The sequence below is a fragment of the Armatimonadota bacterium genome (assembly GCA_039679645.1).
Lineage (GTDB): Bacteria > Armatimonadota > UBA5829 > UBA5829 > UBA5829 > UBA5829.
Genome location: JBDKUO010000004.1, coordinates 1 through 57671, shown reverse-complemented (window position 1 = coordinate 57671; position 57671 = coordinate 1). Strand labels below are relative to the sequence as shown.

57 protein-coding genes, 1 pseudogene and 1 riboswitch (1 of these 59 running past the window's edge) are annotated in these 57671 nt (G+C 51.5%); of the genes and pseudogenes, 39 read left to right on the top strand and 19 right to left on the bottom strand.

Features of this window, described 5'->3' with window-relative positions:
- Positions 1-1756: the beginning of a hypothetical protein gene (locus ABFD83_00650; GenBank protein MEN6355572.1), read on the bottom strand. 2177 nt of this gene lie to the left of the window's left edge; only the first 1756 of its 3933 coding nucleotides appear in the window; the start codon lies at positions 1754-1756; its stop codon lies off the left edge, out of view.
- 330 nt (positions 1757-2086) lie between these two features.
- On the opposite strand from ABFD83_00650, the gene ABFD83_00645 reads away from it, so the two are divergent.
- The 3 genes from ABFD83_00645 to ABFD83_00635 are packed head-to-tail and all read left to right on the top strand — an operon-like array spanning position 2087 to position 5186.
- A complete protein-coding gene (locus ABFD83_00645; GenBank protein MEN6355571.1) occupies positions 2087-3379 on the top strand; it encodes a PIN domain-containing protein in 1293 nt (430 codons plus the stop codon).
- Entirely contained in the window at positions 3376-4329 is a 954-nt protein-coding gene (locus ABFD83_00640; GenBank protein MEN6355570.1) for a hypothetical protein, read from the top strand. Before ABFD83_00645 ends, ABFD83_00640 begins: the two co-directional genes overlap by 4 nt.
- On the top strand, positions 4299-5186 hold the full coding sequence (locus ABFD83_00635; protein MEN6355569.1) for a DUF4209 domain-containing protein: 888 nt from the start codon (positions 4299-4301) through the stop codon (positions 5184-5186). The genes ABFD83_00640 and ABFD83_00635 overlap by 31 nt, the downstream gene beginning before the upstream one ends.
- Positions 5187-5315: 129 nt before the next feature.
- On the opposite strand, the gene ABFD83_00630 is transcribed toward ABFD83_00635, so the two are convergent.
- Positions 5316-5516: a hypothetical protein gene (locus tag ABFD83_00630; GenBank protein ID MEN6355568.1), complete on the bottom strand. Its 201-nt coding sequence runs from the start codon at positions 5514-5516 to the stop codon at positions 5316-5318.
- The gene (locus ABFD83_00625) at positions 5513-5731 is read right to left on the bottom strand and encodes a hypothetical protein (GenBank protein ID MEN6355567.1); all 219 of its coding nucleotides are present in this window, start codon (positions 5729-5731) and stop codon (positions 5513-5515) included. Before ABFD83_00625 ends, ABFD83_00630 begins: the two co-directional genes overlap by 4 nt.
- 162 nt (positions 5732-5893) lie before the next feature.
- Between ABFD83_00625 and ABFD83_00620 the strand changes: the two genes are divergently transcribed.
- Positions 5894-6049: a hypothetical protein gene (locus ABFD83_00620; protein ID MEN6355566.1), complete on the top strand. Its 156-nt coding sequence runs from the start codon at positions 5894-5896 to the stop codon at positions 6047-6049.
- A gap of 493 nt (positions 6050-6542) precedes the next feature.
- On the top strand, positions 6543-7715 hold the full coding sequence (locus ABFD83_00615) for a hypothetical protein (protein MEN6355565.1): 1173 nt from the start codon (positions 6543-6545) through the stop codon (positions 7713-7715).
- Between the two features lie 12 nt (positions 7716-7727).
- On the opposite strand, the gene ABFD83_00610 is transcribed toward ABFD83_00615, so the two are convergent.
- Complete coding sequence (locus ABFD83_00610; GenBank protein ID MEN6355564.1) at positions 7728-8132, bottom strand: hypothetical protein; 405 nt, start codon at positions 8130-8132, stop codon at positions 7728-7730.
- Positions 8129-9439 carry a recombinase family protein gene (locus ABFD83_00605; protein ID MEN6355563.1) on the bottom strand — a complete coding sequence of 437 codons (1311 nt, stop codon included), beginning with the start codon at positions 9437-9439 and terminating at the stop codon, positions 8129-8131. Before ABFD83_00605 ends, ABFD83_00610 begins: the two co-directional genes overlap by 4 nt.
- Between ABFD83_00605 and ABFD83_00600 the strand changes: the two genes are divergently transcribed.
- From ABFD83_00600 to ABFD83_00590, 3 genes are read left to right on the top strand one after another with little or no spacing between them, the layout of a single operon-like run.
- On the top strand, positions 9423-9857 hold the full coding sequence (locus ABFD83_00600; GenBank protein ID MEN6355562.1) for a hypothetical protein: 435 nt from the start codon (positions 9423-9425) through the stop codon (positions 9855-9857). The two genes, ABFD83_00605 and ABFD83_00600, sit on opposite strands and share 17 nt — an antisense overlap.
- Positions 9858-9866: 9 nt before the next feature.
- Entirely contained in the window at positions 9867-10298 is a 432-nt protein-coding gene (locus tag ABFD83_00595; GenBank protein MEN6355561.1) for a DUF4815 domain-containing protein, read from the top strand.
- Between the two features lie 44 nt (positions 10299-10342).
- Positions 10343-10855, top strand: coding sequence for a hypothetical protein (locus ABFD83_00590; GenBank protein MEN6355560.1), 513 nt, complete (start codon positions 10343-10345; stop codon positions 10853-10855).
- A gap of 64 nt (positions 10856-10919) precedes the next feature.
- On the opposite strand, the gene ABFD83_00585 is transcribed toward ABFD83_00590, so the two are convergent.
- Both ABFD83_00585 and ABFD83_00580 read right to left on the bottom strand, forming a co-directional pair.
- Positions 10920-11585, bottom strand: coding sequence for a plasmid partitioning protein RepB C-terminal domain-containing protein (locus ABFD83_00585; GenBank protein MEN6355559.1), 666 nt, complete (start codon positions 11583-11585; stop codon positions 10920-10922).
- A gap of 114 nt (positions 11586-11699) precedes the next feature.
- A complete protein-coding gene (locus ABFD83_00580) occupies positions 11700-11867 on the bottom strand; it encodes a hypothetical protein (GenBank protein ID MEN6355558.1) in 168 nt (55 codons plus the stop codon).
- 21 nt (positions 11868-11888) lie between these two features.
- Between ABFD83_00580 and ABFD83_00575 the strand changes: the two genes are divergently transcribed.
- From ABFD83_00575 to ABFD83_00455, 25 genes and pseudogenes are all read left to right on the top strand, one after another.
- The gene (locus tag ABFD83_00575) at positions 11889-12341 is read left to right on the top strand and encodes a helicase-related protein (protein MEN6355557.1); all 453 of its coding nucleotides are present in this window, start codon (positions 11889-11891) and stop codon (positions 12339-12341) included.
- Positions 12325-12525 carry a hypothetical protein gene (locus ABFD83_00570; protein ID MEN6355556.1) on the top strand — a complete coding sequence of 67 codons (201 nt, stop codon included), beginning with the start codon at positions 12325-12327 and terminating at the stop codon, positions 12523-12525. Before ABFD83_00575 ends, ABFD83_00570 begins: the two co-directional genes overlap by 17 nt.
- Entirely contained in the window at positions 12522-13409 is an 888-nt protein-coding gene (locus tag ABFD83_00565) for an AAA family ATPase (protein ID MEN6355555.1), read from the top strand. The genes ABFD83_00570 and ABFD83_00565 overlap by 4 nt, the downstream gene beginning before the upstream one ends.
- 224 nt (positions 13410-13633) lie before the next feature.
- A complete protein-coding gene (locus ABFD83_00560) occupies positions 13634-14560 on the top strand; it encodes a hypothetical protein (protein ID MEN6355554.1) in 927 nt (308 codons plus the stop codon).
- A complete protein-coding gene (locus tag ABFD83_00555; GenBank protein ID MEN6355553.1) occupies positions 14560-15030 on the top strand; it encodes a hypothetical protein in 471 nt (156 codons plus the stop codon). Before ABFD83_00560 ends, ABFD83_00555 begins: the two co-directional genes overlap by 1 nt.
- A gap of 56 nt (positions 15031-15086) precedes the next feature.
- Positions 15087-15491 (top strand): hypothetical protein, encoded by a 405-nt coding sequence (locus tag ABFD83_00550; protein MEN6355552.1) that lies wholly within the window; start codon positions 15087-15089, stop codon positions 15489-15491.
- A gap of 112 nt (positions 15492-15603) precedes the next feature.
- Positions 15604-16173: a hypothetical protein gene (locus tag ABFD83_00545; GenBank protein ID MEN6355551.1), complete on the top strand. Its 570-nt coding sequence runs from the start codon at positions 15604-15606 to the stop codon at positions 16171-16173.
- 267 nt (positions 16174-16440) lie between these two features.
- Complete coding sequence (locus ABFD83_00540) at positions 16441-16632, top strand: hypothetical protein (GenBank protein MEN6355550.1); 192 nt, start codon at positions 16441-16443, stop codon at positions 16630-16632.
- 3 nt (positions 16633-16635) lie between these two features.
- Entirely contained in the window at positions 16636-17046 is a 411-nt protein-coding gene (locus ABFD83_00535) for a cytidylate kinase-like family protein (GenBank protein MEN6355549.1), read from the top strand.
- A gap of 641 nt (positions 17047-17687) precedes the next feature.
- Positions 17688-17895: riboswitch (cobalamin riboswitch) on the top strand.
- A gap of 19 nt (positions 17896-17914) precedes the next feature.
- Positions 17915-18757, top strand: coding sequence for a prepilin-type N-terminal cleavage/methylation domain-containing protein (locus ABFD83_00530; protein MEN6355548.1), 843 nt, complete (start codon positions 17915-17917; stop codon positions 18755-18757).
- 117 nt (positions 18758-18874) lie between these two features.
- Positions 18875-20401: a hypothetical protein gene (locus ABFD83_00525; GenBank protein ID MEN6355547.1), complete on the top strand. Its 1527-nt coding sequence runs from the start codon at positions 18875-18877 to the stop codon at positions 20399-20401.
- 16 nt (positions 20402-20417) lie between these two features.
- A complete protein-coding gene (locus ABFD83_00520) occupies positions 20418-21269 on the top strand; it encodes a PEP-CTERM sorting domain-containing protein (protein MEN6355546.1) in 852 nt (283 codons plus the stop codon).
- Positions 21270-21296: 27 nt separating this feature from the next.
- Complete coding sequence (locus ABFD83_00515) at positions 21297-22175, top strand: PEP-CTERM sorting domain-containing protein (protein MEN6355545.1); 879 nt, start codon at positions 21297-21299, stop codon at positions 22173-22175.
- A gap of 23 nt (positions 22176-22198) precedes the next feature.
- Positions 22199-22858: a PEP-CTERM sorting domain-containing protein gene (locus tag ABFD83_00510; GenBank protein MEN6355544.1), complete on the top strand. Its 660-nt coding sequence runs from the start codon at positions 22199-22201 to the stop codon at positions 22856-22858.
- Positions 22859-22924: 66 nt separating this feature from the next.
- Positions 22925-23668: pseudogene (locus ABFD83_00505) on the top strand (diphthine--ammonia ligase).
- Positions 23665-24183, top strand: coding sequence for a cob(I)yrinic acid a,c-diamide adenosyltransferase (locus ABFD83_00500; protein MEN6355543.1), 519 nt, complete (start codon positions 23665-23667; stop codon positions 24181-24183). The pseudogene ABFD83_00505 and the gene ABFD83_00500 overlap by 4 nt, the downstream one beginning before the upstream one ends.
- 3 nt (positions 24184-24186) lie before the next feature.
- Positions 24187-25095, top strand: a complete 909-nt coding sequence (locus ABFD83_00495) for a cobalamin-binding protein (protein ID MEN6355542.1) — start codon at positions 24187-24189, stop codon at positions 25093-25095.
- Entirely contained in the window at positions 25095-25883 is a 789-nt protein-coding gene (locus tag ABFD83_00490) for an ABC transporter ATP-binding protein (GenBank protein ID MEN6355541.1), read from the top strand. The genes ABFD83_00495 and ABFD83_00490 overlap by 1 nt, the downstream gene beginning before the upstream one ends.
- Positions 25880-26290, top strand: coding sequence for an iron chelate uptake ABC transporter family permease subunit (locus tag ABFD83_00485; GenBank protein ID MEN6355540.1), 411 nt, complete (start codon positions 25880-25882; stop codon positions 26288-26290). Before ABFD83_00490 ends, ABFD83_00485 begins: the two co-directional genes overlap by 4 nt.
- A gap of 200 nt (positions 26291-26490) precedes the next feature.
- Positions 26491-27048 carry an amidoligase family protein gene (locus tag ABFD83_00480; GenBank protein MEN6355539.1) on the top strand — a complete coding sequence of 186 codons (558 nt, stop codon included), beginning with the start codon at positions 26491-26493 and terminating at the stop codon, positions 27046-27048.
- Between the two features lie 180 nt (positions 27049-27228).
- Positions 27229-30690 carry a DNA polymerase III subunit alpha gene (locus tag ABFD83_00475; GenBank protein ID MEN6355538.1) on the top strand — a complete coding sequence of 1154 codons (3462 nt, stop codon included), beginning with the start codon at positions 27229-27231 and terminating at the stop codon, positions 30688-30690.
- A 120-nt stretch (positions 30691-30810) separates the two neighbouring features.
- A complete protein-coding gene (locus tag ABFD83_00470; protein ID MEN6355537.1) occupies positions 30811-32691 on the top strand; it encodes a SpoIIE family protein phosphatase in 1881 nt (626 codons plus the stop codon).
- Between the two features lie 44 nt (positions 32692-32735).
- On the top strand, positions 32736-33920 hold the full coding sequence (locus ABFD83_00465) for an MFS transporter (protein MEN6355536.1): 1185 nt from the start codon (positions 32736-32738) through the stop codon (positions 33918-33920).
- Positions 33921-34001: 81 nt separating this feature from the next.
- Positions 34002-35123 (top strand): site-2 protease family protein, encoded by a 1122-nt coding sequence (locus tag ABFD83_00460; protein MEN6355535.1) that lies wholly within the window; start codon positions 34002-34004, stop codon positions 35121-35123.
- A 311-nt stretch (positions 35124-35434) separates the two neighbouring features.
- Positions 35435-36568, top strand: a complete 1134-nt coding sequence (locus ABFD83_00455; GenBank protein ID MEN6355534.1) for a uroporphyrinogen decarboxylase family protein — start codon at positions 35435-35437, stop codon at positions 36566-36568.
- 3 nt (positions 36569-36571) lie between these two features.
- Here ABFD83_00455 and ABFD83_00450 read toward each other — a convergent pair whose 3' ends face one another.
- Complete coding sequence (locus tag ABFD83_00450) at positions 36572-38023, bottom strand: hypothetical protein (protein MEN6355533.1); 1452 nt, start codon at positions 38021-38023, stop codon at positions 36572-36574.
- A gap of 93 nt (positions 38024-38116) precedes the next feature.
- Here ABFD83_00450 and ABFD83_00445 point away from each other — a divergent pair, with 93 nt between their 5' ends.
- Positions 38117-40060, top strand: coding sequence for a glycoside hydrolase family 2 TIM barrel-domain containing protein (locus ABFD83_00445; protein MEN6355532.1), 1944 nt, complete (start codon positions 38117-38119; stop codon positions 40058-40060).
- On the opposite strand, the gene ABFD83_00440 is transcribed toward ABFD83_00445, so the two are convergent.
- Together ABFD83_00440 and ABFD83_00435 are read right to left on the bottom strand one after the other, a co-directional pair.
- Positions 40057-40764: a ComF family protein gene (locus ABFD83_00440; protein ID MEN6355531.1), complete on the bottom strand. Its 708-nt coding sequence runs from the start codon at positions 40762-40764 to the stop codon at positions 40057-40059. The genes ABFD83_00445 and ABFD83_00440 overlap by 4 nt on opposite strands.
- Positions 40761-42029, bottom strand: a complete 1269-nt coding sequence (locus ABFD83_00435; protein ID MEN6355530.1) for a transglutaminase domain-containing protein — start codon at positions 42027-42029, stop codon at positions 40761-40763. Before ABFD83_00435 ends, ABFD83_00440 begins: the two co-directional genes overlap by 4 nt.
- A gap of 342 nt (positions 42030-42371) precedes the next feature.
- Between ABFD83_00435 and ABFD83_00430 the strand changes: the two genes are divergently transcribed.
- The 4 genes from ABFD83_00430 to panC all read left to right on the top strand — a co-directional run bounded on the left by ABFD83_00430 (position 42372) and on the right by panC (position 48242).
- Entirely contained in the window at positions 42372-44006 is a 1635-nt protein-coding gene (locus ABFD83_00430) for a beta galactosidase jelly roll domain-containing protein (GenBank protein MEN6355529.1), read from the top strand.
- Between the two features lie 102 nt (positions 44007-44108).
- Positions 44109-45830 carry a phosphodiester glycosidase family protein gene (locus tag ABFD83_00425; protein ID MEN6355528.1) on the top strand — a complete coding sequence of 574 codons (1722 nt, stop codon included), beginning with the start codon at positions 44109-44111 and terminating at the stop codon, positions 45828-45830.
- Positions 45831-45903: 73 nt separating this feature from the next.
- Positions 45904-47358, top strand: coding sequence for a redoxin domain-containing protein (locus ABFD83_00420; GenBank protein ID MEN6355527.1), 1455 nt, complete (start codon positions 45904-45906; stop codon positions 47356-47358).
- Between the two features lie 41 nt (positions 47359-47399).
- Positions 47400-48242 carry a pantoate--beta-alanine ligase gene (panC, locus tag ABFD83_00415; protein ID MEN6355526.1) on the top strand — a complete coding sequence of 281 codons (843 nt, stop codon included), beginning with the start codon at positions 47400-47402 and terminating at the stop codon, positions 48240-48242.
- Between the two features lie 263 nt (positions 48243-48505).
- Here panC and ABFD83_00410 read toward each other — a convergent pair whose 3' ends face one another.
- The 8 genes from ABFD83_00410 to ABFD83_00375 all read right to left on the bottom strand — a co-directional run bounded on the left by ABFD83_00410 (position 48506) and on the right by ABFD83_00375 (position 56356).
- Positions 48506-49447 carry an SGNH/GDSL hydrolase family protein gene (locus tag ABFD83_00410; protein MEN6355525.1) on the bottom strand — a complete coding sequence of 314 codons (942 nt, stop codon included), beginning with the start codon at positions 49445-49447 and terminating at the stop codon, positions 48506-48508.
- Positions 49448-49600: 153 nt separating this feature from the next.
- Positions 49601-50696 (bottom strand): peptide chain release factor 2 gene (gene prfB, locus ABFD83_00405; protein MEN6355524.1). Its coding sequence is split into 2 segments (ribosomal slippage): positions 49601-50629 and positions 50631-50696, totalling 1095 coding nucleotides; the frame shifts between segments, so codons are not numbered across the junction.
- Between the two features lie 244 nt (positions 50697-50940).
- Complete coding sequence (locus ABFD83_00400) at positions 50941-51246, bottom strand: TIGR04076 family protein (protein MEN6355523.1); 306 nt, start codon at positions 51244-51246, stop codon at positions 50941-50943.
- On the bottom strand, positions 51230-52129 hold the full coding sequence (locus ABFD83_00395; protein MEN6355522.1) for a hypothetical protein: 900 nt from the start codon (positions 52127-52129) through the stop codon (positions 51230-51232). Before ABFD83_00395 ends, ABFD83_00400 begins: the two co-directional genes overlap by 17 nt.
- A gap of 10 nt (positions 52130-52139) precedes the next feature.
- On the bottom strand, positions 52140-53075 hold the full coding sequence (locus ABFD83_00390; GenBank protein MEN6355521.1) for an HNH endonuclease: 936 nt from the start codon (positions 53073-53075) through the stop codon (positions 52140-52142).
- Positions 53065-53478: a very short patch repair endonuclease gene (locus ABFD83_00385; GenBank protein MEN6355520.1), complete on the bottom strand. Its 414-nt coding sequence runs from the start codon at positions 53476-53478 to the stop codon at positions 53065-53067. Before ABFD83_00385 ends, ABFD83_00390 begins: the two co-directional genes overlap by 11 nt.
- Positions 53479-53486: 8 nt before the next feature.
- The gene (locus ABFD83_00380) at positions 53487-54581 is read right to left on the bottom strand and encodes a DNA cytosine methyltransferase (protein ID MEN6355519.1); all 1095 of its coding nucleotides are present in this window, start codon (positions 54579-54581) and stop codon (positions 53487-53489) included.
- 191 nt (positions 54582-54772) lie between these two features.
- Positions 54773-56356, bottom strand: a complete 1584-nt coding sequence (locus ABFD83_00375) for a GxGYxYP domain-containing protein (protein MEN6355518.1) — start codon at positions 56354-56356, stop codon at positions 54773-54775.
- Positions 56357-56535: 179 nt separating this feature from the next.
- Between ABFD83_00375 and ABFD83_00370 the strand changes: the two genes are divergently transcribed.
- Positions 56536-57186: a hypothetical protein gene (locus tag ABFD83_00370; protein MEN6355517.1), complete on the top strand. Its 651-nt coding sequence runs from the start codon at positions 56536-56538 to the stop codon at positions 57184-57186.
- Positions 57187-57249: 63 nt separating this feature from the next.
- Here ABFD83_00370 and ABFD83_00365 read toward each other — a convergent pair whose 3' ends face one another.
- Positions 57250-57543 carry an RNA-binding protein gene (locus ABFD83_00365; protein ID MEN6355516.1) on the bottom strand — a complete coding sequence of 98 codons (294 nt, stop codon included), beginning with the start codon at positions 57541-57543 and terminating at the stop codon, positions 57250-57252.
- Between the last annotated feature and the right edge of the window lie 128 nt (positions 57544-57671).

Below are 57671 nucleotides of genomic sequence, written 5' to 3'. Positions count from 1 at the left end.
CCAATGCTGACAAGAATGACTTGTGCTCAAGTCTATTCCAGCAGAGGGCATTCGCCGTAAATGTGGCAAGACCATCCAGAGGTATGGCGTCTATCACCTTCAAGGCTGTGTTGGTTGGCGATGGGTAATCATCGTGAAGCAACTCCACCAAATGCTCAGATCTGACTTGATGAAGGCCACGGAATTGTCCATCTTCGGAGGTAACGTATTCTCCTATCAGTGATGCGAGCACTTGTTGGGGATCTTTGGTAAGATGAATTGTTTGCATTAATTTTCTGATGTCTACAGAAACACCAAGGAAATCAGCGAGCGTGACACACCTGAGAATCTCGATCTTCGCACTGTCTTCGCTCAGCATGTCAAAAGCTTTTATCTGATCACTCAGCCGCTCCTGCAACATCTGACCATGGGTAATAAGGTAAACGTATTCCATAAGCAAGTGCGTTTCGCCAACCTTCTCATATGCCCATTCCGCAGAGTCTACCGACGGATGTACCTTGCCTTGCGCCTTGAATGACTGGAATATCTTCTTTGCTTCCTCTATGCTGAGATATGGTTCTATCAGCCTGTAGGTCAAGCTGCTTTGGCGAGAGAAGCGATGCCAGTCTTCCATCCGTATTGTAACAAGGACACGGGCACCTTTTGACATAGCAGTCTGAGCAATGATAGACCATAGACTAGTGCGCCAGTCAGCCCCATCTATAAGCACCAAGATCGGTAAGCCCAAGCTACGTTGAAAGTCGATATAGTTCAGAATACGCTCTACTTGCTCTGGCTCTTGAGCTACACGAATAAGAAAAGTGTTCTCGGCTGCCCAGTATGTACGAGCATACCGATAAGCTAGTGCGGATTTGCCCTGCCCGCTGGCAGAACGAATCACGCAGACACTACTCATCGCGAGTGCTTCATCAATCCGTTCCATCCATTCGGGTCGGAGAACATCCACACCGGCTGCGATATGTCCAGGACGAGTTCCTTTTCCCTCGAAGAAATCAAAGGGACTAGAATCCTTATCCCAAGATATACGTGTGACAAGTCCTGCGCCATAAGCATCGAAATCACTCTGCCTTGCCAAGTTCTCGTTGGTATCCACGTATACCCGATCAATATCAGCACGAACAACATGTTTGCGATTCGCTGCCCAGTCCAGCACATGCGCTAACAGCACACGGATATGAATCTCTACGGCATCGCTGTTGAGACGGAAAGCCTTTGATGCCGCCCTGCGCAACGACTGCCATACCTTTTCCTCCGGAAGCGATGTTATTGTTAGCCTGTTTACTAATTGATCTGCTTCAGAAGACGATATACTTGCTTTTTTACAGAGGTTTCGCAGCATCCTTTGAATCTGTGCTTTATCTTTCCTTGACAGCACATGTATCCGGGCTAATCGCGAAAGGCTGTCACGAAGCGCAAAGTCTACAACGAGTTCGAAGCGGGCATCAGGGTCAATACGCATAACTTCAACAAAATGCTCCAACGGCTCGCGGAGTCTTGACCATGACCAGGGGTTAGCTGAACTCTTGACCTGGACACATGTAGATCCGACCCGTATCCTCGCTATGTCGAGGTCCTCGATGCACTCCAACATGACCGTGTGCACGTGTGAGTTGTCATCGCACAGATCCAGCACCCTGAGCGTGGAGTACAAGACTTGATACCTAATCCCAGATATATTTGCCGCACCATGGTAGCGAGCTCTGACCAGAGCATCCAGCTGTGTCGATATGTGGTTATTTACATTCGTGTTCTTCATGATCTGGAACTATTATAGCGTAAATCCACTTTCACCAGACTGTTTTATAGTGGTTAGCCACCATCCCTCAAAAGAAACAACAGTGAAAATATGCTCGCAGGCCATATTCGATTCGTTCAACACATAAACTATCACTTAGGCGAACCTAAACGGGGAGCATTCTAGGGCGCAGAGTTTCCAAAGTTAGATTATGATGTTCATTTCCATCTCGTACGCTTCCTGGAATTTCCGTCGGAGAAGGTTCTTGCGACCATTCTGCTGAACCCACACTTGGTGGTTTATATATTCTCATTGTGACCGCGCTTTGGCGAGTCAGGCAGGTTCTTTACAATGTCCATCAAAATAGCATTTTTAGACACAATGACTCTATTGCACTACCAGTGGATCGACCAGATCGACTGGCCCAAGGTATTGGGTACCGAGCATGTCGAACTGGTGATAGCACCTGTCATATTCCGCGAACTTGATAAGCACAAAGAGAGCCACCAAAAGAAGCGAATCAAAGAACGTGCTGCCTGTGCCACGAAGAAGCTTCTGGATCTGCTCCGAAATGGCGGGACCATCCGCGCAAGCGTTACCATCAGGTTCCTACGTAGCGAACCGAGTCAAGAATTCCAGACAGATGGGCTGGATTTCAAATGGATGGATGACAGGTTGCTTGCTCACGTGTTGGAATACCTGGCGGAACAACCCGGCGGCGATGTTGTGATTGTTTCGCACGACTCAGCAGTGCAGGCGAAGGCATTGCTCCGTGGCATTCAGGTATTCGATCTTCCAAACGAATTATTGCTGCCAGTGGAGCCTGATGAATCAGAAAAGCGTATCCGGGAACTGGAGCAGGAGAATCGGAAGTTGACAGATCGCATCCCGAAGGTCGATATCTGCTTTGGCAATCGCATGAAGCACGCTGAAGTGCGGATTCTATCCAGCTCGGATATGCTTCAGGGCGAGATCGACAGGCAAATGCATTCAGCCATGCAGCAGTTCTCGAAGATATCAAGCCATTCAGCAATGGGGATTCTGCAGCCGAGCTTAGTTAGATCGCATAATTCCGATATGGAGCAGTTTCACGAAGAGTATAGAGCCTATTTGAATGAGAACCTGGCATTCTGGCACAGGATAGCGCCAATGGATATTATTATACGGAATAGTGGCAATTACCCTGCGCACGACGTGGATATAATGCTGACCATGCCGGACAACGTCATTGCAGCCTACGATGTATCTTCTCTTCCTGATTTGCCGGATGAACCAGAACCGCCTAGGCCCAGGAGCATGTCAGATTCCTTAGCCATGCTTGCCTCGATAACCCCACCGGAGGTGTATATTGTTAGGGCTATCCGCGACCTAAAGAACTCGAGTTCACAGAATGTTGAGCGTCCAATCATCTATAAAGATGGCCCGATAGAGGTCCACTACCATGTGAAGCGTGTGAAGCACAACCTTGACGAGCCACTGGGACCGTTATATTTGGAGTTTGCTTCTGTTGAGTCAGCGAGCAACTTCCAGATCGGATGTGTGATTACGGTGGGAAATGTGCCATCGGAGATCAAGGCCAAGCTCAACGTAAAGATTGAAAGGGTTCTGAGCCTACCGGATAGAGGGGATGATCAGAAGGAATGAGTAGACCGATTAGGCCTGAGTGGCAGGAGATGTCGCCAGAGCAGTTGATTTCCCTGTCAGAATCGACGCAGGATGACTTCCGGCACAACCGGAGTGACATCTACAAAGCAGCGGCAGACAAATATCAGGAGGCCGGTGACCAAGAGAGCTATCAGAAGATGGTGTATGAGGCGTTGGCATTCGATCTCAGTCCACATAAGAACCAAGGCTACAGGTTCGGTTGTCAGTTTGGTATGACCTATGAGAACGGCGAAGAGATCCAGTATCCTGACCGGAGCAAGCATTTCTCCGATGAATGCATTGAATACTACAAGCTCCGGTCCGTTGAGACTACCAATCCTATACTCAAGGCACGCTACGCGGATGTCGTCTGGGATATGCGACCTTCCGGCAACTACAGGCAGGCACTGCTCGCCACCGAATCCTATATAGAATGCGCAGATGTATACCTAAGCAACATGGTATCAGGCGACCATTGGGGAATCGAGCTTGCTGATGCACTTACGCGGGCACTTTCCTTATCACTCCAGCTCAACAACACTGAGTTAGTTGAGTGTGCCCTGACCAAGGATCTGGAAATAATGGACAAGCTGGCTGCCGCCCGGCAGTATCGGTGGACGCTTGATATCCTAAGGTCCATTGCCGACCGGGAGAAACTGAAAGATTCTGTTGATCTATCTCGACTACGGGCACTCGCTGAAAATGCCGTTGAACACTATGCTGCTAATATCCCTGATAGTCACCCGATCCAGCGGAGCTTCCTTGAGGTGATCGCTGATCTCTGGAAACTGGAGGGGAATGATGACCAAGTCCTCGATACAAGATCACGTGTAGCTGCGTCACACGAAGACGAAGCTGCATTGAAGAGTGGGAGCCATCTCATTTCCATTGTGGTATTGAGAAAGCACTTCAGGCCTATGTGGAACTGGGCAACGCGCCAGAGAAAGTAGCGGAACTGAAGGCTGCGATAGAACGAGAGCACAAGTTGGCGCAGGAGGAATATCGGTCGGTAGAGACCAAGATTGAGATACCACACGAGGTGATCAATCAGTGGCTGGACCCATATCGCGCCCTGCCCATACGGGAATGTCTGCTGCTGCTAAGTTCTGACCCTAATATACTGCCATCCTATGATGCCGCCTATGCTCAGGCTGTCGACGAAGCGAAGCAGTTTGTCTTTCTGAACATTGCCCCGGTTCGCATTCAAACAGATGAGATGACCGTCAAGAGGATTGATGATGAAGATGGAAAACTTGCCTATGGCGCGGCTCGCAACTTCAGAATGCGCTATCTCTTCGCCGCAACTTTCTTCATTCCTCATCTGTTTGAGCTCCTCAAGAGCAATGATCCGGATTACCTCGGTGTAGTCCGCCAGCACATAGCTGAGTCCGACATCATAGACGAATGCCGATTGGCCTTGATCACAGCTGGTCTGGAAGCATTCAACCGCGATGACCATATCGCTTGTATACACATTCTTCTCCCGCAAATTGAGGGAGCGTTGAGGGACTTCTTGGGATGCTTGGGAATGCCAAAGACGAATTTCCTCGGCCTTGGCGACTGGGAGGCCCAGACGCTAAACCGGATACTCGACATCTTAGCGGATATTGAAGGCTTTGATTCGGACTTCGTATGGCTGATCAGGCTTCTTCTTGCCGACAAGTTAGGAGACAATCTGCGGAATGAAGCTGCCCACGGAATAGCAAAACCTGAGAAGTTCAACTGGCGGAACGCGGCATCGTTGCTGTTCATTATTGTGAAATTGACCGCGTATCGCTTTTTGCCTGCTCATCCAATTCCAGAATAAGATCAGCTAAGTAATGGATGATGTTACAGCTATTGGAGACAACCACCAATTCATTGGTAGGGAGTTCCGACATCGCTCATCTTTCCTTGTACAAAGTGTCGGTAGTTATCGATATATACCGACGAATAGCTACTGACACTGACACGGATGCCAGCCTTTGAACAGGACTGTGCCGCTGAAGTTTGTTGCGATAGCACGCAAGACTTGAGTGACATAATAGTCCTTCTCTACGATCTGGGCGCTGATGCGTTCCATGCCACGCTGCTCTTTTAACCAGGCGGTCGTCTCGGTGAGAATCGGACCAAAGTCCTCGTGCTCAAAAAGTTTCATTTCGCTAGCCACTCCTTAGCATATTTCATGCATCGCAGTCGCCCGAAGTCGTACCTGGACAGCGGGTTCAATGACGATCTTAGCTTCACAAGTTCTGGTTTTCTGATCCTTGCCTCCTGTCCCAACGCCCCGAGCATGGCTCGCACTCGCGGCGGTTCCTGCATCGCTGCTTCGGCCAGCTTGGCAAACATGCCTGGTTCCTTGATGATACGCAACAGCTATGAACAGTTTCCTCGGGCGAAAGCTGCTTGTTTCGCCTGTCCCCAGCAGGGTACCATGCGAGTTGACAAAACAGCTCAATACCATTACCATTTGTAATGGTATTGCTGGTCATTACCAACTACGGGCGTTGATACGCAGCATCAGGCAGGCCACAGATGAAGACTACAACATTCTTCACCACCCACCCGGTGTTTACCTACGATGAGTTTGCTGCGTTCGCAGCCACGCATGGTTCGGGTAGGCTGAAACGCTGTATCTCAGGTATCATGCAATGCAGATGCATGATAGCCGATAACATAGCCTGCCACTAATTAGTAGGCTATACATGACCCCTCAAACCTCAACCAATTCACGCTCAAAAACCCTGTTTCTCCAGCTCAATCTGAACGTTTGGTCATGTTCCGGTATTCCATCGGGGCTACCAAAAGTGAAGCGAGAAACCGTCTCTGTGATGGTTTCTCGCTTTTTGCTTATCTGGACTCAAAACGCCGTTTTGAGCGTAAAACTGAGCGTGAGACACCCCCAAACAGTCCCTACCTGACCTAATTCTTGAGCACTCACTTGAAATCGAACTCCTCGCGAATTTGCCCTGTTTTGCCGGGATTTTGGCTGTGTTCTCTGAATCTTGAACACTTGAGGGGGTTCGATTTCAAGATTTTTGAGCTCAAGTTCGAATCTACATTCGGGGCGAGTTCGAAACCCTGGCATCGGACAGAGAAAATCCGCTGGGATGAACACGCGCAATTCAGTGCCTTATTGCCCGTCTTGTTATCATGTATAATGGCTGCGAGGAGTGTGCTGACTATGCGAAACCTTATGCTGATATGCCTTGTGCTTGCGGTTGTGTCGGTTTCGACTGTTCGAGCTGACCACGGACGAGTGGTCTATCTGTATTCCGCTGAACTTGCGAAGAGCAGCGATAACGGAGCCAATGCTCCGACGTCAGGCCGCATCGACGTTATGGAATCTGACCTGCGATCAGGTAAGCGGTCAACCCTCATAAACGGCTTCTACAACGGGGCCTATCAAGACTTCGCAGGTTCGAGCATAGCAGTTTCGTGTAATGGCGGCTACGTCGCCATCGGCCAGAGTCCGACCATCGCAGCCATAAGTGATGCTGATATCAAGCTGACGCCGAGCGGCCTTCGGCTGTGGGATAGAAAGACCAGGCGGGTCAGAACCATATATCCGGGATACACCAATGAGCAGTTGCTGTGGTCAGGCTCCGGTCGGTATCTCGCAATCGTGGACCCCTATTCCGATGGTCCGGTTCGTATCTATGACGCTTACCTCGGACGCATGAAAGCTTATTCGGGATACGGTGGGTTCACATGCGCGGCATGGTCTGCAAAACGCAACGAGTTAATCTTGGTGGTATCGTCGACAAAGAAAGGCTCGACCATATATGCTCAGCCTGTAACTGGACGCCGGAGAGTTCTGTTCAGGTGGCGTGACACTATCGATGCCGTAGCCGAGCTTGGAGATGGCACCGGCTATGCGCTGTGTGATGGCATAGGAGTCTTCTTATACAAATCCAACGGCAGAACCAAAAGGCTGCCAATTCACCGTTCGCACAACGACCCATGGGGAATCACTTTGCTGTCTCAATCGAAAGGCTCATGGATGGCTGCGCTCGCATCATACTCATACGGTGAGCCGCATGTCAACACCGACGAAGCCCTATATGCATTAAAATCCGATGGTTGCGCGTTTCGGCGTATCGCCAAATGGCAGTCTTCATATCTGAGTATCCAGCCCGATGGCGGCTCGATAATATTCATGGAAGCGGTTGGCTGGCTGAAAAATCCATCCAAGGTGGTGCTTCGAGGACAGGTCACCTGGGGAGGCGAAGCGGTTGTCGACAATCGAAGCGACCAGTTTCAATTCTGGACATTCGACATGCCGCATGCTCGCATCGGAAAGATGATATTCGACAGCGGGCCGGGATGTCTGTCGGCGGCTTGGTGGTCAGACTAATAGCAGAGTTGTTTATCGCGTGAATCCCCACTTCCTCCGTTGCTCCTCCCAGTCAGCAGGAATTCTTCCAATCAGCTTGTTTTGGCTGAAGCCGTCCGGTTCATTGCCGTCCAAGATTGCCTCCACTATATCTGGAGCCAGCAACGTAAACCGGAGAAGCCGGGGCATATACGTAACACAAATGCCTAGAGCTTCAGCCATCTCTCGCATCGAGCGATACTTGCCGGACTCCAGCATCTCTAGCCAGCAGTAAGCTCGACCGATAGCTATAGCAAAGGCGTTGTCGCAACCGTTCTCCATCGCCCCGTCGAGACCAGTCGGCACAGTAATCTTTTTCCGCCCTCCGCGCTTCTTAATTTTCATCGGAATACGCACGCTTATTCCGCCTGCGTCCTCGACAAGTGATATACCGCTCATCGCTCGTTTGTCCTTTCATTTTCATCGTGTGTATTGTCCAGAGATGACAGGAGGGAGTGAATACCATCGGTTCGAAGCCGCACATTCAGACCGTCAACGCTCACAGTCACACGCTCGACAAGACATCCGACTATTCGCCGCTGCTCCGCAGGGTTAAGCTCTTCCCAGACGGCGTCGAAGTCCTTCAGGGCATCGATCACTTCCCACTGAGTGGGCGTGATGTCGGGTCCTTCCTCGCTGGCGAGCTGCTTAGCCGCAAGATATGTCTGTGCTATCATCTCTGGGGAATGGAAGAGCGCGCGGATCTGACCAATCACCGCCTGCTCCATATCGCCTGCCGCGACTGTTTTTACCGGGCAGCAGTCATAGCCACTCTTGCTGGCTTTGGTGCAGACATAGTAGCGGTAAGTCCTGCCGGCCTTCCGGGTGTATGTGCTGATCATCGCTCGGTCGCAGTGCCTGCAGCGGATGATACCACCGAGCAGCGCAGGGACCGATTCGTGGCTTCTTTGGGTCTTCCTCGGGTTTGCATGGATCATCGCCTGTGCCGCGTCCCACTGGCTTTTAGAGATGATTGCGTCGTGTTCTCCAGGGTAGCAATCGTCTTTGTGAACGGTTTCGCCGAGATAAGTGCGGTTTGAAAGCATGCGGTAGATGAGGGAGGCGTTCCAAGGCTTACCTTCTCTATATTTACCGTCTCTGGTGGTCCATGATTTGGTCGTAACGCCTTTTGCATTCAGTTCCTTTGCTGTGGTAAGCCCTGAGCCTACTTCAGCAAAGCGTTTGAAGATGTGGCGCACCGTTCGGGCTTCTCCAGGGTTTATCAGGAGTTTATGCGTCGTCGGGCAGATATCGTAACCCAGCAAGGGTGTGCCGCCCATGAACTTGCCCTTGCGCTTCGACGCCGCCACCTTGTCGCGCACCCTCTCGGCTATGATGGCGCGCTCAAACTCGGCGAAACTCATCAAAATATTGAGCGTCAATTTCCCTATGGCAGTCGTAGTCGAAAAGTTCTGCGTGACACTCACGAATGAGACATCGTGCTCTTCGAAAAGCTCCATCAGCCGGGCGAAGTCGAGGAGCGACCTGGAGAGCCTGTCAACCTTGTAGGTGACTACCGCGTCTATCTTGCCTGCGCGGATGTCGTCGAGAAGTCGCTGCAGACCGGGCCTTTCGGTGTTAGCTCCAGTGAAACCTCCGTCTGAGTAGATATCCGGCAGCGCCGTCCAGCCCTCATGCTTCTGGCTCGTGATATATGCTTCGCTGGACTCCCGCTGGGCATCGAGGCTATTGAACACCACGTTCACTGACCCGATGAACCCGCCCGATGTGAGCGTCGATCAGATCGCGCTCATCCACGAGCGCTCCAGGAAGCGCTACTACAAGATTGCATTTCTTGCAGAAGACCCGCAAGGGACACTTGAGGTGAACGGTGTCCACTACTCAGAGACCGGACTGGAAACGCAAATCATCGGTGTCTTCTTCCGGTTCGAGGAAGCCGAGGCAAACGGGATCACTATTCGGGAGTATGGCTTCTTTGGAGGCAATGTCGAGTATGTCCCAAGCGTTAGTTCCGACTATGCCGAGGGCGGCGTGTTTAACCAGTCCAGCAATCCATCCGGACAGGTGAAAAGCCCGGGCTATCTGTATGAAGTGAAGAACATCCCTGATTTCAACAAGACGTCCGACACGCGCGTCGAGCTTGTCGGGGTCATCAAGATATAAGGAGACGCCATGTCCATATCAAGGAACACCTTCGACCCCGCCAAGAACTACAAGCGGGTAAGATTCCATCAGGATAGAGACCTGCTGGACTCGGAACTAAACGAGGTCCAGGACATCGCCATCAATGAGCAAAAAAAGCTCGCGGACCTGCTCTACAGGGACGGCGCTATCCTTGGTGGGCTTGTACCGCAGGTTGCTGGCAATGTCTTGACACTCTCGCCGGGAGTCGTATACATAGACGGCCACGTCGAACAGGTGTCCGGTGCGACACTTGCTTACGACCCAGCAAAGACGAGCGGCGTGGACTACGTCTATGTCGAGCTTCTGAAGTATAACTACACGCATAACCAGGATTCGGGGCTCATCAATCCCGCTACAGGCGAGCCGACCGCCGAACGGGAGAAATGGGTGCTGAGCCTTCGTGAGTCCTGCTCGATATAGCTGAGATATGGGAGATCTATCTCTTCAACGTCATTCGCGATGGGATGCACTCCTATGATGTGGTCCACGGCACAAGGGAGGAAGAGAACGCAAGGTTCTTGCTCCGAGGTGCGCGCGGAACTTCGCTGCAGAGGGTAAGACCTGACATCCTGCTCCTAGATCCGTTCACCAAGATGGTAGTAGGCGTTCTCGATGCTAAGTATAAGAACGCAACACCTTCCAGGGAGGTGCCAAGCGGTGTTCTGCGCGAAGACCTCTACCAGATGGCGGCTTACCTATCAGCTTTGGGTCCCACTCACTCACCGGTTGCCGGGTTCCTCGCATACCCTGTGGGGCAAGACTGGATAGGACCATCAGTAGGTGAGAAACCCTGGATACTGAACTCCTCAGCGAACAGGACGCTCTCATTCCTTGGGATCCCTGTTGAACCGCTGGCTGACGCGGATGGGCACTCTACAGGCGAACTGGGGCTCATAACGTCCTTGGAGAGGGCGCTCGCTTCTAGTCTTTCTCGCACCATTTTGAGCCTCGCGGCTGGTAGTGAGGAGCAGCGATGAGCACTATCTGCCTGGTCGCCTGCGCGTCCAAAAAGCGCGATGGTTCACATCCGGCCGGGAGCCTCTACATCTCTGATCTGTTTGAGAAGTCGGCAAAGTACGCGCAGTATATCAGTGCTTCGCAGTATACAGAACTGAAGTTATGAACCATCAACATCATCTCAACTATCTCCACCTGCCTGGAGGGTTTGACCTTCTTGAGCTTGCGAATGGTTACTGCCCCGGCTGCCACATCCTTGAGCAGGTCAACCGCTTCAGGACAGATGCCTTGCAGCAGGTTCCGCTTCTGCCGGATAAAACTCACATCGACCTTGAGGGCGCTCGCTATTCTGTCCTCGCTAACCCCACGCTCAATGGCCTTCAGAATCATGAAGTGTTCTTGGATCGCAGTCACTTGGTTCACCTTGTTGTTGTAAGTGTAGGACTCATCGTCTGTAGATATTAGGCAAAACACTGTGTCGCAGCCAATCTCTTTGAGCGCTTCGATACGCATATGCCCATCAAGTAGCAGGTATTTCGCATCCGGTCCGTTGCCCATGGGATGGACTATCGGCGGCTCGATTATCCCTACTTCGCGGATGGACGCCACGACCGTCGCGAACTTGCGGCTGGCCTGCAGCTTCTCATCGGGCTTTCGCGAAGGCAGAATGTCGGCAAGCCGCAGAGTCTTGCCGTTCATCTCGAACCCGATCTTCAGGGCACCGATGCTATCGCCAAACACATTATCCATTGACTTCTCCCTCCTTTATCTTTTGAGCCAAGAACTCCGGCAGGCTCTCCAGGCCCTCGGCCCTGAGCAGGTTCATGAAGTTCTCGTCTCTGAAGAGCATCTTCATTGCGTTAACTACGAAGAAGAGCCTCGTCTCGCACAGCTCGGCTTACCCTCCTCAAAGGTCTGGTTGATGACGACAGGCGGAATGGTCGGGAAACGCGAGACATCCTGATATACTGCGCGCCGGGCGGCCATCGTGATGTACTCCAGGCGGTTGCTGATCTGGGCTTGCGTTGTCATGAGTTTGTCCATGACGTAAGCTTGCCTGATCGAGAGAAGTTGCTTGAGCAGTTTGCGGATGGAGACATCCAGGTTCTTGTGGCTATCAAGTGCCTAGACGAAGGTGTTGATGTGCCATCTACGCGAATTGCGTTCGTGCTCGCAAGCAGCACAAATCCACGTGAGTTTGTACAGAGGCGCGGCAGAATACTACGGACTGCCAGAGGCAAGTCTGAGGCAGTCATATATGACTACATCGTCGTGCCACCCTACGAGCGCCTGTCATTGAAAGAAGATGTAGATGTGAGTATCCTTAAGAGGGAGATGCCAAGGTTTGCGGAATTTGCGTTCTCTGCACTAAACGAGTTCCAGGCGCGGTCTGCTGTGCGAGATATCCTCGATCACTATGAGATGCTAAACCTGCTTGATGAAAAACCTTGGGACGTCTACCACAATCTGAGACAATGGGACTGGGGAAATGATGAGCAAAGCTGATCCAGCACTTCTGCCCGATGTGAACCAACTGATCATAGAGAAACTGCGGTCGTATCCCGAGGCTGTATCCGAGTTGGCCATTAAGGCGATCCAGCTTTCCGAGGATCTGCCCGAGGCAACGGTATTTGAGGCATTGCAGGGCTTGATTCGCGACGCTGCGCGAAAGACTGGAGGTCAGTCTTGATACTGCAGAAATTGACAATGGCCAATTTCCGTCAGTTCAAAGGCGTTCAGCACATTGAATTCGCCTCTGGAAATGGGGAAGACAGCCGGAACGTTACTGTTGTGTTCGGGGAGAATGGCCGCGGCAAGACCGGTGTCTTCAGAGCCATAGTGTTCTGTCTCTTCGGAGAGCGTCGACTATCACAGGATGGTGACGTGCCGGATTCGGAATTGCAGTTGGTGAATACTTCAGCTTTGGAGCAGAGCGAAGGCAAACCGGTCGAGACATTCGTGGAACTGCAGTTTGTCCACAGAGAGCGACGGTATTGCCTGAAACGCGCTATTCTGGGAATGCGGAATAACGATCGGATACTTGAAGAGCTAGATGAGGTCCGTCTTGTGGAGACCACACCTGACGGCAACTCGAAAGTGGTAGAGCCAGCCGAGGTGGACAGACTCGTCAGCTCAATCCTGGACCGGCGCGTCAAGGACTACTTCCTGTTCGACGGTGAGAAGATCGAGCGCCTTACTCGCGCCAGCGTTGAGCAGAGACGTGAGATCGGTAAAGGTATCCGCAATCTGTTGAACGTCGATGCACTAGAGACAGCAAGGAAGGCAACGGATAGGCTGACCAGGGAGTTGGAAGATGAGCTTCGGAAGAACGCGTCGCCCGAGCTTGCGAGGTTGCTGAAACGCCTAGGCGATAATGAGCAGGACCAAAAGGACAAGAAGCAACGCTTGGACGAGATCGGCGAAGAAGCAACAAGGGCAAGAGCCGAAATATCCAAGGTCGACAAAGAGCTTGAGGCGTTCAACGAAATACGAGACCAGTTTGAGAGGCGCAAGACACTGGAGCAGAACCTGCAGGGTCTGGAACAGCAGCGAAAGAACACCTGTCCGGGATGAGGGATCTGACGGCGAAAGCATCGTCATTGCTTGTTGCGCCTACAGTGATGCGGGTTTTCGAGAACATAGAGCAGCAGAAACAGAAGGGAGAGATCCCATCGGAGATACGAAAGGACCTGATCGAGAGGATTCTGTCAGAGAAACGGTGCATCTGCGGTAACGAGATTTGCGAGGGGACCGAATCGCATGCGCGCATCCTGGAGTGGAAAGACAGAACGAGTGATGTGACCATCCAAGACGCGGCCCTGAACCTCTGGCGTCACTTGAGCGATGTGCAGGGGCGCTTCGGCGATGATGCCAGCCAGGTTGAGAATCGCCTCGTGGTTTACGGCAATATTCGCAACGAGATCCAGGCATTACGCATCAAGCTTGAGGCCCTTAGGCAGGAGATCGGATCCTCAGAGCGGCAAGACGCGACGAAGCTAGATGAACACCGGAAGCAACTCGAAATGAAACTGGTAAAGCTGGAAGCTGAGAGTCAAGTGCTACAGGCATCGGTAACCGACCTTGAACGTGAGCATGGACAGCTCATTGCTCAGCTTGATGAGGAGAAACTGAAGCAAGGCCGGCACGACGAGCTTTCCCGCCGTGCTACCTTGGCGCGTGCCACTCGCGATGCTCTGAACGCGGTCTACGATGATTTCACGAGAGAGATAAAGACCCTTATTGGAAAGAAGGCGACCGACCTGTTCCGTGAACTGCTTGATTCGGAGGGGAGTGAGAACCTGCGTACTGTTGTTGTAAACAGCGACTATTCGCTCCAGGTTCTTGACCGATGGAATAAGCCATTTCTTGCAAACATCTCTGCCGGACAACGACAGATCATGTCGATCTCGTTTATTGCGGCTCTGGCACAGGCGGCGTCAAACGACACTCTCTTGGAGATGCCGTTGTTCATGGATACTCCTTTCGGCAGACTCTCCTATGAGCACCGCCAGAACTTGATTCGCCGGGTACCTGACTTCTCGTCGCAGTGGATACTGCTGGCCACGGATACCGAGTTCCGAAAGCAGGAAGCCAGGCTTCTGCGGACTGGTGAAAGATGGGGCAAGTTCTTCATGCTAAGAGCAGCAGACGACGGCAACACGAGGATCGAGGAGCGGGATATAGATACCGCTCAGGCGATACTGAGAGAGGGAGAAAACTCCTGATGAAAATGGATAGGGAGATTCGCGTTAAGACAGAGGGACGCTATAAGCGACTATACAACGACCTCAAGAACGTCGTTGTAGGTGATTCCCACGAGCTCTTCTTCGTGTGCGCGTGCCTCGGATATAAGAACCAGAGGAGCAAACCCCTTGGTGGGTCGCGCGATGACAGGGACAGATTCTACTCTAGTACAATAAACCCGCGCGAATGGGCCTGCTACTATGCGATGTTGCTTGAGCAAAACGGCATGGACTTCCTTGCCATTCAGGATGATAAGTCCGTGATAGCCAAGATCGAGGAATACGCTAACGCTGGCATAGATATCCTCATGCAGGATTTTCTTGGTGACTACACGATCACAAATGGAGGAGAACCACAGCTCGACCCAGGGTGCAGCAAAGAATTGCCCAAGCAATTCTTGCACTTCGTTTTTGAGCAGATCGATACTGATATCGATAACAGCAGTTTATGAGACGCATTCTTTTAGTTGAACCAGCATACAGGAATAAGTATCCGCCTTTAGGCTTGATGAAAATATCCACGTACCACAAGCTGAAAGGCGATTTCGTGCAGTTCGTCAAGGGTTGCGTGCCCCAGTTTCGGCAGCAGCAGTGGGACCGGGTCTACGTCAGTACTCTCTTCACGTTCATGTGGAAGACAACCGCCGATACCATCGACTATTACCGCCGGGCTGTCGCGTCTCCTGAAGACATCATTGTGGGCGGCGTCATGGCGACCTTATTGGGCGACGAGTTGCATCAGCAAACGGGTGCAACGGTTATACCCGGGCTTCTGGACAAGCCTGGCATGCTTGACCCCGGCGACAAGCATCGAGTTGATACTCTGATTCCTGACTACTGTATGCTCGAGCAGATTGACTATGACTACGGACTGAACGGCATATATTGGCTATGCCACCAGGGGCTGCCCTAATCGGTGCGGCTTTTGCGCAGTCAGCCGCATTGAGCCCACGTTTTGTGACTACCTGCCTCTGAAGAAGCAGGTGCGTTCCATAGAGTCTATATACGGAGCTAAGCAAAATCTGGTGTTGCTTGACAATAACGTACTGGCATCCGACCAGTTCGAGGAGATCATCGGGGACATCTTGGAGCTAGGGTTCGAAAGGGGTGCCAGGCTCAACAAGAGATTTCGGCACGTGGACTTCAACCAGGGGATTGACTTGCGGCGGCTGACACGTGACAAGATGGAATTGCTGGCAAAGACAGCACTTAGGCCGCTCAGATTGGCTTTCGACCACATTGCTCTCAAGGATGACTATGTCGACCGAGTCAGGCTAGCGGTCGATTGCGGGATTACTCACCTATCTAACTACGTGCTATTCAACTACACTGACACTCCGCAGGATTTCTACGAGCGCCTGCGCATAAACGTTGAGCTTAACCAGGAACTGGGTACTCAGATATATTCATTCCCGATGAAGTATATCCCCCTTGATGCGAAGGACCGCACTCACGTGGGCGAGCACTGGAATCGTCGCCTGCTTAGAGGGTGCAGTGCATTCTTTTGGCTACAAAGGGCAAGGTCGGCACTCATCTCGATTTCTTTGAAGCAGCGTTCGGGCGGACGCCCGAGGAGTTTATTGAGATTGCGATGATGCCGGAGGAGTACATCATCAATAGGAGAAAGCACGAGAACAACGGTGCATGCGAGTGGCGGAACGCGTTCCAGGCATTGAGTGAAAGCCAGCGAGCCGAGTTCTTGAGGGTATCCAGCGGACGGGAAGTGGACGTTGATGGAACAGAGTTCTCCCACCTACTTGCCCATTACCATCCAAAGGCATGACACGTGGTAGGCTCGTGATATACCGGCACTGTTATTCTGGCTTGGCAAGCGCCGTTCCACCACACTGGGAGGTACGATTTTGTTTGACCCGACAAGGATGATCAACGCTATTGGGCGTCTTCTTCAATCGTCGAGCGCGGAGCAACCAGAAGAGCCTCCTATGGTTGCTGACGGCCGCACCAAGTTTGAAGCATTCCTACTGGCGGAATATGACCACATCTCGCAGGCGTATTTCTCAACGGTGGCAAGTATTTCCAGTTTCTTCCAGTAATACGTGCTTATCATCTCGCTTCCGGTACCGCCGCTGGACAATGAGTTTCACGTCGTCGAGTCTTCAATTGTCACGCAGATTGCTGAGAACTGGCATTCGGTGATAGTGGGCCGAGGTGGCTATCATCTACTGCGGGAAAATCCGAGACATCTTGCCGTTTTCATATATGCGAATACGGATTTTCGCTCCAAGCGTATTCAAGAAATCTATAACATGTCTGCTGAAGCAGCCGTAAAGCTAATTGAAGCAAGCGATCAAGATCGACAACGTTACCTCCGCAATGTTATAGGTAGTGATTGGGCGGATGCGCAGTTATATCACTTGTCTATCGATACAAGTGCGCTGGGCTTTGCACTTGCTGAAGAAATGGTACTTGACTCTATGCTTGCACGACTGGAAGGCATTTTCGAATAACCGAAGTTATTCAACGGATAATAGCAAGAATGCTCTAACGATGGCTGCATCTTCTGTCGGTAATCGGAACACTCTGCTATTTGTGATATTTGGTCAGTTGCACAATCTCATGAAAAGTCGTTCCGTGGCTGAAGACTTCCGGTGCTGTCAAAGAAGCCGCACAGTCGAACAAGACACCGATTGCCTTGATGAATGGCGAACAGCTTGTATTGCTTCTAATGGAGCATGGTATCGGGGTTACTCGCTCTACACCAGATCTGTTCGAAATAGATGATGCATTTACCCAGTAGTCCTGACAAAAATCGACGTCTTGCATGCAATCTGGTGTGGCGTTCAGTCTCCTCTATGCGGATTCCTCGGTCTCACCTCCAATCAATTGATGTTTCTCGCGTCTAGTCTTGCGCGTGATCCTTTTGCTCTCCCGTTACCAAGGCATTATCCGCAATCCTGTAGTTCACAAGCGCATCAAGTTGCAGAGTGCTAGTCTGTAAATGCTTGATAGCAGAGCTACACTATATATATACTACAGCCACCACTCTTGTGACATCTTTTGTAGTTTCGTAGCATTTTATGATACGATTTTACCAAGCAAACTGATTGACTTCTCTTTCCGTTTGCTTGATAATGTTTCCAGTAAAACTGAATACCATGCGCGGTCAGGTTTCCCGGGATATTTCCGGGACCAAGAGGGAAGACGGTGTAAATCCGTCGCGGGCCCGCCGCTGTAATCGGGGACGAAACCGATATCAAGTCACTGCAGTGTCAGCAAACTCACAGGACACTGCGGGAAGACATCGGGAGTAGAGCGATCCGAGAGCCAGAAGACCTGCCTGATCTGCGATCCTATTCTACATCTTCGGAGGCTGAGATGTTGGAAGCTAATTGCGCGTCAGGCGTATTACGGGCTCCCGTCCAAATCATCCGAAATGGGCGAGGAGCCCGTTTTGGTAAATATGGTTTTTCACTCATAGAGCTATTGGTGGTAATAGCTGTCATCGCCATCCTCACGGCGATGCTTTTTCCCGTGTTCATATCCGCCAAGGAGCAGGCTCGGCAGGCAAAGTGCATTTCGAACCTGAGCCAGATCAGCAAGGCATGGCTGATGTATGCCGATGACAACAACGGCTGGGCATGCCCCTCACTTTACTACACAAATGACGGCTGGACTCACGCGTGGGACTTCGATCTCAAAGACGTGGGGGACAAGACCATCTGGAAATATGGCTTGCTGAGTCCATATTGCAGAAATGGCGAGATCAAGAGCTGCCCTTCTTTCTACGGCGGCAAGCATGATCGTCCTTATTCCGGCTATGCATACAATATGAGCTACATCGGCGGAGAGGTCGACCAGTTCAACGAGGTCTGGATCGATCAATACTCCGGCCGTCCTCACACAATAGCGTTATTGGGGCGAATAAGGCATCCGTCAGCTACTGCTGTTTTCGCCGAGGGCGCATACGGGCCTCATGGCGAGTCTGCCCAGAACTACCTCCGTGCTCCAAGTGAACTGCTTTTCAGATGGGGAACCGTTCACTTTCGCCACAATGGAGCAGCAACAGTCGCGTATGCAGACGGCCACGTGGCTGCTGTTCGGAAGAAGTATACACACTACACCGATGTACCCTGGCTCCCACTCGGCAAGAAATCGTACGACTGCCCGCCCGATACCGGCGGTCTGTCGCTGGACGACTCGGCCTATGATCTGGACTAGAACAACAAATGTCGTGGCAGAAACACTCTCGCATTTCCTTGCATGGAATGCTGCCGTATTCGCCACGAGAGAGACGGAAATGGCAAGAGACGCCATTTCCGAGGGAGGAAAACAAAAATGAGGTATCGGTCTGTAACTTCGGCCATCGTATTGCTGCTCGGGTTGAGCCTGTGCGGCGCTGCGATGGCCACCGACTGGTGGGCGTCTGAGGTGGTAGGTTATTCGCGTCTTGGTCAGGGAGGCGCGAATAATCCGTATGCCGACCCCAACGCTGTCCTTGGAAAACCATCGACCTGGATGTGGGGTTCAGGCGCACCCAACGACCCAGGCATCTGTGCTGTATCAATGGTCTGCCCGGCATGGAACGTCGCTCCTAACGATGGAATCCACGGCAATGGGGAAAAGCTGATCACTTCGATCATGCCTGCAGGACGCGGCAATCCGGCAGGCTATATCACAGTGAAGTTCGCCACGCCTATCTACGACGATCCGGACAACTGGTATGGCAAGGACTTCGAGGTCTACGGAAACGCATTCTTCGTGCTGGGCGGTTCGTATGTATACGCGGCATCGAACATGGAGCAGATGATATTCTCTGCCTATGGCGGAGACGCTATCTTCATCGAGCCGTCGCCCGTTAGCGTCAGCCAGGATGGTGTGACCTGGTATACATATTCAAACGGCCCCTACGATGATGATTATGCCCCGACTCAAGCATTCGCGTGGGACTGGGTGGAAAACCACTGGCTCTTGAATAGCTCCGGCAAGGAGGTGGAACTCGACTTCACTCGCCCGGTCGATCCTGCATGGCAACCCGCAGACTACAACTACAAGAGCTGCGCCCAGGCAATCGATATGTATGAAGGCTCCGGCGGTGGAACGGCATTCGATCTCGCCGAGATACCTGACACATGGCCAAAAGACGCCAACGGACGGAAGTGGATTCAGTATATCAAGGTCGATGGGACTGGCGGAGAAGTCGATGCATTCACTCGTGTGAGCCACCAGATCGCACCAACGTCAATCGGTGAGGCAAAGAAGCTCGATGATGGGACACATGTCGTCTTGAACGATGTAGTCGTGTCCGGCGAGACTTACTCAACAGGCCGGTTCTGCTATATTCAACAGTCGAACCGATCCAGCGGCATCAAGCTGATGGGCAGAGTGTTCGTCAGAGGCCAAAAGCTCAGAGTCTATGGTGACATGGACACGATCAACGGTGAGAAGGTGATCCTGGCGACATCAGTCCTCACCGAAAAGGACGAACAGGGTCAAGATGTCACTATAGATGTAAAGCCACTAGGAATGCCTAACAAGGCTGTCGCTGGAAATGGCTTGAGTACCAAGGATCTGCTGGTGAGGACCTGGGGCAAAGTGACATCGGTCGATGTCGATACGAAATCGTTCGTGGTCGACGATGGCTCCGGGCGGAAGATCAAGTGCATCGCTCCCAGGACCGCACCATCGGAAAGCGACGCTCCCAACCCTGGTGACCCCAACTGGGGAGTAACGGCTAAGTCAGACTTTACTCCGCCCGCCAAGGATCAGTTCGTAACAGTCACCGGCATCAGTTCGGTTGAGTCCGATGAACAGGGCGGATTCGTGCCGGTTGTCAGGCTCAGAGACGGAAACGATTTGCAATGAAGGAGGAAAGGACGCAATGAAAAGAATCATCACTCTCATGCTGCTGATTGTGTCGGCAGCAATGCTCGTCGGTTCATCCGCGAGCGCATTCTCATTTAATGACGTCCAACAGTGGACCGGCAGTGGTAGCAACCAAGCCGCAATGGTGATCGAGTGGAGCACCCCTCAGGTAATCGACCCAAACCTGAGCAACGTGAACCTACCCGTCACTCAGAAATGCATGGCGTTCGGATATCGTTTCAACGGGACAACGACCGGCGCGGCTATGTTCAATGCCATTCTAGGCGCGAATGTCGGCGTATTTGCCCTGACCAGTGGCAATACGCAGTATGGCGCGGCGGTCTTCGGCCTTGGCTATGATCTGGACCATAATGGTCAGTATGGCCTGACCGACGGCTCAACAACCTACTCGAAGTCCGACTTCAAGGGCGGAATTGTGGCGGGTAGCTACTCCGACCCGGATTACTTCAACTCCACTGATCCAGCCGATCTCTACTGGGGCGGCTGGTACGGGCCGAACTGGGAGCTTTGGCAGAGTACCACAAACTCCAGCATGGCTCCAAATCGAGGCCCAGGCCAATACTGGACAACAACCGATGGCTGGGGCGGCACCGACGGCGGCTGGACGTTTTCGCAGGTCGGAATAAGTTCGGTGAATATTCAAAACGGCACGTGGGTCGGCTGGTCGATTGCGGCAGGCGGACTGGACTTTTCAGACCCTACCTCAGCAGGTTCAGCGGCATGGTACGAACATAAGCACGCGCCGGATGTATCGACAATCTCAACTGTTCCCGAACCCCCAAGCATTCTGGCCCTCATAAGCGGAGCAATCGGGCTGATCGGCTTCGCGGCGAGGCGCAGAATATAACCCAGAACCCATAAGGAGGAAAACACAATGAAACTCAAAAGAACAATCACTACACTCTTTACAGCAGGGCTTATGGCGTTGAGCGCCGCGGCGTTCGCATTCAGCCCATATGCCACGACGCTTATCGGCTATTCATCCGATCTGACCGGTTCGTCTCTCTACAATGATCCCAACGCAGTCATTGGGCAGCCCAGTACATGGTTCAAGAACACCTGGGGCGACACCAGCAATCATCGGGTAAAGCTTGTCGAGCCCGCGTACAATGTCGGCCCGAGCGGAGAGAAGCTCATTACGACCCTCAACACCGGCCAATGGATGGAGGTGAAATTCGACCACCAGGTAATGGACGATCCGCTGAACCCCTACGGTATCGACTTCCTGGTCTTCGGTAACTCGTTCTTTGTCGGCAGCGGAACCGTCTCCGACACGACCAATATGAACACCTACAAGCTAACTAACGGCAGCATATTCGCGGAGAACATGAAAGTCTCGGTCAGCCAGGACGGCACCGACTGGTACACCTACAACAACGGCCCCTACGCCGACGCCATGTTCCCAACGAATGCCTATCTTTGGGACAGCGCCAACGCCTGTTGGACGAATACGCAAGCTGACTTTACCAAGCCGGTCAACCCCAGTCTGACCAGCGCGGATTTCGCGGGCAAGACCGGTGCTCAGGCGATTGCTCTCTTCGATGGTTCCGCCGGTGGCACCGGCTTCGATCTGGCCGAATCGGGCTTTGGCTGGATTCAATATATTAAAGTCGAGGGAGTCTCGGGGTTCAGCGGTGGCGAGATCGACGGATTCTCTGATGTTGCCGCAGTTCCCGAGCCCTCAAGTCTGCTTGCGCTTGTAACCGGAGCCGTCGGTCTGATCGGCTTTGGGACTAGACGCAGAAGATCATAAGACTAATACAAAGGAGCAAAACAATGAAACTTACGAGGGTTCTCAAAATTGCAGTTGCAGTGATGATTCTAGGTGCCACTGCAGCGTCAGCGACACCTTATGAATTCAATTCGGTCTCTGGTAAAACCGCTTGGATAGATGTAGATGCCTGGGCAGGCAGTGGAGCAAACGAATCGATTCTCGTTGTGGACTGGAACATCATGGGAGGTCCGTATCAGACCGAATCGCACGCGTTTGGCTTCCGCTGGGACGGTACTGCGTACGAATCGGATATGCTCAATGCACTCAACAATGCCGGAGTGTTCACCGTGACCTCCGGGTATGGTGGAGCATTCCTCGAAGACATCGTCTACAACGACGGTGTAGATCACCATACGCACGCCGACGAACTGGGAAGCTGGAATCTCGCCAGCACCTCAGATCCCTATGCCAAATGGGGCGCCATGAGCTCTGACTGGACCAAGCTGGGTGACTGGAACGCCAATATGGCCGGTTATAACCAAGAATTGCTTGCAAATGGTCAGCTTGAAGGCATCAACGCAATTCAGTGGTTCAGCGGGGACCCCAACGTGTATCCGTTGAATGTTCCTTTTGTTGCCGTGCCGGAGCCAGGTTCGCTAATAGCAATGGTCAGCGGCCTGATAGGTATGGGTGGACTTGTTATGCGCAGACGCGTAAGCTAAATAACTCATCCACTTCCGAAGGACCGGGTGCCTCCAGTCCTTCGGTCTTCAAGTCCACCCGCGGTCATGATACCGCGAGGTGAATGCATTGACAATCGGAGGTTACAAGCATTGAACCAAGACAACCAAGCGTGCGAACGCTTCGACTTCTTCGCATCGTGGAGCGGAGGCAAAGACTCCTGCCTGGCACTTTATCGCATGACCCAAGCGGGCCACACGTGCGCGTCGCTCTTCACGATGATCGATGAGACCGGGACGCACTCACGCTCCCACGGGTTATACCCGAACTCCCTTCGTGCGCAAGCGTGAGCAATGGAACTGCCAATCCTCATGACCCGCTCGTCGTGGAAGGGCTACGAGGAGCAGTTCAAGAAAAACGCCGAGACATTCAAGTCGCAGGGAGTCCTGCACGGCGTGTTCGGCGATATCGACCTTGAGCCTCACCGGGAATGGGTTGAGCGGGTCTGCGGCGAGTCCGGTCTGACTGCTCACGAACCGTTGTGGCAAGCTTCACGAAGAGAACTCGTGCGCGAGTTCATTGAGGCCGGGTTCAAGGCTATCATTGTCGTGGTCGATACGGATCGCATGCCTGCCGGGTTTCTTGGTCGTGAGATCGAGGACGGATTAATCGGCGAGCTTGAGGCAATAGACGTTGACGCCTGCGGAGAGAATGGCGAGTTCCACACATTCGTCTACGATGGACCGCTGTTCAAGGAGCCGGTGCGGTTTCAGACCGGCAGTATCTTTGAGATAGATAACCACTCGGTGCTGCCTATCATCACCGAAAACGAAATGGAGGTCGTGAGATGAGCAAGGGATATGTTCAAGTATATACCGGCAACGGTAAGGGCAAGACGACAGCCGCGCTAGGGCTCGCAATGCGGGCTGCAGGCGCGGGCATGAGAGTGTTCATCGGTCAGTTCGTGAAAGGCATGGATTACAGCGAGCTGCATTCATTCGCTAAGCTGTCGGACCAGATCACACTGAAGCAGTTCGGGAGACGCTGCTTCATTCGCAATGAACCGGAGATGGATGATGTGCTTGTCGCCAGACAGGGGCTGGACGAAGTGCGTCGTGCAGTTGCATCGGGCGAATATGGGCTTGTCATCATGGACGAAGCCAATATTGCCACCTACTACAACCTATTCAGCGTTGACGAACTGCTGGAGATCATCGATACGAAGCCGGAGCATGTTGAGCTGGTAATCACCGGCAGGTATGTCGATGATCGCATCGTCGAGCGTGCTGATCTCGTCACGGAAATGCGTGAGGTGAAGCACTATTATACTCAAGGTGTGCTCGCGCGAGCCGGAATCGAGAGCTAGGCTATGAGAAAGCTCCTTCCAATATTGCTTGTTATTGTGCTGGTCTGCGTCGGAATGTACGCCGCCAGGCAGGCGCAGGTTGATTTCGGCCATCACCTCACTCGTCAGGCCGCAGCCGTAAATCGGATCGTCTCACTTGCTCCCAGCATAACTGAGACGGTGTTCGCTCTCGGGGCCGGTGATAGGCTGGTAGGAGTGACACGTTATTGCTGCTATCCGCCGGAGGCGAAGAAGATCGCTAAGATCGGCGGATACATCGACCCCAACTTCGAGGCCATCGTAAGGCTCAAGCCGGATCTCGTTATAGTCACGGTGGAAAACAAGGAATCAGCGAAGAAGCTCACTGATCTTGGTCTGCGCGTGCTCACGGTGAACCAGAACACTATTCCCGGCATCATCGCCTCCATCACAAAGATTGGGCACACCATTGGCGCTGATGATAGAGCTAACAAACTGGTCTCAGGCATTCAGGGCAGAATCGATGAAGTAAAGAGGCGGACCAAGGGCTTGAACCGACCGAGCGTGCTGATCTCCATCGGACGGTCAATGGGCGGAGGAGTCAGCGAGATATACGTTGCCGGCAAGAACAACTTCTACGATGAGATCATCGGTATTGCCGGAGGCAGAAACGCCTACGATAGCAACATCGCTAAGACCCCCGCGCTTTCAGGAGAAGGAATAACCAGGCTCAACCCGGACATCATTATCGATCTCGCCCCGGGCAAGGGGAAGAACCGGATCGAGAAGTCTGTCGGCGAATGGAACACGCTGTCCCACGTATCGGCCGTGAAGAACAACAGGGTTTATACGCTTACAAGTGACTACGTCGTCGTGCCCGGTCCTAGGTTCATCGAGACCCTGGAAGACATTGCCAGAGCAATTCACCCCGAGATCGAATGGAGCCGCAAATAATGAGTTGTGTGCTGGATGTCCGCGACCTGGGGTTTGCCTACGACAAGAATCCCATACTTGCGGATGTGTCTTTCAGAGTGGACGAGGGCGAATTCGTTTCGATCATCGGCCCCAACGGTGCAGGTAAGTCCACGCTCATCAAATGTCTGAACAGAGTGCTTACCGGGTGGACAGGCGAGATCACCCTCTTCGGTGCGCCAGTGTACAAGCTTAGCCAGCGCAGGCTCGCCACACTCATTGGCTATGTCCCACAGCCCGGCGGACGCTCGCTCCCGTTCACAGTCGAGGAGTTTGTGCTGATGGGACGCTACCCATATCTGAGCCCGTTCACTTTGATTTCTCGAGAAGACAGGACCATCGTTGAGAAGACTCTTCGCGAAGTGGGAATCGATCAGTTTGCTACTAGAGACATCGACAGCTTGAGCGGTGGTGAGAAGCAGATGGCGTTCGTCGCCGCCGCGCTTGTCCAGGGCGCAAAGCTGCTCCTGCTCGACGAGCCGACTGCTTTCCTAGATTATAAGCACCATGTGGAATGCTCAGAGCTTCTGAAACGAATGCATAAGGATCGCGGCGTCACAGTCATCGCCGTGACTCACGACATCAATCAGGCGATAGCTCTCAGCAATCGCGTGTTGGCGTTGAAACACGGCTCTATCTGTTTTGACGGAGATTCTAATAAGCTCATATCGGACGGTATACTCGAAGCCATTTACGAGACGCGGTTCACGGCATATTCAGCCGAGTGTTCGGATCTGCTAATGCTTGCGCCGTCTGGAGGTGGCCGTTGAAGAGGGTCTCTATACTCATATTTTTCGCAGTGCTTGCGGCAGCGTGTCTGGTCATTATGCCACTGGTGGGAACCATGGTCACGGGAATAAGCGCAGTGATACATCCCGACCCGTCGGACATCGAGTCGTCGATCTTCTGGTCGCTGAGACTCCCACGAACGCTCACGGCATTTCTCGCTGGGTCAGCTCTAGCTGTCAGCGGAATGGTCTTCCAGGCCATGTTCAGGAACCCTCTTGCGACCGAGTCTACGTTAGGAGTCGCGAGCGGTGCGTCGTTCGGCGCGGCTCTGCAGACCCGGCTGGGCTTGGCGTTCACAGTGATCGGAATGTCCGGCGCTTCGCTGCTCGCGTTCGCGGGAGCGGCTTTGTCTATGCTGCTTGTATATGGTCTCTCTCGGATGCGATAAGGGTTTTCGGTATCGGCGATGCTGCTTGCAGGAGTGGCCATTACCCACCCGGATCAGGCCCACTCCGCCACTACCACGTAAGAACACGGTTTCTGTTCGGATTCGCGATGTTTCTCTTGACTTCACTGCCGCGTTTGAGGCACCAATTGGTTGCGCGCAGAACATCTGTTCTGTTCAGCAACTAACGGAGGTAGCGCCAATTGAAGCTACAGGAACTCAGGTTCGGAATAGAGATAGAGACCATAAAACGAGAGCGGGGAACAGTCGCCAGAGCCATCCAGAGCGTGGTCGGTGGCGAGGTAAGCCATGTGGCTGGATCCTCCTCTTATGATCCCTGGGAAGTGAGAGATGACAAGAATCGCGTGTGGAAAGTGGTGGCGGACTCCTCACTCGCCAGTGTCGCTGCCCACTTGCGCGCCGAGATAGTTAGCCCGGTCCTGTGCTACGAGGACATCGCGGACCTGCAGGAAGTGGTCCGGGCGGTCCGCAGGTGCGGAGCCCAGGTCGATGAGAAGTGTGGCCTCCACATCCATGTCGGAACCGAGGAGTTTGGCGGCAAGGCGCTCACCAACCTTGCAAAGACGTTCTACAAATACGAGCCGCTGATCATCGCGGCGCTGGGTGTGAGCGAACAGCGGATGCGCCAGTATACCAAGCCGCTTAGCGACGACTTCATAGCCCGGCTTGAGAAGCTCAGAGCACGGACCCGCGACCAGGTCAACAAGGCCTGGTACGGAGCTTTGCAAGCTATGGGATAGAGATATCGAAGCTGATGCATCTATGGATTTTGCGGATATAGGCAACAAAGAGTTCGTATTATTGTCGAGGGATAAGTCACTGCTTATATCTCCGTGGAAATATCTTCTATTAAGCGCTGCGAAAAGGCTCGGCTGTGGTAAAATGGTGTCTGACAGCTAATTTCATCACAAGGAAGTTCCATGGGCGCGCCAGGATTCGTTCATCTTCATACTCACACCGAATATAGCATTCTAGACGGCGCGAGCCGGATCAAGGACATCATTAAGACAGCCGTCAAGTATGAGATGCCCTCGGTTGCCATCACCGATCACGGTGTTATGTACGGCAACCTCATGTTCTACAGCGAGGCCAAGTCAGCCGGGATCAAGCCGATTATGGGGTGTGAGGTGTATGTTGCTCCGCGCCACCGTACACTCAGGGATCCCAGACTCGATAAAGAGCAGTATCACCTGGTGCTGCTGGCAAAGAGCGAAAAGGGCTACAAGAACCTCATAAAACTTGTAAGCACTGCATTCTCCGAAGGTTTCTACTATAAGCCCAGAGTAGATAAAGAACTGCTGGCCGAATACAGCGACGAGCTGATCGCGCTTACGGCATGCCTTGGCGGAGAGATCCCCAATCTGATCATGAAAAACGACTTCGAGAGGGTCGACAGGTCTCTGGGCGAATATATCGATATCTTTGGCAAAGACAATTTCTATCTTGAACTCCAGGACCATGGCCTGCGTGAACAAAAGCCTGTAAACGAGGCCTTGCTGGATATCTCGAAGCGTATGGGTCTGAGGCTGGTAGCCACTAACGATATCCACTACACAAATAAAAAAGATGCCGAAGCGCACGATGTGCTGCTTTGCATACAAACTGGATCGACACTGGACGATCCCAACAGATTTCGCTTTGGCTCTGATCAGTTCTATATGAAGAGCCAGGAAGAAATGGCCAAGCTCTTCCCGGAAATACCTCAGGCGCTGGAAAACACCCTCGAGATTGCCGAGAGGTGCAATATTGAGTTCGACTTCGGACGATCCAAGCTCCCTGACCCGGGTGTGCCGGAAAATATAACCCCTGATAACTACATGCACAATGAGGCCTGGGAAGGTCTCAAGAGGCGCTTGGGCAAGGAGCCGCCTGATGATTATAGGAAACAGTTTGAGTATGAGTGCAAGATCATCAACGACTGCGGCTTTCCCCTGTATATGCTCATAGTGCGCGACTTTACGGACTTCGCGCGTAATGCCGGGATGTATGTAGGCGCGAGAGGTTCGGCTGCGTCGAGTCTGGTGGGATACGGACTTGGGATTACTGATGTCGATCCTATAGAATATGGCCTTGCCTTTGAGCGATTCCTGAACCCGGAACGTGTGGAGATGCCTGATGTCGACCTGGATATTCAGGACGACCGGCGTGAGGAGCTTATACAATACGTCTGCAAGAAATATGGCCGGGACCGCGTAGGTCAGATCGCGACTTTCGGGTCTATGAAGGCGCGCGCAGCGGTGCGTGACTGCGGACGTGTATTGGGAATGGATCTGCCGGAGGTCGATAGGATATGCAAGATGATCCCATCTATGCCGATAGGTATGACTATCGATCAGGCGATGGAAGTAAATGTCGACCTCAAAAACGCGTATGACAGCAGCCATTCCGTCAGGAAGCTGATAGATACAGCCAAGAGTCTTGAGGGGATCAATCGAAATGTGGGAGTGCATGCGGCGGGCGTGCTGATATCCTATGACCCGCTGACCGATCATGTGCCGGTGCAGCAGGGGGGCAAGGGCGAGTTTGTCGCACAGATGGCGAAGAAGGACATCGCGAAGGTCGGACTGCTCAAGATGGACTTCCTGGGTCTGGCGAACCTTACGATCCTTGCGAACTCGATCAAAAATGTAAAGAAGAGTCAGGGGATCGATATCGACATCATGAACATCCCCCTGGACGACAAAAAGACGTACGAAATGTTGGGCCGGGGCGACACAAACGGTGTGTTCCAGCTCGAAGGCGCGGGTATGCGACGAAACGTTATCGAGCTTAAGCCAAACTCGGTCAGGGAGCTTGCGGCTATTGTCGCCCTATATAGACCGGGGCCGATGGCGTTTATTCCGAAGTTTGTGCGCTCCAAGTTCGGTCAGGAGCCTATTACATATCTGCATCCATCACTCGAACCTATTCTCAAGGAAACTTACGGCGTTATCTGCTATCAGGAACAGGTGCTGCGTATTGCGCAGTCTATCGGCGGATTCACTATGGGCCAGGCTGACGTTCTCCGAAAAGCTATGTCCTCTAAAAACAAAGAGATTATGGACAAGCAGAAGGAGAAATTCCTTGAGGGCGCAAAGGTAAACGGCGTCTCCGAAAAAATTGCGACTAAGATATATGAGCAGGTGGAACCTTTTGCGGGTTATGCTTTTAACAAAGCGCATGCGGTCTGTTACGCGTTTGTGGCGTATCGCACTGCTTATATGAAGGCCACCTATCCCGCAGAGTACTATGCAGCGCTCATTTCGGCTAATATGGACGACAAAGAAAAGCTCTCTATCTATATAGATGACTGTAAGCGGTTCAATATACCTATCTTGCCGCCGGATGTTAATGCGAGCGGCGCGGACTTTGAAGTGGAAGACGGCGGAATCAGATTCGGACTCGGAGCCGTGAAGGGCTGCAGCAAAGGCGTGATTGAAGGAATGGTGGCTGCGAGGAACGCCGGTGGCAAGTTCAAAGACCTCTTCGACTTCTGCGAGAGAGTGCAGGCCGAAGCCGCTATGAATAAGAGCAGCTTGGAGTGCCTGATCAAGGTGGGGGCATTTTCATCGGTTCTGCCTAACCGCGCGCAGCTTATGGAGATGATGCCGGACGCCATGAGTGCGGCTGCATCCAGGCTCAAAGATCAGAAAAACGGGCAGACGGGCCTCTTCGGTTCGGACATGGACGAAATTGTCAGTGGGTTCGACGCTGGCAAATATGCACATCTCGGTGAATATCCTCTGGATCAGATATATACGATGGAGAAGGACCTGGTGGGGCTGTATCTGTCGGGCCATCCGCTGGATAATATGCGCGCTCAGCTCGAAAAAAGCTGCTCGGCAAATGCATCGAACTACAAAGAACTCGACAACGACCAGGAGTGTGTGATAGGCGGGATCATTACTGATGTGCGCATCAAGATCACCCGCAGAAACGACAAGATGGGCTTCGCAAAGATCGAAGACCTCTACGGGTCGATCAATGTCACGTTCTTTCCACGCGACTTCAAAAATTGTGAGAGCCAGCTCATTAAAGACAGGGTTGTGCTCATCAAAGGCAAGGCAAGCCACAGGGAGCGGCTTGCAGGTGATGAAGAGGACAACACTGTTGAAGTCGAGATAAGGGGAGAGTCGGTCACGCCGCTGGCACACAGTAACGGCAGGGCTAACGGCAACGGACACCGAAAGGTCCACATCAAGATCAACGGCACTCCTAATATCCGTCTCGATATACTAAAGCACATACTCGAAGCCAACCCCGGCGATAGCCCGGTCTATTTCTGGATGTTTCACTGCGGTACCCGCCAGAAGATTGCAACTTCATATAAGGTAATGGCTACAACACGTTTTGTAGAAGAAGTTGAGAGAGTCTTGGGTAGCTCGACTGTAAAGGTAGCGTAATTCCTCAGGCTTGAGACTATCGTAACAATTTGGCTTCCACAAAGCATTTATCCGTACCCAAAGTGGAAATAAGTACGTAGCGCAGTAAGTACATCTATCGTCTGTCGCGGGAGATATTAATTGTCGAACAATGGTAGACAAGAATGCCCAGTTGCGCCTCGAAGCCGAAAATTTGTGTGGATCGGCTACGTGCTGGTTGTCGCTCTTTTAATAAGCTTGACAATGCTGCTGGACTGGCTTGAACCCATTTTTCCTCTCGGGCGTTATCCCATTTTATATGTAGTAATCGTTATGATTATGGCTTACCTCTTTGGCACAGGCCCGGCAATTACCGGCGCGGCACTGGGTTTAATTTTGTTTGAATACTATTTCTCCGCCGCCTATAACAAATTTTGGCCCCTTGCAGATACGCCGCGTGGGTGGGCAGGAATTGTGGGATACTTGCTGGGAATGCTGCTGGTAAGCGCAGCGGCGCTTTATGCAAGGGCTGCTCGGGCTCGTATTCAACATCTGGCAGACTTACTGCAAAAATATGAGCTTCTCGTCAGGCACGCAAAAGACATAATCCTCTTCAGCCGCTGCGAAGACGGACAAATTATGGAAGCCAATGCCGCCGCCGTCGAAAACTACGGTTACAGCAGGGAAGAACTGCTCAATATGCGAGTCAATGATATACGCGCCCCGGGAATCGAACCGATTATTAGCACACTGGCAAATGAAGAGGAGGAACGTGGAGTCATTTTTGAGACGATACACAGACGAAAAGACGGCAGCTCTTTCCCTGTCGAAGTCAGTTCACGAATTGCATTTGTCAGCGATGATCTGATCTTGCTGAACATTATACGTGATATAACCGATCGGAAACTGGCTGAGTCGGCAAAGACGCGGTTGGCGAGCATTGTCGATTCATCATCAGACGCTATCATCGGCAAATCTCTGGACGGAACGATCCTATCATGGAACTCGGGTGCGGCAGCGATATATGGTTATACTGCCGAAGAAGCAATCGGTAAACCGATTTCCATTTTATTGCCGTCTGATGCGATAGATGATTTGCAAGAAATCCTGAGTGCACTCGCAAGTGGTGAACGGATTGTAAATCGAGAAAGCGTTCGTATGAGAAAAGACGGCAAGCTCATCGACGTATCACTCACTGTTTCACCAATAAAGGATGAGCTTGGCAATATCATCGGCGCATCGACTATCGCGCGCGATGTCACCGAACTGATCGCCCTTCGCAGACAGCTCGAAAACCAGGTTACTCTTCTGCAGCAGGCCCTGGTGCCTCCACTTCCCACTGTAATTGAATGCTGCAAAGTGGCGGCAATATATCAGGCCGCATTCCCGGGACAAGATGTAGGCGGTGACTTCTACGATGTGTTCGACACAGGTGATGAAGTAATAGGAGCGTTTATCGGCGATGTATCGGGCAAGGGTATCGAAGCTGCCGCTCTGGCAGCGGCTGCACGCAGTACAATCCGCGCCTTTACGTTTGACTTACAGTCGCCAGACACGGCATTGAGCCGCAGTAACACAGTACTATATTCACAGCACTCCAAAACGACAAGGTTTATCACTGCACTGTTGGTCTTACTTAATCCCAAAAGCGGATGTTTCTCATATGCAAGCGCAGGCCACCCACCAGCAGCTATTTGGCATAAAGATGGATCAGTAGAATTTCTTCCCGTGCACAATCCGCCGCTTGGCCTATTCGAAAAGCAGGACTTTGAGTGCGGCGGATCCTGCCTTGAACCTGGAGATAAGATGGTGCTCTATACAGATGGAATTCTAGAGGCTAGGCGGGAGACTGAACTGCTCGATTTGGAAGGGATAGAAACTGCTCTCAGGCAGCACGGACATAAGGAACCTAACGAACTGGCCGAAGCGCTCTATAGCACAGCTCGCCATTGGGCAGGAGGAAAGCTTCTAGACGATGTTGCTATATTAATTATAGAGCGAAATCGTGGGTATCCAGGCAAATATTCGCATCATCCGGCTTGACAGTCATGATAGACTGGTTATAGCTTTGGAGAAGCGTTTTTGCAATGCCTTATTATCGACGCAATTTATATGTCCTCTCAATTACTATTTTTCTCGCAGCGGCAAGTTGGAATCAGATAGTGCCGTTTTTGCCACTCTTCCTCAAGCAAATGAAAGTGGGCCATAACCTGCTTGCATGGGTCGGCATCGTATTTGCAGCGCAGTCAATCGCGGCAATTATCGCTCTTCCCTTCTGGGGCAAGCTGGGAGACAGTTACGGCCGAAAAACAATGGTTATACGGGCAGGTTTTTGCCTGTCTGCAGTCTATTTCGGCATGAGCATATCCACAGTTCCCTGGCATCTGGCTCTCTGCAGGTTCCTGAACGGTGCTCTGACAGGTTTCATTCCCGGCTCCATTACTCTGATAGCTACAAACACACCCGAAGAATACGCTCCGCGTTCTGTTGCGACTGCCCAGACTGCTTCCGCTGCAGGCTTGATAATCGGTCCGGCAATTGGTGGGCTGCTTGCCGCTGCAGTGGGTTACCGCGGCGCTATGCAGATATCGGGGATAGTTGATTTGATTGCTACACTGCTTGTTTGGCGGCTGGTCCAGGAGCCCAAGAAGCCGGTTGCCCTCGAAAAGACGAGCCTGTTACAGGACTTCGAAACTGCGTTCAAATCACCGGTACAAGTCGCAATCTTGTTCGCAGTTTTTCTGGCATGGGTTTTCGGTAATGCGATCAATCCGTATCTACCGCTTCATTTGGGCAATCTAGGCGTAAAAGAATGGCTAGTGGGAATCGTGTTCTCGCTGCCTGCGGTGGCGTTCATACTTGTCGCCCATAGATGGACCATGCTTGGAGAACGCATCGGCTTTGAGAGGGTGATAATCATTGGGCTTGTAGGCGGCGGAATATTCACAGCCATGCTGACAATAATGCCGAATGTGTGGATGTTTGGACTTGTATATTTCATGAGTGGACTATGGGTGGCTGCGGTCCAGCCCAGTACGGCTGCGCTCACATGTACAAAAGTCGACGAGAGCTTTCGTGGAAGAGCGTATGGTATTCAGCAGTCGGCAGGTACACTGGGCGCTCTACTCGCCCCGCTTGCCGCGGGTAAGATCGGCGGCATATTCGGTCTTCGTTCAATTTTCCTTGCTACCGGAGCCTGCCTGATGATCGGCGCAGCTGTCTTCAAATGGCTAGTGGACAGGTGGAGATCGGCCATCAAACTCAACGGCTAGCTGAGTTTGTTACTCTCTCCGGATTGGGTAAAGCCATAGTGACATAATCCAAATACTCCCTCTTGGATTTGGAGGTCACATATGGGCGGGGTGAAATTAGGCCGGCTGTTCGGCTTTGAGATAAGCATAGACTGGTCATGGCTGCTGATCTTCTTTCTGGTCGTCTACACTCTGGCAAGCGGATACTTTCCGCACTTCTACCCGGACCTCGATGTCGCCACCAGTTGGGGGATGGGAGTGCTGGCGGCTCTGCTGCTTTTTGCGTCTGTGCTGGTGCACGAACTCAGCCACAGCGTGGTCTCAAGAAAATACGGCACTCCGGTTAAGGGAATTACGCTCTTTTTATTCGGTGGAGTATCGCAGATGAGCGATGAGCCCAAATCAGCTCGGGAAGAATTCTGGATGGCGATAGTCGGTCCCATGACGAGCTTTGCGCTGGCAGTGTTCTTTTACCTGCTGGGCGGGATAGGCGAAGGGTCAGAATGGCCCATGCCTATAGTCGCAGTGCTGGGTTATCTGGCATTCATTAATCTCCTGCTGGGTGCCTTTAACCTCGTCCCTGGATTTCCTCTTGACGGCGGGCGTGTGCTGCGCTCGATCATATGGGGCGCTACAAACGACCTTACCAAGGCGACGCAGTGGGCGTCATATTCCGGTCAGGGATTCGGTTATGCGATGATGGCCTTTGGATTCTTTATGATCCTGGGCGGCAACCTGATAGGCGGGCTGTGGTTGATCTTCATAGGCTGGTTTCTCACCGGCGCGGCCAGGCAAAGTTATGAGCAGCTTCTCATACGGCGGGCGCTCTCGGGCGTGCGAATAGATCAGGTAATGACAACAGACGTCCCGGAGATACCGGCCGGTTTGAGCGTGAGACAGTTTGTAGACGAGCAGCTTCTGCGGCATGAGTATTCGTGTTATCCGGTTATGGCGGATGAAAAGGTCGTAGGTGTGATAGGAGCGGAAGAGGTGCGGACTGTGCCGTCCAACCTGTGGAATATGACCAGGGTGGGCGACATCATGCACCGCATTGACGGCGAATATGAAGTGACCTCCGAAGACGATGCATGGGTTGCGCTGACCAGGTTAAGCACTGAAAATGTCTGCAGACTGATGGTGGTAGAAGGCGATCACCTAAAGGGCACTGTCGGGCGCGACTCTGTCTTCAGGCTCATTCAGACTAAGCTCAGGCTGGGGATGTGACACAAGTTGAGAGTGGTGAGTGGAGAGCTGAGAGTCCGGAATGGCCACCGATGATTAATGCAGCCCATGTTGTTAGTTTATCCCTCACTTATAGCCTCTCGCGACAAGAGTGAGAGCAAGAAATTCGCAATTTGCTATAAATGGATAAATAAGCAGAAGGTATACTGCCGCTATCGTCTAACTCCTACTAAAAACAATCACTTAGAATCATATCATGAGCCTATCGGCTCGCCACTATTAAACTAAAATAAGCTGACGTGGCGGCAACTGGTCTGGACTCTCCACTCTCAGCTATTTTCAAGGGAGATGTTATGACACCTAAAGAGCGGATGCTCATTGCAATGCAAAACGGCAAGCCGGACCACGTACCTTGCGCGCCTGACATATCGACCATGATCCCTATGCGCCTGCTCGGCAAGCCGTTCTGGGAGACCGAGATGGAGTGGAACCCTCCGCTCTGGAAAGCATATGTCGAGGCCATCAAATACTTCGGGATAGACGGCTGGTTCACATATGGTGATCTCAGCCTCAGATGCGACGACAAGAACAAGTACGAGCAGAAAGTGGTCAGCCGGGACAACGAGCGGATAGTGACGGCATATAAGTGCGAGACTCCGGCAGGCGTCTTGACCTCCGAGACCACATTCTTTGTGGCCGATTCCGCATCTCCCACCGAAAAGCCGATTAAGGATATTAAGCAGGATTTCGACAAGCTCAGATACCTCTATCCTGACATTCTTGACTCGGATACGACACGGCTGGAGGAGATGCGCGCCGAACTCGGCGATCTTGGCGCACTCGGCGTGCCTATCTCATACCCGGGCTTTCAGATATGGTTTACTCTGGTCCAGAGCGGTCTGGAGGGTCTTACGTATGCTTACATGGATCATCCCGATCTTATCGAGGAGTGGCGGGTAATGGAAGAGAAGCGGTCATTGCGCATGATGGAGCTGGCGCTGGATGCTAAACCCGATTTTATACTGCTGGCGGGCAGCGGAAGTATCACTTTGCAGTCTCCGACTATCTTTAGGGAGCTGTGCGTGCCGACGATCAAGAAGATGACTGCAATGGCAAAGCAGGCCGGAATCCCGACTATGATCCACAGTTGCGGCAAGGAGAGGGTGCTTATAGAGATACTCGCCGAGGAATCCGACCTCAACTGTGTGAACCCTCTGGAGATACCGCCAATGGGTGACTGTGAGCTTGCCGAGATCAAGCGCGACTTCGGGCACAGGTTTGCGCTGATGGGCAATATTCACACCACCGACGTTATGCTCAACGGCAGTGTGGAAGACGTCGAGAGAGTTGCCAGGAAGTGTATTGATGACGCAGCGGAAGGGGGCGGCTTCATCCTTTCGACGGGAGACCAGTGCGGCAGGGATACACCAGACGAGAATATCTTTAAGCTGGTAGAGGTCTGCAAGAGCTACGGACGGTACGACTGAGAACTATTTGTTCAATACCGGCACAAAACGTCTCTGATCTGTCGGCTGATCTGAACTAGACCCGGATTCGACTACTATCTCGTGAAAGCCGTTGGCGAATTTGGTTGTGTCCCAGCCGTATGCGGCTTCGCTGTCGCTGGTCGTATAGACTGCGCGGCCGTCAACATAAAAAGTGGTTATCGAACCGGCAGCTTGGCGCTCAGATTTTATATCGACTGTCCCGCGCACCGGATAGATCCTCGACTTTATTGATTTTAAGCAGTAATCCATAGCGGCGCCGGTCAGTTCTTGGGCGGCATACTTGGGGTCAAATGAAGGGAAGAGCAGTCGAATGGCTGTGACTCCCTTCTCCACTTTACGCGGCTTGCCAAGCTTATCGAAATAGTTGGTGAGATACTCCGTTGCAAATGCATTATCAATTTTGCCGACCATGCTCGGCACATCTTCCCACTCGCCGTCGTCTATGCGTACCTGCGCTCTATATGACTGATTCGGCCTACTTGGTTGCCAGGCAAGGTTTATGTAGCCGTAAAAAAGCGGCGGTGTTCCCTCCAGAACCGGCTTAGCCGATTCTTTCGGCCCGATAATCATCACTTGAGGCTGGTTTACGCCCTGATCGTGCGCGTGATAATATGGCTGGACCATAAACCCGCCTCGAGTCTCTACAGCATCGCCCTCCTGCGTGGCCCAGGGGCAGACAGGTGCAGTCGATATTGTGAGCACGCCTCCGTGATTGGTGTTCACTGCCCCGACTCCCGTGAATGTAGTAGCGTCATATCTGCCGACGCCGAGGACGGGGCTGTCTACCTTAGCGATCTGTTCGCAGATTCCGTCGGGGTATACTACCGTAACATCCCCGCCAGCTCGGTTTTCAAAGTCTATCTCTTGCGGCATACGAGTCGGACGTTTGACCACTATTACGAAAGTCTCACCTGTCAGCGGCATGTAGTCTTCCGGCAGAGGCAGCAGATTGTGGTATCTTTCGACAAATACACTGTTGCCGACATAAGGCGAAAAGTCACGAAATATAGACTCGCCTGTATGAATATCCAACTGGATCGCTGAAGAACGCGGGATGTGGCCTCCGTATCCGTTGGGGATAGACGAAAACTCGCACGGTGATATGCTGAACATAAGCGGCATCTGCGCTTTGCCCACACCCATCGCCGCCTGCCCTGTCTTGATCCTGATCCCGTGGACAGCCGTAGCAGCAACCGCGCCATGTGGAGTATACGATGAAGCGCCGAAGCCTGTTATCCGGGCATTGGCGGCAACCTTCACACGACCGACCGTGCTGTAATTGCGCCCACCATCCAGGCTTACCTGCACAAGCCCGCCGACTTGGTTTAGTATACGGATCCTGTATATTTCGTCTGTGGGAAAATCCGTTTCGGATGCATGGCAGCAGATACTCGCGAAGACGAATAGGATTATGCTCGCCCAAACGTGTCTCATAGATAAATTATATCAGTTTGCAAGAAGTGAAGGGGAATGTCGCGCGTTAATTAAAGAGGTAATTGGTTGAAAGCAATAAGCAAGAGGAGTTCGATGAAAAAGATTTACGACCTGTCAAAACTCGACTGGAAGCTTTCCGGTTACACACCGTATGTATGGTGGCTGACTAAGTCAATGGAGGTCGGCGCAACGCCTGAGGCCGATGTATGTCCGATTTCGGCGAAAGTGCCCGGATCGGTGCAGGGCGCGCTGCGAGATGCGGGCATCATACCCGACTGGAACGAAGGGCTCAACGCGAGAGCATGCGAGTGGGTTGAAAACCGGCACTGGGTGTATAAAGCAATCCTTCCGGATGAAATGATCGAAAGCGGCAAAACATATCGCCTGAGATGCAACGGACTCGACTACTCCGGATGGGTCTATCTCAACGGCCAGGAGATAGATCGGTTTGAAGGCACTTATGTGCCGCATACATTCGACATTACGCCGGCTGTTAAGGAATCCGGCAATATTCTCCAGATAGTGTTTGACATGCCGCCCAGATGGCTCGGGCAGATAGGCTTCACATCTGAGATGACGGAGTGGAAGGCCCGGTTCAATTACACATGGGACTGGGTCGTCAGGCTCGTCCAGATCGGCATATGGGACAGGATCTGCCTGGAATCAGTGGACGGCGCAGAAATATCTGAACTGCGGTGTTATGCTCAAGCTGATTCGGCAAAGTCACTCGGGTCAATAAAGATAAAGGGTGGGGCGACCGGCAGCGGAGGGTCCGTGCAGGTTACTCTTTCATATAACGGAAATGAACTCTGCGAAAGAAGCTTACCTGCGGCTGAGTTTAATAAAAACGGCATCGATCTGAACGATATACCTGTGGAGCTGTGGTGGCCCAACGGGCATGGTAGCCAGCCACTTTACGATCTCACGACCAAGCTGCTGGATTCAAGTGGATCGGAACAGGACGCCATTACACGGCGAGTAGGGTTCAAGGAAGTGACATGGCAGCCATGCGAAGGCGCGCCTGCTGAAGCCGATCCATGGATTTGTGTTGTCAATGGCAAACCCATTTTTCTGCAGGGAGCCAACTGGACCCCGATTCACCCCAACTTTGCCGACACTACATATGAAGACTATCGCAAACGTCTGGCAGTCTACAAAAACCTTGGTTTCAACATAATGCGCGTGTGGGGTGGGGCCATACTCGAGAGAAAATGGTTCTACGACTTGTGTGATGAGCTGGGAATTTTCGTGTGGCAGGAGTTTCCACTTTCGTCTTCGGGCTGCGACAACTACCCGCCTGAGGATGAAAAGAGTATCGCTGATCATGAGATCATCGCACGGTCATATATAGCGCGCAGGCAGCATCATGTATCACTTCTGCTGTGGTGCGGCGGCAATGAGCTGATGTATAAAGGCACTGCAAAACCAGTAGAGTTTACTCATCCTTTGATAAAGCGATATAAAGAGGTGGTTGAAGCCCAGGACCCGACAAGGCGAATGCTGCCGACATCGGCAAGCGGGCCTGTTGAGTGGGCCGACCCCGCAAAATTTGGTGTAGGGCAGCACTGGGATGTTCATGGACCATGGAAATGTGAAGGAAATCTTAGCGAGAGCTGGGACCCGATGTGGAAAAACGATGATGCTTTCTTTCGATCGGAGACCGGCTCGCCCAGCGCAAGCCCAGTTGAAATTATCCGCCGATCTCAGGGTAATCTCGACGCATGGCCGGTATCAATCGATAACCCTTTATGGAGAAGAACCTCACTTTGGTGGATTGAGGCCGATCAGTTTAAAGCTGAGCATAATAGGGAGCCGAATGATCTGGAAGAATATGTAGCCTGGAGCCAGGAGCGCCAGAAGCAGGCTCTTATGACGGTGGCAAAGGCTTGCAAGGACAGGTTCCCGCGCTGCGGAGGTATCATAATCTGGATGGGGCACGACTGCTACCCGTGCAATGCAAATACATCCATAATAGATGTCGACGGCAATCCGAAGCCTGCCGCGCTAGGTCTTGGAGAGATATTCAGGGCAGACTAGAAGCTTCTGGCAAGAGTGTAGACAAAGACTGACTGAGCCCCTGCTTCCTTGAGCATTTTAGCAGCTTCATTGAGCGTGCTGCCGGTTGTAAATACGTCATCGACCAGCAGCACGCGTTTGCCTGTGATCAGATCGGGCCGCTGCACCGCAAACGCGCCTTTGATATTGAGCATGCGTTCATCCTGAGGCAGACTGACTTGGTGGCGTGTGTTCTTTATTCTGTAGAGTGCGTTGATCTCCAGCGGCACGGATATACGCTTACAAAGCAGTCGGCCAAGTTCCTCCGACTGATTGAACCCGCGCTCTACCAGTCGATTGCGGTGAATGGGTATCGGGACGACCATATCGACATTGCCGTTTAGCTGCCGGTGAGGGTAGCAGCGGATCATAAGATCAGCCAACTGCTCGACTATGGCAAGGTGCATATCGTACTTGAGGGCATGGATCGCTTTACGCAAAACGCCTTCATATAGACCGGCGCTGCCGGCGAAGTCAAATGAAAATTCTCGATTTTGGCAGTCTGCGCAGATATTGGCCTCGCACGGCATTGCGCACTTGTGGCAGTACATATCGCCGACGACATCGATCATCTCTATGCACTCTGCACACAGATAATCGTCATCCGCCCTGCCGCACGCAAGGCAATATGACGGATAGACCAGATCAAGCATGCCGGAGAAGAGATTGCTTGCCAAAGCTTTCATGTCACAGTGTATTTTAGCAATACCAGGTAATTCCGGTTTCCCGGGAACATAGCCGCAACCTGAACATCATTGCCTCTAATGAGCGCTTGACCTTCAAATAAGCTGCCGGTCTTTTGCAGATTCACCCATTTGCCGTCAATGATCACAGCCACCGCCAGGGCTTCGGGTGCGGTTATCCTAAACGTCTGGGTGGAGCCTGACTTCAGACAGCCGCGCATAGGCTCGTAAAGATGAGCATTTTTCTGATGGAATGTCTCAAACGCAGTCGGGAATGCATCATTGTCACTCGTCTGAGGATTTGCCTTTACGCAGTAGTCCGCTGCCCAATCATAATTGCCCGGAGCATCAGCACGCTTGGCATATAGGCGTAGAATATATTCACCTGCTGTCGGAAAAATTGCGTTTACGCAAACACGACTGCTGTCTCGCTGCACAAAGACGGATGCGCCTGGGGCATTTACCTCTCCCCGCTTTACCTCCGCCGCAAGCAGCACATCATCCGGAGATACCAATTCCACCGAGCAGGAGTTGCCGCAATTTATGGTCCCTTGTAAATTACTGGCAAGCTTGAGATTGTAACTAAAAAACGCTGGCCTTATATATACCAGGCTCTCAAACTCGGACTTGGTGATCGGCTTATCCAGGAGCTGCCATGACGGGTTTTGAGGAAAATGGTCATATACGAATGCTGTAGGATCGGTAAGGAAGTAGTAATCCCTTGGCTTACGAACAAATTTGCGATCACCGTCGATATATCCCGCGCCCCAGATGCAATCAAGCAAGCGCCATGACCCATCTATCTTTACAGCATTCCAACTGTGGTCGTTCCTGGTGAATGTCGAACCTACTTGGTAGTCTCTGCCTCGAGAGCAACCGTCTATCGTTACAGACTCAACGCCTGCTCTTTTCGCGAGCGCATTGAAGAGATTTGAATATCCGTCGCAGACTGCCGTTCGTGTCTTCAGCACTGTTGCAGGGCTCTGATCGCCATAAATGCCTGAGTCATAAGCATCCATGTCGAAGTTTATATTGTGGGTGATCCACGAAAAAATCGCCCGAGCCTTTTCAACGTCGCTGCCGGCCGGCTTTATAAGATAATCAGCAAGGCTGTTTATCGACTTTTTCGCACTGGCAGGAGTTCGAGCTACATATTCATCGATCTGACCAAAGCGGGACTCAGCGCAAAATGCATCAGCACATATTGCGCAAAACAGCGCCGCCAGGCAAATCGAGAAAGCAATCACTCGTATATTTCTTGTGCTCATGCCCTCTCATTCTCCGTGTGAATTACAGGCTCAATAATAGCCGATCCCATAATGCCATGTTTTTTAGAAGTTGGCAAGCGCTGAGGTAATTTTCTCATCACGAAAACACGTAAGGGAGAAAGCACGAAAGAAACTATGGGGTGGGTATGGAGCAGAAATTAAGAATGATACCTTCTATTCCCTGTTTTCGTGATATAAATCAAGATGCGATCACCCTGGTGAGAGAAACCGTATAACTCAGCATGCTCAGTTCATTAGTGAGATGTTGATGCATAGCAGGAAGGGATGTAGGCAGGCCGTACTTAAAATATTGGAAAGACACGGGTGAAGAGGTTATTTCTTATGTTGCGCAAATTATCGGTCACGACAGTCCTCTGTATTGCTTTTGGCGCATGCGCCACGTTCTTATGGTCGGCTCAGAATCCTTATGCAGGGAAAAAGCTGATCGAATACGGCTGGGATGTGCCGGACACTGTTTTCGTGAACAAAAATATCAGTGAAATGGAAAAAGTTCCGTTCGACGGTCTGGTAATCTCAGTCAGAGACCTGCAGGGATGTATGATAACCGGAAATGTCTGGACAACAAAGAAATTCAAACCCGAAGAATATAACCATGCAATAAACGATCTCAAAGCGACAAACTTCAAGCGTTTTACAGACAACTTCATTCAGGTATTTGCGTCATTCCCATATGTAGACTGGTATGATCCCAACTGGTCAACTGTCGCATATAACGCTGCATGCCTGGCAAAGGTGGCAAAGCAGGGCGGATGCAAAGGCATCATGCTCGACTGCGAGCACTATGGCGGCACAATGGACATCTGGAAATACGATGACGCAAAACAAAAATTGCATACTATCGATGAATATAAAGCAATGGTCAGGCAGCGCGGAAGAGAATTTATCAGAGCGATCAATAAGGAATACCCTGATATAACCATACTGTCTCTGTTTGCATACAGCTTCTCTCACGTAGACAAAAGGGGATATGTCCTGCTGCCCGCTTTTTTTGACGGCATGTGCGAGGCCGCTTCTCCCGGTACAATCATAATCGACGGCTGCGAAAACACTTACGGCCACATCGCCGCAGACGTCTTCAGCAAAGCAAGACAGAACCTGAAATCTAATGTGAAGATGAAAGAGACGGCAGTGCCTGATGCTTATGCAAAGCATATGCGCGTCGGTTTTGCAGCATTTCCCGACTATGCAACCGGGACAGGGGCCAACGACCGTAAGTGGTATGCGGACGATTATACAAGAAACGCGTATTCTCCAGATGCGTTCAGGACGTCACTGGCGAATGCAATGAAGTATTCCGACAAATATGTCTGGGTCTACTCAGAGCGGCTCAGATGGTGGGGCACAAATAATATCCCTGCCAATGCACAAAAGGCTTACATAAATGTCCTTTCCCTTGCCAAATCAGGGCCTGCGCCCGGCAAGTTTCCCGACCGACTTGCAACAAAACCTGTGCGTGCATGTGATTTGCCCGGCTATGATGACAATACAACCTTTGCAAAGTTCAAATCAACAATGACTGAAGTGTTCGATTTTCCGAAAGCCGGCTGGCGGTTTAAGCATGATGATAATAAGGTCGGAAAAAAGGACGGGTGGTACGCTCCTGATTTGGATGATTCATCCTGGAGAACAATCAGCATAGGCAAATTCTGGCATGAAGAGGATACTGACTATCAGGGAGCCGCGTGGTACAGGATCAAGTTCACTGCTCCTTCGGTTGAAAAAGGCAAACGGGTATTTCTTGTAGTCGGTGCAGCCGATGAGTCGGCGTGGATATGGTTGAACGGAAAGTTTATTGGAGCGCATGATATCGATCCCGACGAGGGTTGGGATGTGCCGTTTGCATTTGATGTTACTTCCCAGTTAAAGCCGAACCAGGAAAATGTCGTTGCAGTAGAAGTTCTTAACCGTGCGCTTGCGGGAGGACTTTGGAAATCGATTAAATTGATGACTAAATAAACGCTCATGGCAGAGACCATTTTGGAGTAACATGGTCGGTAAGTAAAATCAGCAGGAACGCCGGATAGCCTTCGTGCGTAGCTAGTTTAGATGGAGTTTGGAATGCAATATAAAAAGATCGGGTTTATAATTCTCGCGATTCTTGCGCTTGGCACTGCAGCGATCTCCGAGCCGGTAGTCAAAGATGTCGCGGACGGAGTCACGCTCTACCAGGACATTACCACACAGCCGGAACCGCATATTACAAATGTGGTCAAAGTAGACCTTGCAAACCCGGCAGTCCATGTCAAAGCGGCAATAGGCAAGGATGTAGTTATGGATACTTCCCCGAATAAAGGCCGCGAGATAGTAAGCTCGATAACTGCACGCAAGGGAGCAGTTGTCGGGATCAACGCCGATTTCTTTCCATTTACCGGAGACCCAAATGGAATATGCATATCCGACGGCGAGCTTATCAGCGAACCCGCAAAAGGCAGGGCAGCTTTCGGCATACTTAGAGATGGACATGCGGTCTTCGATATTCCCAGCTTCGATGCAACTCTCACTTTTTCCAGCGGTGTAAGCAGGCAGATAGACGGCATCAACCGCGCCAGAGAGACAAACCAGTTGGTAGTCTATACACCTACATACGGCGAAAGCACCCTGTCCAAGTACAAAGGCACGGATGTAGTCGCTACAACTGACGAATTGCCGGTGCGTGCCGGCTGCACCCTAAACCTGACTGTGACCGAGATTAAAACAGATGCCCTGGACACAAAAATTCCAAAAAACGGTGTAGTTCTATCGGCAGGCGGACCGGCGGCTTCGTTTTTGGCAAGCAATGTGGCTGTGGGTGATAAGCTCCGAATAGTCTTCAATATTAAAAGCGCCTGTGGTGTCGATTGGATGCAGGTGGATCAGGCAGTAGGCGGAGGGCCGTGGCTGGTTAAGGACGGCAATGTATATTTGGATTACAGAGCGGAAGATTTCAAGCCTGATTTTGCCAGAACAACCCATCCGCGCACGGCGATCGGAGTGACCGCAGACAACAAACTCTTACTGGTGACGGTCGACGGAAGACAATCGTTGAGCACTGGGCTACCACTGCAAAAGCTTGCTGAAGCGATGAAGATACTTGGCGCATGCCAGGCGATCAACCTGGACGGTGGAGGCTCGACCACACTTTCGATACGCGGGACTGTAGTCAACAGCCCGTCCGGCGGCGCTGTCGCCGGCAATCCATATGAAGGTAGTGAGCGGTCTGTCGCCGATATGCTGTTGGTGAATGTCGATAAAAAGACCGCTCCGCCTGAGCTTCTCAAGCTGAAGATCAGCGGGATTGGAAAAGAAATAACATCAGGCGAGAAAACACAGCTCTACTTGACCTGGGGCGACGATGATCAGATGCTTACGGAAGAACAGCTTTCCCGAGTGGTGTGGGGGAGCACAAAAGGAATAGGCTTCATTGATCAAAAAGGCTTCTTTAATCCGATCAGGATGCGCACCGGAACAATCGACGCATTTTACGGTTCTCAAAAAGCTAGCATTCCGGTCATGGTTGTCGGCGGGCCGCCGGCAAAAATTGATGTCGCCGCAGTGAATGACAAACTTGATCCACGGCGGACTAAGGTCAAAATCACTGTGTCCGATCTGAACGGCAACTTCCTTGCGAATATTGATCTTGCTTTGACGGTCACGGGCGGAATCGCGAGCAGCAGTGCCGGGAAGACTGATAATAACGGCACATATTCGACAGACGTTGTGTGGGACATAACCGAGAAGCGGATCATAAAGGCGGCGGTAGGCGATTTGACCAGCGAAATATCAGTTCCTAATGGAAATTAGGACGCGGCCGTTTTCGTGGAACGATACATAAAGTATGCCTCGGGACGATAGCTTCCGAAGCGGAGGGGATTCAATGAAATATAGAGTTATTTTTGTGATTTTGGTTTGCACGCTCGTGCTGGCGGGCTGCGGCCAAAAAAACGCTTCGGTAAAATACGTCCAAAAGCCTGGCCGCCAAACTGTTTCGAAGAGTACAAGCTCTTCCGATAAACCTCAGGCGACAAATGATCAACCAAGTTCCGGGCTGCCGCTTAATACTCAGCCTTCGACGCTCGATCAAGCGCTTAATCCTCTTGGCGCGCTGAGCAATAATGGCAGGAATGGTCAAAGCGGCTCCGGCGCTCCGGGAAGCCTTAACGTGCCGACCACCATGCCGGCAGCATCAGCGCCTGCAGCGCTCCCTAAATCCGTCAGGCCAAAGCCCGACCAGCTTCTTGCACTCGTGCAGATGCGCTATCGATCTGTCAAAACCATCAAAACAACCGGCACAACCAGCGCTGTTGTTGAGGCTGACGGTAAAGTTGTAAATAAGACCTCCGACACCCAATCGGGCTTCATGTTCAAGCGACCGGATAAGTTTAATGTCACCGGATCTAGTGAGCGGCTCGTAAGCAACGGCAAGGTTGTCGTCAGATACTTTAAGGGCACGAAGCGCTTCGTCAAATCCAAACTCGATAAAGACAAGGAACGCCTCCTCCTCAGAGAAATGATAGGCTCACAAATGGGAGTGCGCAGCCTTGGTCTATTGCTGGGCATGGATTACGGTCCCATGATGTCTTCCATGAAACTGCTTAAAGATTTCAAAGTTGGCGGCAGAGACACTTTTGTGCTTTCAATGCGTATCAAAGAAGGTATGGGGTGCCCCAAAGGAACGAACGCCGTCCAGACGCTTTGGGTCGGCAAGAAGGACTTCGTGATCTATAGAAATCAGTTGGTCGAAAAGGGCAGGCCCAATCTGCCCAAAGGCTACAAAGGTAAAGCGCCGAAACTGCTTGAGTCCACAATTAACGTTGTTGTAACAAAATGCGCTCTGGATTCCAATATTCCGGATTCCAATTTTGTATTCAACGCCCCGGCAGGCGCGAAGTCTGCCGAAGACCTGACCAGAGACTATCTGCATGCCAAACATGCCCCGGAGCTTTCGTTCACTTGGATCGATGGAAATAAGAAGAGCATCTCTGATTTTCAGGGTAAAGCCGTTATACTGGACTGCTGGGCGCTGCCGATGTGTGAGCAGCACCTGCCTGTATTGCAGAAAATCTATGAAAAGCATAAGGATTCAGTCCAAATAGTCTCGATATGTGTTAATACAGACATCCAAAAGGTAAAGCAGTATCTTGCTAAAAAGTCACTTGATTTTCCGGTGGTATATGCCAATAAAGACATCGCGAATATCCTTAGAACCAAGTATCACGTTCAGGTGCTTCCCACCATCTTCCTGATAGACAAGTCCGGCGTTGTCCAAGAGACTATGCTCGGCATTCCGCCTGAGAAGGATATTATTGCTAAACTGGATAAGATTAAATAAGTGTGGCATCGGGCAGCTTGTGAAGGTGAAGGGAAGTTTGCATGCAGATTGTACATTCAATAGATGAGATGCGCTCGCTTGTCGAAAACGCTCGTGCGGAAGGCAAGACCATCGGCCTCGTCCCGACAATGGGTGCGCTGCATGTCGGCCACCTCACGCTCGTGTCTCACGCAAAGCAGGACTGCGGGTTTGTTGTAGTAAGTGTGTTCGTAAATCCCACTCAGTTCGGGCCGAATGAGGATTTTCAAAAATATCCCAGAACCCTTGAAGCCGATTGTCGCAAATGCGAGAGTGCGGAGGCGGATGCAGTATTTGCACCGCTGGCGGTGGACATGTATCCGGGCGGCTTCGATACATGGATAGATGTCAAAGGACCAGCCGAAGTATTGGAGGGCCAGAGCCGCCCAGGGCATTTCCGGGGAGTCGCCACGGTATGCACCAAGCTTTTCAATATAACCGATGCCGACCGCGCTTACTTCGGAAAAAAAGACTATCAGCAGCTTGTTATAATCAAAAAAATTGTCAGCGACCTCAATATGAATGTTGAGATAGTGCCCATAGACACAGTTCGTGAGCGCGATGGTCTGGCTATATCTTCCCGCAATTCATACCTGGATTCGCGCGAGCATGAGGCCGCACTGGTTTTGAGCAGATCACTGGAGATGGCTAAGCAGGCATTTGAAAAAGGCGAGAGAAATGCAAAAGCTATTCAAACCCGTGTCTGGAACCATATCGCTGCTGAACCGCTTGCAAAAGTGGATTATGTTGCCGTCGCGGATGCCGAGACTCTCGCTTCAATAGAGACAATAGAGCGTTCGGCAGTGGTCCTGCTGGCTGTCAGGGTAGGCTCAACAAGGCTGATAGATAACGTGGTATTAGGTTGATCTAAGTTCTGAACTGATCCGTGCTGCAGTCGGAATCATCCTCGGCCCGCTTGCGCATTATTTCGCGTGCACCACAGCACGGATCGCTGGGGGAAACCGTTCACGACCGCCTGATCCCGTTGTCGCCGCTTCTTTTTTTTCGCGGCTCCCACCCAGACGTTCGCACCTGTTCTATACCCACCAGCCCAAGTATGCAAACAATGAAATTGCAGCGCTTTGTTAAGACCGAACAATCGGCATTTCGCTCTGTTCTGCCACTATAACTAAAACCCAACCGCTTCCAACGCCTGAAGATATAACCAGTGTCCGAAATTGTTTGGGTGGTTGATATTATTGCCGAGCAGACTGGGCCAGTCTTTTCGCTCAAGAACTTTCGCCCATACCGAATAAACATCTGCGTAGGCGCACTTCAGTTTTTTGGCTGCATTCTGCGTAGTTTGCGCATATTTTTCCATCTGATGTGAGCCGAATGCCCAGTCGGGATTTGGCGGGAACGTAGAGAGGATAATTACCTCGGCGCCGGTGCGTTCGCGTATCTTTTGGACCATGCTCTCAAGATTCTTCTCAAAAGTATCCAGGGGCACACTGCCTTTGTTATGATCGTTCATGCCGAATGCAAGAAGCACAAGGTCAGGGTTGCGTGAAAGCACCTTATCTTCCAGCCTGGCAATACCCTGAACTGATGTGTCGCCTCCTTTTGCTCCATTTTCCAGAGTTATCTGCGCTTTCGGGAAGCGCGTCTGCAGAGATTGCGCGTAAAGGTTTGGATAACGAAGAGCTTCTGCGGAAGCCTCGCAACCGGTGGAGATGCTGTCCCCAAAGACGATGATCTTAAATGGACCACCTGCATTCAGCTTTGCCAGGCTCTTTTGGAGTAGAGCAGACTGATCTGTCTTAACGGCAACTGGGTGGCCGTTTTTTGTTTCATAATCGACCCAGACAAAGAATGCATGGTTGCCGTAACCGGGATATTTTGTGTGATCGAAGGCTTTCTTGCCGTATAGGATATTGGCGGCGTAGTCGGGAATGCGCGATATTGGTGAGCGGGCAATAGTCCCGAGGGTGTAATTTAACACATAATCGCGACCCTGCTTGTAGATAATCGTATCCTTTTGATCCGGCAGATATGTGCTGCGCACTACAACAGTGCCGGGGACGACGTTATCGAAACAGAGCATCCCCGGAGTTCGCTCTGCCAGAACCATACTCTCTCCGCTTACTCTCATGATACTCAACCTTTTCTGTTTTGGACCCTGACTGCCGATTGATGGACAGCAGACAATAAAAGCCATGACTACAGCAAACACAAAATCGCGATATGACAATACCATATTTGCATTCCTTTAAGTGCAGCCGCATTAAGCCTTCGTGCTCTTCAACGCGGCCTGAATAAAGTCGTCGATATCTCCGTCCATGACTCGCATTACGTCGCCCGTCTCGTGATTATTCCTGTGGTCCTTGACCATCGTATACGGCTGGAAGACGTATGAGCGCATCTGGTTGCCCCATTCTATGGCACGGAGGTCGCCCCGCAGTTCGGCTATGCGCTGCTCGTTCTCTTCGTTTTGCAACTGCCCAAGCTTGGCCGCAAGAACCTTCATTGCCGAATCTTTGTTCTTATGTTGAGAGCGCTCGTTCTGACATGTGACTACGATGCCGGTTGGAATATGTGTGATACGGATAGCCGAATCAGTCTTATTGACATGCTGGCCGCCTGCGCCGCTGGATCGATATGTGTCGACCCTGATTTCGTCAGGATTGATATTGACCTCGGTATCTTCTTCGATCTGAGGAATGACATCGACAGCCGCAAATGACGTATGCCTGCGCTTGTTCGCATCAAATGGGGAAATTCTTACCAGACGATGCACGCCGCGCTCGTTCTTGAGATAGCCATAGGCATTGCGGCCCTCAAAGAGGACCGTGACGTTCTTGACCCCAGCCACATCGCCTTCGACAGTATTGAGGATTTCGGTCTTATAGCCGCCGCGCTCTGCCCATCGCAAATACATGCGCAGCAGCATATTCGCCCAGTCGCAAGCCTCAGTGCCGCCCGCTCCGGCATTGATCTCCATTATGGCATTGGCCGAGTCGTGCTCGCCGGATAAAAGAGTCTGAAGTTCGAGCTGCTCATGAGCCTTCTCGATTGAAACCAGCTCATGCCGGAGTTCATCCGCTTCGGGACTGGTGTCGTCATCAACCATTTGTGCCAGCTCTATAAGGTCGCTTAAGCGTGATTGCAGTTCCAGCAGGGGATCGATCTTTCCTTTAAGGTCACTGAGCTTTTTGAGTGTCTTTTGTGCCTCCGAGGCGTCGTCCCAAAAACCGGGACGTCCGGAGAGCTCTTCCAGACGATCTATTTCTTCCTGAACTCTAGGGACGTCAAAGATGACCTCCCAGCTCTTCGAGGTCTCGCTGCAGCGCAGCGGCTTTTTCTATTTCAACGTTCAATATCTATTCTCCAGTATTCAGTGGGCGGGACGATCTCATCCCGCCCATGCTCTATATATCATTATATTACTTATTAGCCTTTGTGCCAACGTCCAAGATTGTCTGAAGGGATTCAGTTCTCTGGAGTTTTCACTCTTTTTGGGCTCAGCAGGAGTTTCTTCCTCCTAATGACGAGCGTGCCGGGAGGGCGAGGCTTCCGCCGAGCTATATTTATTCCCGCTAAACTGAACAGCTTCACATTTGAGAGTTATATGCCTGTTTGTATCTTCTCAGTGTCCAGCCTAAAATGAACGACTCCATCAGGACATGGGAAGTCAATACTGTCAGCGGTTTTGCCGCCAAGTTCTCGCAGGTCGCCGCCGCTTCTTACTGCTGTCATCAATGGGTATGCGATCATCATGCTCTTGGGGCAAAAATGCGCAGGACACTCGTAAGTAGATGTGAACGCATCTCCCGGCTCGAAGCCCAGCCTGCATCTCTCTGCTCGGTTGTCATCGCCGACTTTGAGCACTGTGATCGTGAACTTCCAGTCTTCTTTATACCATTTGCGCATGGCTTCCCTCCAGATTAAGAGCTTTCTGGGCTAAACAAGCGTACAGAGTCACCCATTTGCCGGGCCGACCTACCCGCTCTTTCGGCAGTGAGGATGTAATAACATTCCCCTCATGCTTCACACGACCCATCTCATCACGCTTTGCCTCCAGCATATTCCATGCTTCCTGCAGTTCCGGCGCTCGCCCTGCCCCAAGCACGCTCAACGCATAAAGCAGCATCGGGAGCCCGACGCGCATCCCTTCCAGTGGGAAAAATGCATCGATCATGCGCAGACCTGGACTGTGCTCTATCACAAGACGTGTGGGTGAGTCCATTCTATAGAAAAGGCGGCGCCTGAGAAAATACTGTATCAGCTCATCGGTCCCTGCAAACGCAACACCACGTTGTTTCATCTCCGCCAGCAGAAGAAGAGCATGCATATTCGCCTTTATGCAGCTCTTAGGCACTCTCTTCATTTTGTTGAGACGATGCAGGCATATCCATCCACCATCAGGCAACTGCGACTCGGCCATTTGGGCTAGTCGGCTCTTAATTCGATCATCATCGCCATATCCCAGCATTAAGAAAAGCCGCATTATAAGATAGTCGAAGCAGTTGGCGTCGAACCCGCCGTCCAACCAGCGGCTCATCAATGGGTCTATAAATACGTCATTACGCGTCAGTCCCGATTCAGCGAGCGCAACCACATTTTGAACTATCTTTACGCTGTCATTCTCTATCCATGAAAGATCACTTGCCACATCGAGCGTTCGCGTTACCAGGCTGCGTGCCGTGATTACTTGCGAATCATCGTTCGGCAGACCGCATAAACCGATCAATGTGCGCACGCGGACTCCCGGATTGTCTTCACCGAGCAGCCAATCGAGTGTTTGTGCGTTCATAAAGACTATATCAGCTTTCTTTGCGGTGTTTTACATCATGACAAATGTTGCACATCGTTTGAAGATTCCCCTCTGAGTTGTCTCCACCCTTGACGTGGTGTTTAAGGTGGTGTAATTCCAAATGCCGTGGGTCTGAGGGATTCCACAGGTCATGTGTCCAACAGCATACTTGGCACGTGTATTTGTCACGCCTCAATACCGCTCTTCGGACTTCGTCAGGAATGTGTCGGTCATGCTCATAGCCTTGTCTGTCAGCCTGTAGTACATATATACCGACCGATAAATCCGGTCGCCCGGTAGATTTTGTTGCTACCGGCCAACCCTGTTCTGTGCGAAGTTCACGAACTCGTCGAGCCCACTCCGTCTTATTGTTTGCTACATATCTCAGCTCTTCGCCTGTGACACCACGCTCGACATTTGCTCTCAAGAACTCCAAAATCTTGCTTTGTACGGATTTCTTCTGCCTGCGAATGGAGTTGGCAATATTCCAGCGATGAGCTGCATCTCTGTCCTGCTCAGCGCTCAATAAGACATATTCATCCGGTTTCATGTTCCTGTATTCGTCGGGGATTTCGCTGTCTTCGGCTTCCAGCATCTCTTTCATTGTAATTCCGCTTGCAATGGACCATCCGAACTGCACACGAAGTTCGCGTATCCTACGCGGGTAGTCTTGAATACCGGAAACAACCAACAGCTCATTACCGCTTATGACTACGTTTGGATACTTGCAGAAATAATAGATAATGCGGTTTCTGGCGGATGTAATATCGGTGGGTAGAAGCGATTTCCCCAAATCTCTGAGCTTGCCGAATACCGGAACAAGGGCTAGGACTTTCGTACGGAGGTCATCCCCCTTGAGATCGGATTCAAAGGATGCAATCAACTCCGCAACCTTGCGGCGGATTGCCTCTGAATCCGTTACAGTATGTTTACCGCTATCGTTCATATAGGAACCTTTCCAGTTTTCTGAGCAGTTCATCCGGTTTGTTCGTTTCGCATTGCCAGACAACCAGCACGTCCCACCCAGCTTCTTTCAACAAGCGTTGAAATCGCTTGTCCCGCTCCATATTCTGATCTAACTTCTTATTCCAGAACTTAATGTTAGTAGCAGGCCGCTTTGAACGCGGGCATCCTTCGTGCCCATGCCAAAAACAACCGTGAACAAAAACAATCTTCTTATGCTTAGGTAGAACTATATCAGGGTTGCCCGGTAACTCCTTCTTATGCAATCGAAAGCGGAAACCCATACTGTGTATCATTGACCGCACAAGCATTTCCGGTTTGGTGTTGCAGCTTTTGACGCGCCCCATGATCCAACTGCGCTTTTCCGGTGTAAATCTATCGGACATAGCATCTGTTACCGCGCATCTGCAAACATACTGTATATCATTTCAGCAATTGCATTCGCCAGTTTTGGAGGTACGGCATTGCCTATCTGCCTTGCAATCTCGATCTTTGAGCCACAGAAGATGAAATCATCCGGAAATGACTGAAATCGTGCAGCCTCACGATGAGTTATCGGCCGGTGTTGTTCGGGATGTAGGTATCTGCCCTTTTCCGGCTTATAAAACTCGGTTCGTATAGTAAAGGCTTGTCTATCCCACCACAACCGACCGAACAAATCCGTACCCCCCGATTTCTTCCGAATCCAACACTTAGGGGTAAGCTCAGGCGCATTCTTCTGCAGATCAAAGCGGTTCATCCCTTCTTCGGGAATAGCTTTATATCTTGCAATGCTTGTAGCCGTAGGTGTACGGCCAAAATGCAAGTTTAGCGGTGGCGGTTCATCTCTAATATTCGTGCCTTGTGGAGACGGTAAATCGCCGATAGCTTCTCTCACAGTTTTCCATGGTTTCGGATTTACAACATACATCTTTGGGTCAATGGAGCCATTGCGAGGATTGTAGTGTGTTCTGAGTGGCGGAAAGTAATCTTTTGGATCAGCAAACTTGCAGCCTATGATGATTGCTCTCTGTCTGATTTGCGCCACACCATAATCTGCTGCACACAATTTGCCCCAATGGAGCTTAAATCCCAATTGTTCTACGGCACCGATGATTTCCCCATGCTCAAAAGACCCAAGCAATTGAGGCACGTTTTCCATTACAAAAATTGATGCGTTAGAACGGCTAACCACCTCCAGATATTGACGCCAAAGCAGCCTTCGCGCATCTCCGTTCCTATCCCTATTGAGTAAGCTGAATCCTTGACATGGAGGACCGCCTATAACCACATCAGCTTGGGGAATTATGACGGTCGGGTCGTTAAGAATGTCAACAATATCTCCAGCAATGCAGTGATTGCCAAAATTGGTGTTGTAAGTCTCTACAGCATAATCATTGAAGTCATTTGCCCAGACAGGTTGGAACCGCCCGACCGACGAATGGGTGAATCCAAGCGTCATGCCGCCTGCACCGGCGAAAGTATCGATAATTTTGATTACTCTGTCCATTGAAGTTGTAGAACTCCGCTTAAAACGTGGTTTCCGATGCATTATACGACAAATATGAGGGTTCCTCAATGTATGATTCGGAACAAAGCATTTGCTCGGCACAATAATGCCGGATAAATGCGATAACATCCCAATGACGTGAATAAAAGAGCATAACAGCCGGAGCAACATACTCCGACTGACTTGTAATTTTAGTGCTTTCCAACCAGCCCTCTGGCATAAGCATCCTGCGCAAGCCGCAGATACACATCCGGTCGAACCACAGTGAACCCTTTGTCTTCAAGACGCCGGACAGTCTCAATAATCGCATCCATATCGGCGTCATAGCAGTTTACATGAGCACATACAAACACTGGTCCCGATTGCCTGGCAGCCGATTCCTCAAACTCACGGATGGCACCGTCAACGTCCTTGCGGACCAGAGCGCTGCCCGGGCTCCAAAGCCTGCCGTCGCACCAGTGCGGCTCTTCACCCGGTATTCTCTCCCAACCCTGGAAGAAACCAAGAGCATCCGGCATAGCTTCCATATACTTTGCGATAACCTCGTCATCCACAAAGTCGGCGCCTTTCTGGTCCTTGGGACCGCCGAACTCCTCCATCTGCTCGCGGGTGTAGACGACCGTCTCGTTTTTGAGCTTATGCTCAATCTTCCTGCCGGGAAGATGCCGCACGATCCTGTTGATTGCCCAGATTGACTTGAGAGAAGTTTTCTTCATAGCGTCAGCACTGATTTTCAGATACCCAGGCAGATCGGCAAACCCGCTCGGGTAGTTATATGCGATTCCTGAAGGTCCACTGACTATATAGTCATTATCTGACTTGGTCTTAAAATAATACTCGAGCACAGCCGGGCCGACCTTTTCGAATATCGGTGCTACTTCCCAGCCAAGAGGAACCTCGCCTCTGCGTGGATGCAGCCAGAATTTCTTCTGGACATCGCACATCGAGTGCCATGAGTCTCCGTCTGAGAGCGTGATCGCAGCGTATTTGCCGTTGGGATCACACTCGGCTGAATGACAGTGGTCCTGAGAATATTCAGCGGACGCCTTGATGTGCTGGTGGAATGAAGTGTTTCTTGCGTAGCCGCAGTAGACCCAAACGCTGTGCCGGCTTGCGAAGTATACATGCGTCGCTTCGCTGTCACGAGGAGTGTGCCAGCCGAGCATCATAGCGTGACTAGGCGCAGCCGTCTGGACCTGCTCCCAGACTGCCGCCTCTTCGGGGAAGTCAGCGGCATTTATGCTCAAGCCCATGCAGAATCCACGGTGAGCGATAAGATAGTCCATGTCCGGCTGGACGGCAGCGGTCTCCTTCTGATCGTAATTTGCCATTACACGCAGATCAAAATCCTTCAGGTGTTCATTAACAAGCCAGTGATACGGCTCGACTCGTCCCTCAAAACGCCCGCGCATATCCAGCAGACATTTTAAGCCAAGTGAGTTTATTCGATCCGCTACAGAAGGAGGACATATCAGTGCGTCCATTACTCCAGCCAGTGAGGCCGCCACGTTAATAGTGTCCGGTACTGATGGATCAAACACAATATAGCCTTTCAGCAGATCAACGTATTTGCCCAGCAGCTCGTCCAGATTTGTTTCGACAGGCTCGTAGCCATACTGCTTGTACCATTCAACCCAGTGCTTCTCCATGCCTTTTGAGCTGGGGAGCAGATAGATATTGTGGCTCTCGCGATTTACAAGACCCTGCAAGCTGACCGCTATCGGCCACTCATCGGCGGCAACATTTTCCAACGACAGCAGGTGATATGTTTTCACTTTAATCTCCTCTTGCTCGGTACGATATGTGATCTGGTATAGTATAGCCTTTTTCAAGCATGCTGCCTATATTAACTCAAAGCCCCGTAATTTTACCAGCACTTTCTTTGCGGGCACCTCGGAATAAGTAATTGTGGGTATAGAGGTGTATCAAGAATACTGTTGAGGGAGCAGACACAGTGGAAAAGTTGTATAGGATAAAGACCACGGGGCAGATGACTGCATTCACGCCATTTGGAGAGGTGAAGACGGAAGTCTGCGTACACTGGTTTCATGACCAGCGCGAATCCCCGGCTTTTCCTTACAATAAAGCCATCCCTGGCTGGTACGATATGCACGCTTCCGACGAACCGTCCGAACGCAATCCTGAATATGCGCAGCGCCTGCGGGCATACGTTGATCAACTCTTTACACGCGAAGAAGTGGATCAAATAAAGGACTATTTCCTTCAGGCCAAAACGCTTGAAACTGTGATAGAGGAAGTCGAAGTGCCGGTAACGGATTATGAAATACCCTTCAGAGCGATCCCACCAGCGCCTGAAGGCGGAGACGGCTATGGTTTCATTGAGCTATGCGGAATCGACGGATATCCGCTTCCATTCAAAGTGAGCGGCTTCTTTGATGTAGTATACGAAAACCCGTATGATCGATATCAGGTATCCGTGGTGAAAGGGCTGGTCGAGAGAGCCGGACTGGTTTCTCGTCATGAAACTGATGCACACACCGGATTTAAGGATATCAGTGAGAAGTTACAGCGCCTGCATAGTGTTCTGCTCGATCTCGAGCGTGCTCTCAATGGGCTCAATCAACACATGCCCAATGAAGATTAAATCAAAAAGCGCCCGGCAATAAAATGCGGGCGCTTTTAATTCATATTCTATTTTTATTCTGATCTACCAGCGGCGTCCGCCGCCTCCAAATCCTCCTCGACCGCCGCCGCGTCCGCCACTGCGCTCGGTTCGAGGGCGAGCTTCGTTGACGGTCAAAGTACGTCCGCCAAGTTCCTTGCCATTGACTGCTTCAATCGCCGCCGCAACGTTCTCTTCGGGAATGTCGACAAACCCGAATCCCTTGTCACCGATGACTCTGATCTCGCCTATCGGGCCAAACGGCTCGAACAGCTCACGTATGTCATCCTCGCTGGCGCTGTAGGGCATGTTGCCTACGTAAAGTGATTTGTTGGCCAAGTGCTTGCCTTCTTTCCGGGATAAACCCAAACATTTCAACGGGGCACTGGCTGAGTTACAGCCACACACGGACTCGATCAGTCGCAGAATGTAAGGCAATCCACGGCCTTGACCAAAACACCGATGCG

Bases quoted from the DNA above. Each gene is read 5' to 3' on its own strand.
- ABFD83_00645 (MEN6355571.1), top strand. From the start codon at position 2,087: ATGTCCATCAAAATAGCATTTTTAGACACAATGACTCTATTGCACTAC.
- ABFD83_00640 (MEN6355570.1), top strand. From the start codon at position 3,376: ATGAGTAGACCGATTAGGCCTGAGTGGCAGGAGATGTCGCCAGAGCAG.
- ABFD83_00630 (MEN6355568.1), bottom strand. From the start codon at position 5,516: ATGAAACTTTTTGAGCACGAGGACTTTGGTCCGATTCTCACCGAGACG.
- ABFD83_00620 (MEN6355566.1), top strand. From the start codon at position 5,894: ATGAAGACTACAACATTCTTCACCACCCACCCGGTGTTTACCTACGAT.
- ABFD83_00615 (MEN6355565.1), top strand. From the start codon at position 6,543: ATGCGAAACCTTATGCTGATATGCCTTGTGCTTGCGGTTGTGTCGGTT.
- ABFD83_00610 (MEN6355564.1), bottom strand. From the start codon at position 8,132: ATGAGCGGTATATCACTTGTCGAGGACGCAGGCGGAATAAGCGTGCGT.
- ABFD83_00595 (MEN6355561.1), top strand. From the start codon at position 9,867: ATGTCCATATCAAGGAACACCTTCGACCCCGCCAAGAACTACAAGCGG.
- ABFD83_00590 (MEN6355560.1), top strand. From the start codon at position 10,343: ATGCACTCCTATGATGTGGTCCACGGCACAAGGGAGGAAGAGAACGCA.
- ABFD83_00585 (MEN6355559.1), bottom strand. From the start codon at position 11,585: ATGGATAATGTGTTTGGCGATAGCATCGGTGCCCTGAAGATCGGGTTC.
- ABFD83_00580 (MEN6355558.1), bottom strand. From the start codon at position 11,867: ATGACAACGCAAGCCCAGATCAGCAACCGCCTGGAGTACATCACGATG.
- ABFD83_00570 (MEN6355556.1), top strand. From the start codon at position 12,325: ATGATGAGCAAAGCTGATCCAGCACTTCTGCCCGATGTGAACCAACTG.
- ABFD83_00555 (MEN6355553.1), top strand. From the start codon at position 14,560: ATGAAAATGGATAGGGAGATTCGCGTTAAGACAGAGGGACGCTATAAG.
- ABFD83_00550 (MEN6355552.1), top strand. From the start codon at position 15,087: ATGAAAATATCCACGTACCACAAGCTGAAAGGCGATTTCGTGCAGTTC.
- ABFD83_00530 (MEN6355548.1), top strand. From the start codon at position 17,915: ATGTTGGAAGCTAATTGCGCGTCAGGCGTATTACGGGCTCCCGTCCAA.
- ABFD83_00525 (MEN6355547.1), top strand. From the start codon at position 18,875: ATGAGGTATCGGTCTGTAACTTCGGCCATCGTATTGCTGCTCGGGTTG.
- ABFD83_00520 (MEN6355546.1), top strand. From the start codon at position 20,418: ATGAAAAGAATCATCACTCTCATGCTGCTGATTGTGTCGGCAGCAATG.
- ABFD83_00515 (MEN6355545.1), top strand. From the start codon at position 21,297: ATGAAACTCAAAAGAACAATCACTACACTCTTTACAGCAGGGCTTATG.
- ABFD83_00510 (MEN6355544.1), top strand. From the start codon at position 22,199: ATGAAACTTACGAGGGTTCTCAAAATTGCAGTTGCAGTGATGATTCTA.
- ABFD83_00500 (MEN6355543.1), top strand. From the start codon at position 23,665: ATGAGCAAGGGATATGTTCAAGTATATACCGGCAACGGTAAGGGCAAG.
- ABFD83_00495 (MEN6355542.1), top strand. From the start codon at position 24,187: ATGAGAAAGCTCCTTCCAATATTGCTTGTTATTGTGCTGGTCTGCGTC.
- ABFD83_00490 (MEN6355541.1), top strand. From the start codon at position 25,095: ATGAGTTGTGTGCTGGATGTCCGCGACCTGGGGTTTGCCTACGACAAG.
- ABFD83_00475 (MEN6355538.1), top strand. From the start codon at position 27,229: ATGGGCGCGCCAGGATTCGTTCATCTTCATACTCACACCGAATATAGC.
- ABFD83_00465 (MEN6355536.1), top strand. From the start codon at position 32,736: ATGCCTTATTATCGACGCAATTTATATGTCCTCTCAATTACTATTTTT.
- ABFD83_00460 (MEN6355535.1), top strand. From the start codon at position 34,002: ATGGGCGGGGTGAAATTAGGCCGGCTGTTCGGCTTTGAGATAAGCATA.
- ABFD83_00455 (MEN6355534.1), top strand. From the start codon at position 35,435: ATGACACCTAAAGAGCGGATGCTCATTGCAATGCAAAACGGCAAGCCG.
- ABFD83_00450 (MEN6355533.1), bottom strand. From the start codon at position 38,023: ATGAGACACGTTTGGGCGAGCATAATCCTATTCGTCTTCGCGAGTATC.
- ABFD83_00445 (MEN6355532.1), top strand. From the start codon at position 38,117: ATGAAAAAGATTTACGACCTGTCAAAACTCGACTGGAAGCTTTCCGGT.
- ABFD83_00440 (MEN6355531.1), bottom strand. From the start codon at position 40,764: ATGAAAGCTTTGGCAAGCAATCTCTTCTCCGGCATGCTTGATCTGGTC.
- ABFD83_00435 (MEN6355530.1), bottom strand. From the start codon at position 42,029: ATGAGCACAAGAAATATACGAGTGATTGCTTTCTCGATTTGCCTGGCG.
- ABFD83_00430 (MEN6355529.1), top strand. From the start codon at position 42,372: ATGTTGCGCAAATTATCGGTCACGACAGTCCTCTGTATTGCTTTTGGC.
- ABFD83_00425 (MEN6355528.1), top strand. From the start codon at position 44,109: ATGCAATATAAAAAGATCGGGTTTATAATTCTCGCGATTCTTGCGCTT.
- ABFD83_00420 (MEN6355527.1), top strand. From the start codon at position 45,904: ATGAAATATAGAGTTATTTTTGTGATTTTGGTTTGCACGCTCGTGCTG.
- panC (MEN6355526.1), top strand. From the start codon at position 47,400: ATGCAGATTGTACATTCAATAGATGAGATGCGCTCGCTTGTCGAAAAC.
- ABFD83_00410 (MEN6355525.1), bottom strand. From the start codon at position 49,447: ATGGTTCTGGCAGAGCGAACTCCGGGGATGCTCTGTTTCGATAACGTC.
- ABFD83_00400 (MEN6355523.1), bottom strand. From the start codon at position 51,246: ATGCGCAAATGGTATAAAGAAGACTGGAAGTTCACGATCACAGTGCTC.
- ABFD83_00395 (MEN6355522.1), bottom strand. From the start codon at position 52,129: ATGAACGCACAAACACTCGATTGGCTGCTCGGTGAAGACAATCCGGGA.
- ABFD83_00390 (MEN6355521.1), bottom strand. From the start codon at position 53,075: ATGAACGATAGCGGTAAACATACTGTAACGGATTCAGAGGCAATCCGC.
- ABFD83_00385 (MEN6355520.1), bottom strand. From the start codon at position 53,478: ATGTCCGATAGATTTACACCGGAAAAGCGCAGTTGGATCATGGGGCGC.
- ABFD83_00380 (MEN6355519.1), bottom strand. From the start codon at position 54,581: ATGGACAGAGTAATCAAAATTATCGATACTTTCGCCGGTGCAGGCGGC.